This is a genomic window from Mycolicibacterium phocaicum (assembly GCF_010731115.1).
GTDB lineage: Bacteria > Actinomycetota > Actinomycetes > Mycobacteriales > Mycobacteriaceae > Mycobacterium > Mycobacterium phocaicum.
The window spans coordinates 5,810,036-5,853,197 of record NZ_AP022616.1; the positions used below are offsets into that span (position 1 = coordinate 5,810,036).

43 protein-coding genes, 1 other RNA gene and 3 pseudogenes (1 of these 47 only partly in view) are annotated in these 43,162 nt (G+C 66.7%); 14 read left to right on the forward strand and 33 right to left on the reverse strand.

Annotated features, from left to right (window positions below; all coding sequences use genetic code 11):
• The 25 genes from nuoN to G6N46_RS28105 form a co-directional block, all read right to left on the reverse strand.
• A protein-coding gene (gene nuoN / locus G6N46_RS27985) for an NADH-quinone oxidoreductase subunit NuoN (protein WP_061002996.1) crosses the window boundary here: on the reverse strand, positions 1-954 show its 5' portion. Its footprint begins 540 nt before the window's first position; the window shows 954 of its 1,494 coding nt (coding positions 1-954); the start codon lies at positions 952-954; its stop codon lies off the left edge, out of view.
• Between the two features lie 44 nt (positions 955-998).
• A complete protein-coding gene (locus tag G6N46_RS27990) occupies positions 999-2,534 on the reverse strand; it encodes an NADH-quinone oxidoreductase subunit M (RefSeq protein WP_061002950.1) in 1,536 nt (511 codons plus the stop codon).
• Positions 2,528-4,411 carry an NADH-quinone oxidoreductase subunit L gene (gene nuoL / locus G6N46_RS27995; protein WP_064859623.1) on the reverse strand — a complete coding sequence of 628 codons (1,884 nt, stop codon included), beginning with the start codon at positions 4,409-4,411 and terminating at the stop codon, positions 2,528-2,530. The genes G6N46_RS27990 and nuoL overlap by 7 nt, the downstream gene beginning before the upstream one ends.
• Before the next feature lie 2 nt (positions 4,412-4,413).
• Positions 4,414-4,713, reverse strand: a complete 300-nt coding sequence (gene nuoK, locus G6N46_RS28000) for an NADH-quinone oxidoreductase subunit NuoK (RefSeq protein WP_061002954.1) — start codon at positions 4,711-4,713, stop codon at positions 4,414-4,416.
• Entirely contained in the window at positions 4,710-5,447 is a 738-nt protein-coding gene (locus G6N46_RS28005; RefSeq protein WP_061002956.1) for an NADH-quinone oxidoreductase subunit J, read from the reverse strand. The genes nuoK and G6N46_RS28005 overlap by 4 nt, the downstream gene beginning before the upstream one ends.
• Positions 5,444-6,013: an NADH-quinone oxidoreductase subunit NuoI gene (gene nuoI, locus G6N46_RS28010; RefSeq protein ID WP_061002958.1), complete on the reverse strand. Its 570-nt coding sequence runs from the start codon at positions 6,011-6,013 to the stop codon at positions 5,444-5,446. Before nuoI ends, G6N46_RS28005 begins: the two co-directional genes overlap by 4 nt.
• Positions 6,003-7,232 (reverse strand): NADH-quinone oxidoreductase subunit NuoH, encoded by a 1,230-nt coding sequence (gene nuoH / locus G6N46_RS28015; protein WP_061002960.1) that lies wholly within the window; start codon positions 7,230-7,232, stop codon positions 6,003-6,005. Before nuoH ends, nuoI begins: the two co-directional genes overlap by 11 nt.
• A complete protein-coding gene (locus G6N46_RS28020; protein WP_064859624.1) occupies positions 7,229-9,601 on the reverse strand; it encodes an NADH-quinone oxidoreductase subunit G in 2,373 nt (790 codons plus the stop codon). Before G6N46_RS28020 ends, nuoH begins: the two co-directional genes overlap by 4 nt.
• A gap of 97 nt (positions 9,602-9,698) precedes the next feature.
• Positions 9,699-11,000 (reverse strand): NADH-quinone oxidoreductase subunit NuoF, encoded by a 1,302-nt coding sequence (gene nuoF / locus G6N46_RS28025; RefSeq protein WP_064859625.1) that lies wholly within the window; start codon positions 10,998-11,000, stop codon positions 9,699-9,701.
• Positions 10,997-11,719, reverse strand: a complete 723-nt coding sequence (gene nuoE, locus G6N46_RS28030) for an NADH-quinone oxidoreductase subunit NuoE (protein ID WP_064859626.1) — start codon at positions 11,717-11,719, stop codon at positions 10,997-10,999. The genes nuoF and nuoE overlap by 4 nt, the downstream gene beginning before the upstream one ends.
• Positions 11,716-13,044 carry an NADH dehydrogenase (quinone) subunit D gene (gene nuoD, locus G6N46_RS28035; protein WP_138249941.1) on the reverse strand — a complete coding sequence of 443 codons (1,329 nt, stop codon included), beginning with the start codon at positions 13,042-13,044 and terminating at the stop codon, positions 11,716-11,718. Before nuoD ends, nuoE begins: the two co-directional genes overlap by 4 nt.
• Positions 13,044-13,718 carry an NADH-quinone oxidoreductase subunit C gene (locus tag G6N46_RS28040; RefSeq protein ID WP_138249940.1) on the reverse strand — a complete coding sequence of 225 codons (675 nt, stop codon included), beginning with the start codon at positions 13,716-13,718 and terminating at the stop codon, positions 13,044-13,046. The genes nuoD and G6N46_RS28040 overlap by 1 nt, the downstream gene beginning before the upstream one ends.
• On the reverse strand, positions 13,715-14,272 hold the full coding sequence (locus G6N46_RS28045) for a NuoB/complex I 20 kDa subunit family protein (protein WP_029119553.1): 558 nt from the start codon (positions 14,270-14,272) through the stop codon (positions 13,715-13,717). The genes G6N46_RS28040 and G6N46_RS28045 overlap by 4 nt, the downstream gene beginning before the upstream one ends.
• Before the next feature lie 11 nt (positions 14,273-14,283).
• Positions 14,284-14,658 (reverse strand): NADH-quinone oxidoreductase subunit A, encoded by a 375-nt coding sequence (locus G6N46_RS28050; protein WP_043400785.1) that lies wholly within the window; start codon positions 14,656-14,658, stop codon positions 14,284-14,286.
• Positions 14,659-14,851: 193 nt separating this feature from the next.
• Positions 14,852-15,244 (reverse strand): Rv3143 family two-component system response regulator, encoded by a 393-nt coding sequence (locus G6N46_RS28055; protein WP_135357290.1) that lies wholly within the window; start codon positions 15,242-15,244, stop codon positions 14,852-14,854.
• Between the two features lie 46 nt (positions 15,245-15,290).
• A complete protein-coding gene (locus tag G6N46_RS28485; protein WP_163693083.1) occupies positions 15,291-15,608 on the reverse strand; it encodes a DUF6285 domain-containing protein in 318 nt (105 codons plus the stop codon).
• Positions 15,605-16,564 carry a phosphotransferase family protein gene (locus G6N46_RS28065; RefSeq protein ID WP_220098082.1) on the reverse strand — a complete coding sequence of 320 codons (960 nt, stop codon included), beginning with the start codon at positions 16,562-16,564 and terminating at the stop codon, positions 15,605-15,607. Before G6N46_RS28065 ends, G6N46_RS28485 begins: the two co-directional genes overlap by 4 nt.
• Positions 16,561-17,799: an acyl-CoA dehydrogenase family protein gene (locus G6N46_RS28070; protein WP_138249939.1), complete on the reverse strand. Its 1,239-nt coding sequence runs from the start codon at positions 17,797-17,799 to the stop codon at positions 16,561-16,563. Before G6N46_RS28070 ends, G6N46_RS28065 begins: the two co-directional genes overlap by 4 nt.
• An 18-nt stretch (positions 17,800-17,817) precedes the next feature.
• A complete protein-coding gene (locus tag G6N46_RS28075; protein WP_061002982.1) occupies positions 17,818-18,429 on the reverse strand; it encodes a TetR/AcrR family transcriptional regulator in 612 nt (203 codons plus the stop codon).
• A gap of 2 nt (positions 18,430-18,431) precedes the next feature.
• A complete protein-coding gene (locus G6N46_RS28080; RefSeq protein ID WP_061002984.1) occupies positions 18,432-19,337 on the reverse strand; it encodes a hydroxymethylglutaryl-CoA lyase in 906 nt (301 codons plus the stop codon).
• The gene (locus tag G6N46_RS28085; protein WP_061002986.1) at positions 19,334-20,536 is read right to left on the reverse strand and encodes a CaiB/BaiF CoA transferase family protein; all 1,203 of its coding nucleotides are present in this window, start codon (positions 20,534-20,536) and stop codon (positions 19,334-19,336) included. The genes G6N46_RS28080 and G6N46_RS28085 overlap by 4 nt, the downstream gene beginning before the upstream one ends.
• Entirely contained in the window at positions 20,533-21,720 is a 1,188-nt protein-coding gene (locus G6N46_RS28090; protein ID WP_138249938.1) for an alpha/beta hydrolase family protein, read from the reverse strand. The genes G6N46_RS28085 and G6N46_RS28090 overlap by 4 nt, the downstream gene beginning before the upstream one ends.
• Positions 21,720-22,811 carry a homogentisate 1,2-dioxygenase gene (locus G6N46_RS28095; protein ID WP_061002990.1) on the reverse strand — a complete coding sequence of 364 codons (1,092 nt, stop codon included), beginning with the start codon at positions 22,809-22,811 and terminating at the stop codon, positions 21,720-21,722. Before G6N46_RS28095 ends, G6N46_RS28090 begins: the two co-directional genes overlap by 1 nt.
• Positions 22,812-22,898: 87 nt before the next feature.
• The gene (locus G6N46_RS28100) at positions 22,899-24,056 is read right to left on the reverse strand and encodes an acyl-CoA dehydrogenase family protein (protein ID WP_138249937.1); all 1,158 of its coding nucleotides are present in this window, start codon (positions 24,054-24,056) and stop codon (positions 22,899-22,901) included.
• A gap of 34 nt (positions 24,057-24,090) precedes the next feature.
• On the reverse strand, positions 24,091-24,681 hold the full coding sequence (locus G6N46_RS28105) for a TetR/AcrR family transcriptional regulator (protein WP_061002992.1): 591 nt from the start codon (positions 24,679-24,681) through the stop codon (positions 24,091-24,093).
• A gap of 289 nt (positions 24,682-24,970) precedes the next feature.
• On the opposite strand from G6N46_RS28105, the gene G6N46_RS28110 reads away from it, so the two are divergent.
• On the forward strand, positions 24,971-25,960 hold the full coding sequence (locus G6N46_RS28110; protein ID WP_138249936.1) for an esterase family protein: 990 nt from the start codon (positions 24,971-24,973) through the stop codon (positions 25,958-25,960).
• Positions 25,961-26,080: 120 nt separating this feature from the next.
• Positions 26,081-27,214 (forward strand): annotated as a pseudogene (locus G6N46_RS28905) (serine hydrolase domain-containing protein).
• Between the two features lie 31 nt (positions 27,215-27,245).
• Here the strand turns inward: G6N46_RS28905 and G6N46_RS28120 are convergent.
• The 3 genes from G6N46_RS28120 to hisN form a co-directional block, all read right to left on the reverse strand.
• Positions 27,246-28,457: an acyl-CoA dehydrogenase family protein gene (locus G6N46_RS28120; protein WP_138249935.1), complete on the reverse strand. Its 1,212-nt coding sequence runs from the start codon at positions 28,455-28,457 to the stop codon at positions 27,246-27,248.
• Positions 28,458-28,502: 45 nt separating this feature from the next.
• Positions 28,503-29,909: an acyl-CoA dehydrogenase family protein gene (locus tag G6N46_RS28125; RefSeq protein WP_138249934.1), complete on the reverse strand. Its 1,407-nt coding sequence runs from the start codon at positions 29,907-29,909 to the stop codon at positions 28,503-28,505.
• Positions 29,910-30,064: 155 nt separating this feature from the next.
• Positions 30,065-30,841, reverse strand: coding sequence for a histidinol-phosphatase (gene hisN, locus G6N46_RS28130; RefSeq protein ID WP_138249933.1), 777 nt, complete (start codon positions 30,839-30,841; stop codon positions 30,065-30,067).
• Between the two features lie 58 nt (positions 30,842-30,899).
• Between hisN and G6N46_RS28135 the strand changes: the two genes are divergently transcribed.
• Positions 30,900-31,217, forward strand: a complete 318-nt coding sequence (locus tag G6N46_RS28135; RefSeq protein ID WP_138249932.1) for a hypothetical protein — start codon at positions 30,900-30,902, stop codon at positions 31,215-31,217.
• Between the two features lie 240 nt (positions 31,218-31,457).
• Entirely contained in the window at positions 31,458-31,772 is a 315-nt protein-coding gene (locus G6N46_RS28140) for a hypothetical protein (RefSeq protein WP_138249931.1), read from the forward strand.
• Between the two features lie 40 nt (positions 31,773-31,812).
• Here the strand turns inward: G6N46_RS28140 and G6N46_RS28145 are convergent, their stop codons facing one another.
• Positions 31,813-33,162: an FAD-dependent oxidoreductase gene (locus G6N46_RS28145; RefSeq protein WP_163693091.1), complete on the reverse strand. Its 1,350-nt coding sequence runs from the start codon at positions 33,160-33,162 to the stop codon at positions 31,813-31,815.
• Positions 33,163-33,334: 172 nt separating this feature from the next.
• On the opposite strand from G6N46_RS28145, the gene prfB reads away from it, so the two are divergent.
• The 7 genes and pseudogenes from prfB (at position 33,335) to G6N46_RS28180 (ending at position 38,842) form a co-directional block, all read left to right on the forward strand.
• Positions 33,335-34,450, forward strand: a complete 1,116-nt coding sequence (prfB, locus tag G6N46_RS28150) for a peptide chain release factor 2 (RefSeq protein ID WP_061004617.1) — start codon at positions 33,335-33,337, stop codon at positions 34,448-34,450.
• A pseudogene (locus G6N46_RS28155) lies at positions 34,443-35,437 on the forward strand (mechanosensitive ion channel family protein). Before prfB ends, G6N46_RS28155 begins: the two are co-directional and overlap by 8 nt.
• Positions 35,437-35,988, forward strand: coding sequence for an Rv3103c family proline-rich protein (locus G6N46_RS28160; RefSeq protein ID WP_138249928.1), 552 nt, complete (start codon positions 35,437-35,439; stop codon positions 35,986-35,988). Before G6N46_RS28155 ends, G6N46_RS28160 begins: the two are co-directional and overlap by 1 nt.
• Positions 35,989-36,042: 54 nt before the next feature.
• Positions 36,043-36,597: a cell division ATP-binding protein FtsE gene (locus tag G6N46_RS28165; protein WP_163693265.1), complete on the forward strand. Its 555-nt coding sequence runs from the start codon at positions 36,043-36,045 to the stop codon at positions 36,595-36,597.
• Entirely contained in the window at positions 36,598-37,494 is an 897-nt protein-coding gene (gene ftsX / locus G6N46_RS28170; protein WP_043394725.1) for a permease-like cell division protein FtsX, read from the forward strand. It begins immediately after the preceding gene.
• Positions 37,495-37,496: 2 nt separating this feature from the next.
• Positions 37,497-38,000, forward strand: coding sequence for an SsrA-binding protein SmpB (gene smpB, locus G6N46_RS28175; protein WP_138249927.1), 504 nt, complete (start codon positions 37,497-37,499; stop codon positions 37,998-38,000).
• A complete protein-coding gene (locus tag G6N46_RS28180; protein ID WP_174814098.1) occupies positions 37,997-38,842 on the forward strand; it encodes a DMT family transporter in 846 nt (281 codons plus the stop codon). The genes smpB and G6N46_RS28180 overlap by 4 nt, the downstream gene beginning before the upstream one ends.
• Positions 38,843-39,127: 285 nt before the next feature.
• Here the strand turns inward: G6N46_RS28180 and G6N46_RS28185 are convergent, their stop codons facing one another.
• Together G6N46_RS28185 and G6N46_RS28190 are read right to left on the reverse strand one after the other, a co-directional pair.
• Positions 39,128-39,535, reverse strand: a complete 408-nt coding sequence (locus G6N46_RS28185) for a VOC family protein (RefSeq protein WP_138249925.1) — start codon at positions 39,533-39,535, stop codon at positions 39,128-39,130.
• A 20-nt stretch (positions 39,536-39,555) separates the two neighbouring features.
• On the reverse strand, positions 39,556-39,990 hold the full coding sequence (locus G6N46_RS28190) for a helix-turn-helix transcriptional regulator (RefSeq protein ID WP_138249924.1): 435 nt from the start codon (positions 39,988-39,990) through the stop codon (positions 39,556-39,558).
• Positions 39,991-40,070: 80 nt separating this feature from the next.
• Between G6N46_RS28190 and G6N46_RS28195 the strand changes: the two genes are divergently transcribed.
• Entirely contained in the window at positions 40,071-40,925 is an 855-nt protein-coding gene (locus G6N46_RS28195) for a maleylpyruvate isomerase family mycothiol-dependent enzyme (RefSeq protein WP_167526445.1), read from the forward strand.
• Between the two features lie 92 nt (positions 40,926-41,017).
• Positions 41,018-41,389, forward strand: a transfer-messenger RNA (tmRNA) gene (ssrA, locus tag G6N46_RS28200).
• 75 nt (positions 41,390-41,464) lie between these two features.
• Here ssrA and G6N46_RS28205 read toward each other — a convergent pair.
• Positions 41,465-41,890, reverse strand: a complete 426-nt coding sequence (locus G6N46_RS28205) for a PPOX class F420-dependent oxidoreductase (RefSeq protein ID WP_138249922.1) — start codon at positions 41,888-41,890, stop codon at positions 41,465-41,467.
• A 140-nt stretch (positions 41,891-42,030) separates the two neighbouring features.
• Between G6N46_RS28205 and G6N46_RS28210 the strand changes: the two are divergent.
• A pseudogene (locus G6N46_RS28210) lies at positions 42,031-42,500 on the forward strand (nuclear transport factor 2 family protein).
• Positions 42,501-42,518: 18 nt separating this feature from the next.
• Here the strand turns inward: G6N46_RS28210 and G6N46_RS28215 are convergent.
• Entirely contained in the window at positions 42,519-42,902 is a 384-nt protein-coding gene (locus G6N46_RS28215) for an allene oxide cyclase barrel-like domain-containing protein (protein WP_235688661.1), read from the reverse strand.
• Positions 42,903-43,162 lie beyond the last annotated feature (260 nt).

Consider the following 43,162-nt stretch of genomic DNA (forward strand, 5'->3'; position numbering starts at 1 on the left):
CGAGTACGCCAGCATGCGCTTGACGTCGTCCTGAGCGATGGCGATCACCGTACCGACCGCCATGGACAGCACCGCGATGACCGACAGCACCGGCCGCCAGTCATTGGCCAACGCCGGCAGCGCCACGTAGCAGACGCGCAGCAACGCGCCGAAGGCGGCGATCTTGGTGGCCGACGCCATGAAGGCCGTCACCGGCGTGGGCGCACCTTGATAGACGTCGGGTACCCACGAATGGAACGGCACCGCACCGACTTTGAACAGCAGCCCCACGCACAGCAGGGCGATGCCGATGAGTCCCAGGGACGCCGGCCCGCGACCGGCAGCGACACCCGACAGGCTCAGGCTGCCCGAGTAGCCGTACAGCATCGCGACACCGAAGAGGAAGAACGCCGACGAGAACGCCCCCAGCAGAAAGTACTTCAGCGACGCTTCCTGCGACAGCAGCCGATTCCGCCGGGCCAGGCCGCACATGAGGTACAGCGGCAGGGACAGCACCTCGAGCGCCACGAACATCGTCAGCAGATCGTCGGACGCACCGAACAGCATCATGCCGCCGAGCGCGAACATCGCCAGCGGGAACACCTCGGTCTGGGCGACACCGGTTTTGAGGGCGATCTGCTCGGCGGCGCTGTCGGGCACCGTCGCGGCCTGGGGGGTGAACGCGGCCAGCCCACTGCCGTCCGAAACGCGTTGTGCCATCAGCATGGTGGCCAACATGCTGACTCCGAGCAGAGTGCCCTGCAGGAACAGCGCCGGACGGTCGATGGCGATGGCCCCGAGGACAGCGGGTCGGCCGATCGCCGAACCCAGGTGCAGCGCTTGGGAAACCACGGCCACCAGCGCCACCGCCTGGCCGCCGATACTCAACGCGACCTGTGCGCGGTACCGCGCCGAGCGCGGTGCGAAGGCCTCCACGAGCACACCTGCCAACGCGATGCCGAACACGATCAGCATCGGCGACAGCAGACCGTACTCGACGGACGGCGCGGGGATGGGCGTCACCGGGTCACCGCCTGCGCCGTGCTCGACGAGGTGTGCCCGACAGCCGGATTGATGATGTCCAGCGCGGGCTTGGGGTAGACGCCGAGCACGAGCAGCAGGGCGACGAGCGGCACCACCACGGCCAGTTCGCGCGGCACCAGGTCGCGCAGCTTGTCGTTGCCCTCGGTGATGGGGCCCGTCATCATCCGTTGGTACATCCACAGGATGTAGAGCGCGGAGAGCACCAGCGCCGTGGCCGCTACGGCGGTGACGGCCGGGTAGTGGATGAATGTGCCGACCAGGACCAGGAATTCACTGATGAACGGTGCCAGGCCGGGCAGCGACAGCGTCGCCAGTCCGGCGACCAGGAATGTGCCGGCGAGGACCGGTGCGACGCCCTGCACACCGCCGTAGTCGGCGATGGCCCGTGATCCCCGGCGGGACACCAGGAACCCGGCGATCAGGAACAGCGCGGCGGTCGAGATGCCGTGGTTGACCATGTACAGCGCGGCGCCGGACTGCGCCTGCTCGGTCATCGCGAAGATGCCCAGAATGATGAAGCCGAAGTGTGAGATCGAGGTGTACGAGATCAGGCGCATGACGTCCGTCTGGCCGATGGCCACGATGGCCCCGTAGACGATGCCGATGACGGCCAGCGCAATGATCAACGGCCGGAACGTCGCTGCGGATGATGGGAAGAGCTCCAGGCAGTATCGGAGCATGCCGAACGTGCCCACCTTGTCGACGACAGCCATCATCAGGACGGCGGTGGCCGGCGTGGCGTGCACGGCCGCGTCGGGTAGCCAACGGTGCAGCGGCCACAGGGGCGCCTTGACCGCGAACGCGAACATGAAACCGCCGAACAGGGCGTTGGCTATCCCGGGGCTGATGTCGAGGTTGCCATAGCGCACGGTGTCCGCGACGGCACGGAAATCGAAGGAGCCGTGGGTGAATGCGGAACTGTTGGCGGTCGCCACGTAGAGCCCGATGACCGCGGCCAACATGATCAGGCCGCCGAACAGGTTGTACAGCAGGAATTTCACCGCTGCCTTGGACGCGGCCGGCCGTTCGGCACCGAAGCCGCCGATGAGGAAGTACATCGGGATCAGCATCGCTTCGAAGAACACGTAGAACAGCAGGATGTCGAGTGACACCAGGGAGATCAGCACCATCGACTCGACGGCGAGAATCAACGCGAAGTAGGCGTGCGTCGATTTGGCTTGCGCTCCTGCGTCATTCCAGCCCGCGATGATCAGCAGCGGTACCAGGACCGCCGTCAGCGCGACCAGCACGAGAGCCACACCGTCCACCCCGAGAATGTATCCGGTGCCGAACGAGGGGATCCAGGGGTGGTTCTCGACGAACTGGTAGCGCGCCCCGGACGGGTCGAACCGCAGCGCCAGTACCAGCGCGATGACGAGCACCACCAACGACACCGCAAGGGCGGCCGAGCGGGCGAAAGCCCTTGCGGTGGCGGGCAACATGATCACTGCCGCACCGCCGGCCATCGGGACGGCCCACAACGCCGTCAGCCACCACATTCCGGTCACCACACCCTCACCGTGAGAATGGCGGCCGCAATCAATGCCGCTCCGGCCAACATGGACAGTGCATATGACCGGGCGAACCCGTTCTGCCAGCGTCGAAGATCTTGCGACCCGCTGCGGACCAGCGCGGCGAGCTCGCGAGTGACACCGTCGACGGCGACGTCATCGAAGTCGACCAGGTCTTTGGTGACCCGCCGGCCCGGCACCATCAGTGCCCGCTCGTTGAACGCGTCGCCGTACAGATCGTTGCGCGCGGCGACCGTCAGCCCCGAGACCTTGACCGGTGCGGTGACCGGAATGGGTTGCAGCGCATACATCCGGTACGCGATCGCGACGCCGACGCCGACCACAGCGAGCGTGACGACCGTGAGCAACCAAGCCGGAAGGGCATGCTCGGGCTCGTGGTGGCCGACGATCGGCTCGAGCCAATGCTCCAACGTGCCGCCGACGGCCAGCAGCGCGCCGGCACCGATCGAGCCCGCGGCCAGCACCACCATCGGCCAGCCCATGACCGACGGCGACTCGTGGGGATGCGTCTCGGCACGCCAACGCTTTTCGCCGAAGAACGTCATCAGCATGACGCGTGTCATGTAGAACGCGGTGATGCCCGCGCCCAGCAGAGCCGCGCCACCGAACAACAGCCCTTTGGCGCCACCGGCCGCGAACGCGGTTTCGATGATGGGGTCTTTCGAGAAGAACCCGGACAGCGGCGGGATACCGATGATCGCGAGGTAACCCATGCCGAACGTGGCGAACGTGACGGGCATCGCGGTGCGCAGTCCGCCGTAGCGGCGCATGTCGGTTTCATCGTCCATGGCGTGCATCACCGAACCGGCACCGAGGAACAGGCCGGCCTTGAAGAAGCCGTGCGCCAGCAGATGCAGGATCGCGAGCGCATAGCCGGCGGGACCCAGGCCCGCGGCCAGCATCATGTAGCCGATCTGGCTCATGGTCGACGCCGCGAGGGCCTTCTTGATGTCATCCTTGGCGCAGCCGATCACGGCGCCGAACAGCAGCGTGACCGCCCCGACGATCGCGACCGCCAGCCGGGCGTCCGCGGATTGGTTGAAGATCGGGGCCGACCGCACCACGAGGTACACACCCGCGGTGACCATGGTGGCCGCGTGGATGAGTGCCGACACCGGCGTCGGGCCCTCCATCGCGTCCCCCAGCCAGGACTGCAGCGGTACCTGAGCGGACTTGCCGCACGCCGCCAGCAGCAACAGCAGCCCGATGAGCGTCGTGGTCGCCGCGGCGAGATGCGGTGCCTGGGCGAAAACCCCGGTGTACGAGAGGGTTCCGGTGTGGGCGAACATTGCCGCCAGGGCCAGTGCCAGCCCGATGTCACCGACGCGGTTGACGACGAACGCCTTCTTCGCGGCCGTCGCCGCCGATGGCTTGTGCGACCAGAACCCGATCAGCAGGTACGACGCCAGGCCGACGCCTTCCCATCCGACGTACAGGCCGAGATAGTTGTCGGCCAGCACCAGCAGCAGCATGGCAGCGACGAACAGGTTGAGGTAGGCGAAAAACCGGCGACGGGCGGGGTCGTGCGCCATGTAGCCGACCGAATAGATGTGGATCAGCGCGCCGACGCCGGTGATGAGCAGGACGAAGCACATCGACAGCTGGTCCAGGCGTAACCCGAAATCGACCTGGAGCTGCGCGACGGGAACCCAGGAGAACAGCGTCTCGTGCACCAACCGGGAGTCGTTGTCGCGACCGGACATCGCGACGAACTGGGTGGCGCCGACGAGGAAGGCGCCGACCATGGTGGCGCAGCCCAGCAGATGCCCCCACGCGTCGGTGGCCTTGCCGCCGAGCAGCAGGATCGCCGCGCCGGCCAGCGGCAGCGCGATCAGCAACCACACCGATGTCGTCATGGTCACTGCTTCAACAGGTTCGCGGCGTCGACGGACGCCGATCGCCGGGTCCGGAATATGGTCATGATGATCGCCAGCCCCACCACCACCTCACACGCAGCCACCACCATCGTGAAGAACGCCACCACCTGACCGTCGAGTTCGCCATGCATCCGGGAGAACGTGACGAACGCGAGATTGGCGGCGTTGAGCATCAATTCGACGCACATGAACATGACGATGGCGTTGCGGCGCACCAGCACACCGGCGGCGCCGATTGTGAACAGCAGCGCCGACAGATACAGGTAGTTGGTGGGATTCATGAGTCGCTCCCATCATTCGTCGAACTCTCGGCTCGGCCGAGGGTGGCCGACACACTGCGCCGGGGCAGGATGGCGCTGACGGACATGTCGGCGTCCGAGCCGTCGGGCAGCTTCGCGGGGACGTCGACGGCGTTGTGCCTCGCGTATACCCCAGGGTTGGGCCGCGGTGTCGGATGCCCGCCGGCGGCGAAGCGCTCGATTGCCAGCTCGCGCTGGGTCTTTCGGCGCTCGAACCGTTCGCGGTGGGTCAGCACCATGGCGCCCAGCGCCGCGGTGATGAGCAGCGCGCTGGTGGTCTCGAAGGCCCACAGGTAGCGGGTGAAGATCAGCACCGCCAGGCCCTGCACGTTGCCGGCGCGGTTGGCATGCTCCAAACCGACGAAGTTGGCACCGAGGCTCCCGATGCCGGCGATCACTGCGATGCCGAAACCGATGCCGGCCACGACAGCGGCAATACGTTGTCCCCGAATGGTTTCGATCAGCGAGTCTGCCGAATCGACACCGATGAGCATGAGGACGAACAGGAACAGCATCATTACCGCGCCGGTGTAGACCACTACCTGTACGACGCCGAGGAACACCGCGTCCTGGGCGATGTAGAGCACCGCCAGGCTGATCATGGTGCTGGCCAGGAACATCGCCGAGTACACCGCTTTGGGTGCGGCCACCATGGCGATGGCGCCGAGCACCGACACGGTACCGAGCACCCAGAACGTCACGGCCTCTCCGGTCACTTGGCCGCCTCGCGCCGCGCAAGGCCGTCCGCGGCGGGCCGCGCAAGGCCCGAAGCCGTGATGTTGCCCCGGTAGTAGTCCTCGTCGGTGCTGCCCTCGGCCATCGCGTGGGGCGGCGCGGTCATGTCGGGCTTCAGCGGCGCCAGGAGCTTGTCCTTGCCGTAGATCAGGTCGGACCGGTTGTCGTCGGCCATCTCGTAGTCGTTGGTCATGGTGAGCGCGCGGGTCGGGCAGGCCTCGATGCAGAGCCCGCAGCCGATACACCGTAGATAGTTGATCTGGTACACCCGGCCGTACCGCTCGCCGGGGGAAAACCGTTGTTCCGCGGTGTTGTCCGCGCCCTCGACGAAGATCGCGTCGGCGGGGCAGGCCCACGCGCACAGTTCGCAGCCGATGCACTTCTCGAGGCCGTCGTCGTAGCGGTTGAGCTGATGCCGGCCGTGATAGCGCGGAGCGACCGGACCGGGCTCCTCGGGATACTGCTCGGTGACGGGTTTCTTGAACATGGTCCCGAAGGTGACGCCGAAGCCGGCGATGGCATCGATGAATTTGGGCCTACCGGGCATGGTGTACCTCCTTGGCCGGGATGGGCGGCACCGGGAACGCTCCGGGCTGCGGTTCGACGGCAGGGGTGCGTGTGCGAGCCGACCTGCGCCGCACGGTATTCCACAGCGCGCCGGCGATGGCGACCACGGCGACGGCGCCGGCGATGGCCAGCACGACGGGCCAGCTGTCGTGACCCTGCAGGCGCAGCGTGCGCACGATGCTGACGAGCATGATCCACGCCAGCGAGATCGGGATGAGCACCTTCCAGCCCAGCGCCATGAACTGGTCGTATCGCAGACGGGGCAGCGTGGCACGGAGCCACATGAACAGGAACAGGAACGCCCACACCTTGCCGACGAACCACAGCAGTGGCCACCAGCCGGTGTTGGCTCCGGGAATGAGGCTCAGCGGCCAGGGCGCCTGCCAACCACCGAGAAACAGCGTGGTGGCGAGGGCGGAGACCGTCGTCATGTTGACGTACTCCGCGAGCATGAACATCGCGAACTTCAGCGACGAGTACTCGGTGTGGAAACCGCCGACCAGCTCGCCCTCGGCTTCGGGCAGATCGAAGGGCGCCCGGTTGGTTTCGCCGACCATCGAGATCACGTAGATCAGGAATGACGGCAGCAGCAGGAAGACGTACCAGCGGCCCTGTTGTGACGCGACGATCTGCGACGTCGACATGGTGCCCGCGTACAGGAACACCGCGGCGAACGACAGGGCCATCGCGATCTCGTACGAGATGACCTGAGCGCTCGACCGCAGCCCGCCCAGCAGGGGATAGGTCGAGCCGGAAGCCCAGCCCGCCAACACGATTCCGTAGACCCCGATCGACGTGACCGCCAGGACGTACAACACCGCGACCGGCAGGTCGGTCAACTGCAGCGGCGTCTCGTGCCCGAACACATGGACCAGCGGTCCCATCGGGATCACCGCGAACGCCATGATCGCCGGGATCACCGAGATGATCGGCGCCAGCAGGTAGATCGGCTTGTCCACCCCGGCCGGGACCAGCCCCTCCTTCAACGCGAGCTTGATGCCGTCGGCCAGGCTCTGCAGTAACCCGAACGGCCCCACCCGGTTCGGCCCGATACGCATCTGCATCCAGCTCAACACCCGGCGCTCGAGCAGGATGGCCACGAGCACCGTCAGCACCAGGAACACGAAGATGCCAAGGGCTTTGGCGAGGACCAGCCACCACGGGTCGAGGCCGAAAGAGGAGAGGTCGGGATAGTTCACGTTGCCGCTCCGCTGATCGAGACGACCGCGCCGGGGGCGACGCCGAGCGTGGCATGGACCGTCGATCCCGGCGAGTTCAGCGGCAGCCACACCACGCCGGTCGGCATGTCGGTGAGTTCGAGCGGCAGCGTGATACTGCCGTGATCGGTGCTGACCGTGAGGATTTCGGACGCGCCGACGCTCGCTGCGGTGTCGGGGGAGAGTCGGGCCACCGCCGGGCGGGCCGTGGCGGCCAGATGCGGTTCGCCGTCCTGCAGGCGGCCGGCGTCCAACAGCATCCGCCAGCCGGCGAGGATCGCCTGCCCGGGGCCTGGCACCGGGTTCGGGGTCGCGGTGAACTCCGGTGCGGCGGGCCGTGGCCCCGTCCAGCACCCGAGTCGGGTCATCTCGTTGCGCACAGCGGCGACATCGCGCAGGCCGAGATCGATGCAATGTTCGTCGGCGAGCGCCGCCAACACGCCCATGTCCGCTCGCGTGGCGGGCGGCAGCGCCGCGCCGAATGGGCGTTGGCGCCCTTCCCAGTTCACGAAACTGCCGGCCTTCTCGACGACGGGTGCCACCGGGAACACCACGTGCGCGAGATCGGTGACGGCGCTGCGCCGGACCTCCATGCTCACCACGAACTTCGCGGCACCGAGTGACTGCTGGGCCAGTTCCGGGTCGGGTAGGTCGGCCAGTTCGACGCCGGCGACCAGCACAGCCTCGAGCTCACCGTCGGCTGCGGCGGCGAGGATCGCGGTGGTGTCGCGGCCCGGTGCGTCGGGCAGTTCGTCGACGTGCCAGGCGACGGCCACCTCTGTCCGTGACGGCAGATCGGCCACCAGACGACCGCCGGGCAACAGATTGGGGGCCGCGCCCGCTTCCAGTGCACCGCGCTCGCCGGCCCGCCGCGGTACCCAGCCGACGGCGGCGCCCGTACGCTCGGCCAGCCGGGCCACCGCGGAGAAGCCGCCGGGCACGCCCGCCAGCCGCTCACCGGTGAGGATGACCGAACCGGGCGGCAGCACCTCGACGGCGTCGAGGGCCCGGGGTTCGCGGCCCGGTGCGGCAGAGATCAGGGTGCCGCCCATCTTCTCCAGGCCGCGGCTCGCGAACGGCGCCACCGCAACGACTTTCAGGCCGTGCTTGCGGAAGGCCTTGCGCAGCCGCAGGTAGACGATCGGCGATTCGTCCTCCGGCTCGAACGCGACGAGCAGCACGACGGGCGCCGCTTCCAGGTCGGCGTAGGTCACCCGCATCGGCTGACCCGCGACGGCGGCAGCCAGGAACTGGGCCTCCTCGTCGCTGTGGACCCGGCTGCGGAAGTCGATATCGTTGGTGCCCAGCACGATCCGCGCGTATTTCGCGTAGGCGTAGGCGTCTTCGCTGGTGAGTCGTCCGCCGATGAGCACGCCGGTCCGGGGACCGGCTGCCGACAGGCCGCGTGCCGCGACGGCGACGGCCTCGGGCCAGGATGCCGCGCGCTGGGTGCCGTCGGCCTCGCGGATCAAGGGTGTGGTGATCCGGTCACCCTGCGTGGCGTAGGTGAAGGCCCAGCGGCCCTTGTCGCAGTTCCACTCTTCGTTGACCTCGGGATCGTCACCGGCCAAGCGGCGCAACACCGTTCCGCGTCGATGATCGGTGCGCTGTGCACAGCCCGAGGCGCAGTGTTCGCAGACGCTGGGGGAGGAGACCAGGTCGAAAGGCCGGGCCCGGAACCGGTACGCGGTCCCGGTGAGCGCGCCGACGGGGCAGATCTGCACAGTGTTGCCGGAGAAGTACGAGTCGAACGGTGCCTCGTTGCCGATCCCGACCTGCTGCAGTGCGCCACGTTCCAGCAATTCGATGAACGGGTCGCCGGCGACCTGATTCGAGAACCGGGTGCAGCGCGCGCACAACACGCAGCGTTCCCGGTCGAGCAGGACCTGCGCCGACAGATTGATGGGTTTGGGGTAGGTGCGCTTGACGTCCTCGAAACGAGAATCGCTGCGGCCGTTGGACATCGCCTGGTTCTGCAGCGGGCATTCGCCGCCCTTGTCGCAGACGGGGCAGTCCAGCGGATGATTGATCAGCAGCAGCTCCATCACGCCGTGCTGTGCCTTGTCGGCGGCCGCCGATGTCACCTGGGTACGCACGGCCATGTCCGGGGTGACAGTGGTGGTACACGACGCCAACGGTTTCCGCTGGCCCTCCACCTCGACGAGGCACTGCCGGCAGGCGCCCACCGGGTCCAGCAGCGGGTGGTCGCAGAACCGGGGAATCTGGACACCGATGAGCTCGGCCGCACGAATCACCAACGTGCCCTTGGGCACACTGATCTGCTGGTCGTCGATGGTCAGCGTCACCATCTCGACCGCGGCCGCGTCCTTCGCCGGCTCAGTCACCGTCATACCCGTGCCCCCGTTTTCTCCGCGAGCAGACGTAAAACTGTCGTTTTTGGCCGGAAATCGACAGTTTTACGTCTTTTCGCGGAGAAGGTCGTAAGCCTCATGCGCCCGCTCCTTCCGTGGCGAAGAGCGTGGCGGCGTGCGCGTCGAACGGGCAGCCGCCGCCCAGGTGCGCGACGTACTCGTCGCGGAAGTACTTGAGCGAGGACATGATCGGGCTGGCCGCACCGTCGCCGAGGGCACAGAACGACTTGCCGAGGATGGCGTCGGAGATGTCGAGCAGCTTGTCGAGGTCGGCCGCCTGGGCCCGTCCGTTCTCCAGCCGGGCATAGATTTGCGCCAGCCAGTACGTGCCCTCCCGGCACGGCGTGCACTTGCCGCAGGATTCGTGCGCGTAGAACTGGGTCCACCGCCGGACGGCCCGCACGACGCAGGTGGTCTCGTCGAAAATCTGCAGTGCCTTGGTGCCCAGCATCGAGCCCACCCCGGCCATGCCTTCGTAGTCCAGCGGGACGTCGAGATGTTCGGGGGTGAGCATCGGCGTCGATGATCCGCCCGGCGTCCAGAACTTCAACTGGTGCCCGGCTCGCACCCCGCCGGCGTACTCCAGCAGTTCCCGCAGCGAAATGCCCAGTGGTGCTTCGTATTGCCCCGGCCGGGTGACATGACCCGACAGTGAGTACAGGGTGAAGCCCGGCGACTTCTCCGACCCCATGGACCGGAACCAGTCGATCCCGCCGCGGATCACCGACGGCACACTGGCGATCGACTCGACGTTGTTGACCACGGTCGGGCAGGCGTACAGCCCGGCGACCGCCGGGAACGGGGGACGCAGCCGGGGCTGGCCGCGCCTGCCCTCCAACGAGTCCAGCAGCGCGGTCTCCTCGCCGCAGATGTACGCACCCGCCCCGGCATGGACCACCAGATCCAGATCGAACCCGGTGCCGGCGATGTTGGTGCCGAGGTAGCCGTTCGCGTAGGCCTCGGCCACGGCGCCCTGCAGCCGGCGCAGCACCGGAACCACCTCACCGCGCACGTAGATGAACGCGTGCCGGGCGCCGATGGCGTACGACGCGATGATCGCGCCCTCCACCAGGGCGTGCGGCGACGCCAGCATCAGCGGAATGTCCTTGCACGTGCCGGGTTCCGATTCGTCCGCGTTGACCACCAGATAATGCGGGCGACCGTCGTCGGGGGAGATGAACGACCATTTGGTCCCCGTGGGGAAACCCGCGCCACCGCGGCCGCGCAGCCCGGAATCCTTGACCAGCGCAATGACTTCAGCGGGTGGCATCCGCAGCACTGTCCGCAGCGCCTGGTATCCGCCCTGCCGGGCGTAACTCTGCAACGTCCACGACTGCGGCTGGTCCCAGTGTCTGCTCAGCACCGGCGCGAGCGTCATTGCGGCGCCTCCATCCCACGCTCCTGCGCAACGCGCAACCCGGCCAACGTGGCCGCACCCGGTTCGGAGTCGTTGCTGCCTGGGCGTTCATCGGGGAAGCCGGCGAGGATGCGTGCGGTGTCCTTGAAGGTGCACAGGGGCGCGCCGCGGGTCGGCGTAACAGGCTCGCCGGCCCGTAGCGAGTCGACGAGATCACGCGCGGAACCGGGGGTTTGGTTGTCGAAGAATTCCCAGTTCACCATGATCACCGGCGCGTAGTCGCAGGCGGCGTTGCACTCGATGTGTTCGAGCGTGACGCGGCCGTCGGCGGTGGTCTCGCCGGCGCCGAGACCCAGATGGTTCTCGAGTGATTCGAGGATGGCGTCGCCGCCCATGATGGCGCACAGCGTGTTGGTGCAGACGCCGACCAGGTATTCGCCGGTGGGCGTGCGGCGGTACATGGAGTAGAACGTCGCCACCGCGGTGACCTCGGCGGTACTGAGGTCCAATTGCGCTGCACAGAAGGAGATTCCGGCAGGCGTGAGGTATCCGTCCTCGGATTGGACGAGGTGCAGCAGGGGCAGTAGCGCGGAGCGGGCACTGGGGTAGCGGGCGATGATCGTCGCGGCGTCGGATGCCAGGCGCTCGCGCACGTCGGCCGAATAGGATTGCGGCCCTTGGCCGATGGGCGGACCGGGCTCGTCCGGCCGGGGCCCGAGACGCAGTTCGATAGCGGTCACCTGTCCACGCCTCCCATCACCGGATCGATCGACGCCACCGCCGCGATGGCATCGGCGACCATGGACCCCTCGCACATCACCGACACCGCCTGCAGATTCGTGAACGACGGGTCGCGGTAATGCACCCGGTAGGGCCGGGTGCCACCGTCGGAGACCATGTGCACACCCAGCTCGCCGCGCGGCGATTCGACGGCGACGTACACCTGCCCGGCGGGCACCCGGATACCTTCGGTCACCAGCTTGAAGTGGTGGATCAGCGCTTCCATCGAGGAGCCCATGATCTTGGCGATGTGTTCCTTCGAATTGCCCAGACCATCCGGGCCGACTTTCAGGTCTGCCGGCCAGGCCAGTTTCTTGTCGGTGATCATCACCGGTCCGGGCCCCGTCCGACCGAGCCTGTCCACGCACTGCTCGACGATCTTGATGGACTCCCGCATCTCGCGGACGCGAATCATGTAGCGGCCGTACGCATCACACTGGTCATCGGTGATGACGTCGAAGTCGTAGGACTCGTATCCGCAGTACGGCTGCGACTTTCGCAGGTCATGCGGCAGCCCCGTCGAACGCAGCACCGGGCCGGTGATACCCAGCGCCATACAGCCGGTCAGGTCCAGGTAGCCGACGCCCTGCGTACGCGCCTTCCAGATGTAGTTCTCGTTGAGCAGATTCTCCATGTCGCGCAACCGCTTGGGCAGCAGCTTCAACAGTTCCCGTAGTTGCGGCAGCGCCTCGTCGGGCAGGTCGGCGGCCAGCCCGCCGGGTCGGATGTAGGCATGATTCATCCGGAGCCCGGTGATGGTCTCGAATATCGACAGCACCAGTTCGCGTTCCCGGAACCCGAAGAACATCGCCGACATGGAGCCCAGCTCCATACCGCCGGTGGCCAGCGCGACCAGGTGCGACGAGATCCGGTTGAGTTCCATGAGCATGACCCGGATGACGCTGGCCCGCTCGGGGATGTCGTCGGTGACGCCGAGCAGTTTCTCCACGCCCAGGCAGTACGCCGTCTCGTTGAAGAACGGGGACAGGTAGTCCATGCGGGTCACGAAGGTGACGCCCTGCGTCCAGGTCCGGTACTCGAGATTCTTCTCGATTCCGGTGTGCAGGTAGCCGATTCCGCACCGCGCCTCGGTGATGGTCTCGCCGTCGATCTCCAGGATCAGGCGCAGCACACCATGAGTGGACGGATGCTGCGGGCCCATGTTGACCACGATGCGCTCGCCGGCGACAGCACTCTCACGCGCCGCGGCCACGACGTCGGCCCAGTCTTGACCGCCGACGGTGACCACGCGTTCGCGGCCATCGGGTTCGTTGTCCTGAGTCATCAGTTGTAGGCCCGCCGTTCGTCCGGGGGCGGGATTTTCGCACCGTGGTACTCGACCGGTATTCCGCCGAGCGGGTAGTCCTTGCGCTGCGGATGGCCCACCCAGTCGTCGGGCATCTCGATCCGGGTCAGGGCGGGGTGGCCGTCGAAGATGATGCCGAAGAAATCGTAGGTCTCGCGTTCATGCCAGTCGGTGGTCGGATATACCGAATACAGCGATGGCACATGAGGATCGGCGTCCGGGGCGCACGCCTCGACGCGAATCCGGCGGTTGTGGGTGATGGACATCAGCGGGTAGACAGTGTGCAATTCGCGACCCGCGTCGTCGGGGTAGTGCACACCGGACACTCCCAGGCACAGCTCGAACAGCAGCTCGTCGCGCAGCGCCCGGGCCACCGCGACCAGGCGATCGCGGCGTACCTCGAGAGTCAGTTCGTCGCGGAACACCACGACGCGCTCGATCGCGGCGCCGAACTCGTCGGCGCCGAGGGCCGCCGCCAAGGTGTCGACGACGTCGTCGAAGTAGCCGCCGTAGGGCCGGGGTGAGCTGCCGGGCAGGGCGACCTCCCGGACCAACCGACCGTAGCCCGAGGTATCGCCGCTGCCGCGGACACCGAACATGCCGCGCCGCGTCCCGATCACCTCGGGTCCCGTCTGGTCGGGCGCGTCCGTCATGACCGCAGCAGTCCCTTCAGCTCGATGGTGGGACGGGCCTGCAGGGCAGCTTCCTCGGCCGCGGCGATCGCCTCGGCCCGGTTCACGCCCAGCGGCATCTCCTGAATCTTGGCGTGCAACTTGAGGATTGCGTTCAGCAGCATCTCCGGCCGGGGTGGGCAGCCGGGCAGATAGATGTCGACGGGCACGATGTGATCGACGCCCTGCACCACCGCGTAGTTGTTGAACATCCCGCCCGAGGAGGCACACACGCCCATGGCAAGCACCCATTTGGGTTCGGCCATCTGGTCGTACACCTGCCGCAGCACCGGCGCCATCTTCTGGCTCACGCGGCCGGCGACGATCATCAGGTCGGCCTGGCGTGGCGTCGCGGAGAACCGCTCCATGCCGAAGCGCGCGATATCGAAGCGCGGGCCCGCGGTGGCCATCATCTCGATGGCGCAGCACGCCAACCCGAAGGTGGCGGGCCACAACGACCCCTTGCGCACGTAGCCTGCGACCTTCTCGACAGTGGACAGCAGGATGCCGCCGGGGAGGCGTTCTTCGAGTCCCATGGATCCTGACCTCAGTCCCAGCTCAGTCCGCCGCGGCGCCAGATGTATGCGTAGGCGACGAACACCGTCAGCATGAACAGCAGCATCTCCACTACCGCGAATACCCCCAGCGATTCGAAGGAAACGGCCCAGGGGTACAGGAAGACGATCTCGATGTCGAAGACGATGAACAGCATCGCGGTCAGGTAGTACTTGACCGGGAACCGCTGGCCGGTCGTCTCGTGCCCCGGCGAGCCCGGCGCCATCGGCTCGATGCCACATTCGTAGGCCTCCAGCTTGGCCCGGTTGTACCGGCGGGGGCCGATGACCAGCGCAATTCCGACCGAACCCACCGCGAACGCCGCGGCGATCGCGCCGAGTACCAGGATGGGGATGTAGACGTTCATGCGTTCGTCATGCCCTGTGAGGCTCCCTCGTCGAGCTGTCGATGTGAGCTGGCCCACAGCTTAGCTCGGTTAACGGAACGGCCGCCGCATTTTGGCTAGGATCATGATCAGTTCCTGACGTTCCCGCGTCACATCGGCGTTGACGCGAAGAGTGAACGGCCACAGGCCATTTCGTGCTGGTTAACGCACGGTTTCACCGCTGTGGAGACAGCACCGCCACCACTGCCTCGCCGAGGCGGATCGGGTCGATCGGGTGGGGCACCGCCGCCTCCGCGCGCGACCAGGACGCCAGCCAGGCGTCGTCCGGGCGGCCGGTGAGCACCACGATCGGCGGGCAGTTCGCGACCTCGTCCTTGAGTTGTTTGGCCAGCCCCATCCCGCCGGCCGGAGTGGCCTCGCCGTCGAGGATGGCCAGGTCGATCCCGCCCGCGTCGACGGAACTCACCACGACGGGTGCCGTCGCCACATCGAGATAGGTCAGGTCGGGCAGGTCCGGGTGAATGCGCCGCCCCAGCGCCGTGCGCACCTGGTCGCGGGTGTTGGGGTTGTCGCTGTACACCAGGATCTTGAGCGCGGAGTCGGCCACCTGCCCAGGCTACGACAGTACGGTGACCAGGTAGGTCGGGTTCTGCCTACTCGTCGGCATAACCCGGATGAGCCACGTCGAGCCGATGTCGCACCAGCGCCCGCAGGACGGGCTCGAGTTCCGGACCGCGGCCGTCGAAATCCCCGTCGCGGATCGCGCGAGCCAGAGCCTGCTCGTCCTCGAATCCCAACAGCGCGGGTCCCGCGCCCTGTTGCGACAGTTCCCGCTCGACGATCCGGAGCGCGTTCGCGGCGACGCGGGCATGGAAGTTGACGGCCCCTTCGGTGGCGCCGCGAACCTCCGTCTCCAGGAACTCGGCGACAGCAGCGACCAGTTCGGCCGCGGTGGGGCGGTAGTGGCTCATCGGGCCTCCAGCAAGTTGAGCAGGTCCCATTCGGTCTCGCACACGCGCCGGCCGATGGTGGCCAACTCCACTGACCTGACGTGCCCGGACAGGTGCCGCTGCGCCTGATAACGGCAGATGATGCCCCAGCGCAAGGTGGCGGACACCAGCCACCAGTGAAAGGTTTTGCGGTCCAGAGTGATTCCGCTGAAGTGCTCGTAGGCTGTCAGGAAGTTCTCGATACCGCCCAGGCCACCGGCGTCCAGCGTGCGCGGCGCACCGAAGCGCCAGGCCCGAATGCAGAACCAGGCCAGGTCCTCGGCACGCGAGCCCAGATGGGTGAGTTCCCAATCCAGCACCGCCGCCAGCCGGCTGCCGTCGACGATCAGGTTGCCCATGCGGAAGTCGCCGTGAACCAGCACAGCATCGCCGGTGTCCGACGGCTGATTACGCGCCAACCAGCGGAAGGCCCACTCGAAGGTGGCTGTGGTGTCGCCGATCTCGTCGAGCTCGCGACGCCACGAACTCAGTTGGTCTTCGCTCGACAGCCCGATGCCGGTGGGGTCGGCGCGGTGGATCGCCGCCAGCGCTTCGGCACATTGCCCGAGAAGAGTGGCCCGGCCGTCGTCGTCGAGTGCTCGCTGGATCTTGCGGACGATGGTCTCGCCGGGCACGAAGTCGCACACCAGGAACGGATTACCCAGGGCGCCAACTGAATTGCTGGCCGCCAGTATGCGCGGCACCGGTGCGCCCGCTGCCGCGGCCCGGGACAATGCGGCGGCCTCCAGTTCCATGCCGGCATGGATCTCATCCGGTGGCCCGACGCGCAGGATCAACGCGCGGGCCCCGGTGGCGGTGACCGCATCGAACGCCCACGTCGCGCGGCTGGCCCCGCCGGTCAGCTCGTGCAGGTTCTGGACGTCGACCTTCCCGAGGCCCGGCGCCAGCACTCGGGCGACTGCCGCGGCGTCGATCACTTGCGCCCGAACTTCAGCATCCGCTGCGCCACCCGGCGAATCTGAATCTCTTCCGCACCTTCGGTGATCCGGTAGCGGCGGTGGTGTCGATAGATGTGCTCGAACGGCTCGTGCCGGCTGTAGCCGACGCCGCCATGGATCTGCATGGCCCGGTCGGCAGCCTCGCACACCAGTCGGTTGGCTCGGTAGTTGGCCATCGACACCTTGTCGGAGACCTCCATGTGGTGGTCACGATCCAGATGCCAGGCCGCGAAATACACCAGCAGCCGGACCATCTGGGCCTCGGTCTGCAATTCGGCGAGCGGCCACTGCACGGCCTGGTTCACCGCCAGCGGCTTGCCGAACACCACGCGCTCGCCGGCGTACTGCGCGGCGCGGTCGATGCAGTACTGCGCGGCGCCCAGACTGCTGGCGGCCTGGCGAATGCGGTTCTCGTGCAGGAACGTCTGGCCGACCTCCAAGCCGTGGTCCACCTCGCCCAGCACCGCATCTTCCGGCACGCGAACATCTTTCAGTTCGACCTCACCGTGGTCGCTCGGCATGTTGAACGTCCACCAGTAGTACGGCACGGTGAAGCCCGGGGTGTCGGTGGGGACCAGGAACGCGGTGATCCCGACTGCCTGACCGGGCTCGCCCGAGGTCCGCGCGAAGATCAGGTCGTGCGTGGCCCGGTGGACTCCGGTGTTCCAGCGCTTGCGGCCGTTGATGATCCAGCCGTCGCCGTCCCGGACGGCAGTGGTCTCGAGCCAGGTGGCGTCGCTGCCGTGGTCGGGTTCGGTGAGCCCGAACGCCATGGATCGCTCGCCGGTGATCATGGCCTCGACCCATTCGGCTTGCTGCGCCGCGGTGCCGAATCGGCTCATCATGATGACCTGCGGGAAGTTGCCGACTATCGACGATTCGTCCTGCAGGTCGTTGTGGAGCCCAAGCCCCTTGTGCGCCAGGTGTTCCCGGATGACAGCCATGTCCAGATTGGTGCCGTCGCGGCCGCCGAACTCGCGGGGCAGGCCGTACCGCAGCCAGCCGGCGGCGTCTGCCCGCCGGCGCATCTCGTCGAGCAGGTCCTCCCATTCCCGGGCCGGCACACCGCCGTTCTCCAGATCGGTGCGGGCGAATTCCCGTCGTCGGTCGAAGTACTGCAGGTTCTCCCGTTCCAGCGGCTTGATCTCTGCCTCGATGAAGGCATCCATCTCAGCCAGTAGGCCCGGAAGGTGTTCCGGTAGCGCGAAATCCACGGTGATCTCTTCTTTCGGTCAGAAGCCGTACAGGGTTTTCTTCCAGATGGTCGACAGCGTGGTGATGGCATCCTCGTCGCTGATCCGGAGTTCGGATCCGGGGCTGCCGACCACCACCACGGTGAAGTTCTCGAACAGCAGCGCGATGGCGGCGGCGATGTGTTCGGGGTTGAGGCCCTCGGCGTAACCCTGTGCGGCAGCGTGGCGTACCGAGTCGGCGACCATGTCCATGCCGAAACGACGGAACTCGTGCTGCACCTTGGCGAATCGCGGTTGGGTGGCGCCCAGTTGGGCGACCGCGATCATGATGCCGATGTTCTGCTTGAAGAGGTTCCAGTACCCCGTCACGACCGTGGTGAAGTAGTCGGTGTCCTCGGGCGATTCCGGCAGCGGCACACTCATGCCCGAGGGGGTGACGATGTCGTGCAGGAACGACTCGGCCAGTGCGGCCAGTAGGTCTTCCTTGTCGTTGAAGTAGCGGTAGAACACCGCCGACGACTTGCCCGCGGCCGACGTGATGTCGGCCAGCGTGGTGCCGTGAAAGCCGCGCTCGGCGAACAGCTTCCGCGCCGCCAGCTCGATGGCCTCGCGGGTCTGGCGGCCCTTGGCGGTCAGGGTGTCGGTCGGCATGCTCAGTCCAGGAGCCGGTCGCCGGCGCGCAGGAGCGCGCTGGGCAGTTCATGGCCGACCACCCGCTGTGCCACCATGGCCGCGTCGATGGCCAGGTTCAGGTCGATACCGGTGTCGATGTCGCTGTCCCGCAACAGATAAACCAGATCCTCGGTCGCGATGTTGCCGGTCGCGCCGGGTGCGAACGGGCAGCCGCCCAGCCCACCCACCGACGCGTCGAGTCGGGTGACACCGGCCTGCACGGCGGCGTAGGCACTGGCGAGGCCGGAGCCCCGGGTGTTATGGAAATGGGCGCCGAGCGGCAGGTCCCCGATGACCGGGCGGACCCGGTTGATCAGGTCGGCGACGCGCCGCGGCGTGGTGGTACCGATGGTGTCGGCGATGGCGACCCGGTCCGCACCGAATTCGCTTGCTGCCACTGCGATCTCAACGACTCTGCTCGGGTCGGTCGGTCCATCGAAGGGACAGTCCCATGCGGTGGCGATGATGACCTCGGCGCTGGCTCCGCTGTCGTGGGCCAGTCCCACGATGTCTGCGATCAGGGCCGTGGACTCGGCCGTCGACCGACCGACGTTGGCCTGGCTGTGGCTGTCGGCGGCGGACACCACGTACTCCAGGGACAGTATGCCGGCGGCCAGCGCGCGGCCCGCGCCACCCGGCCCGGCCACCAGTGCCGAGAATTCGACATCCGGAAATGCGGACAGCGCGGCTGCCACTTCGGGGGCGTCGGCCAGCGCCGGCACCTTGGACGGCGACACGAACGCCGTTGCCTCGACTTCCTTCACCCCGGTGGCGACGATGGCTTCGAGCAGTTCGAGCTTGGCCGACAACGGGATCGGGTCTTCGAGTTGCAGGCCGTCACGCAGGCAGACCTCGCGGACGGTGACGAACGCCGGTAGGTCTGTCACAGCACACCCTCCGCACGCAGCGCGGCCAACTGCTCGCCTTCGAGACCGAGCAGCCGGCCGAACACCTCCTCGTTGTCCTGACCTGGCCGCGCCGAACCGCCGTTGCGGATGGTTCCGGGCGTGTCCGACAGCACCGGGACGACGCCGGGGCCCTTGACATTGCGTTGCACGCGTTCGTCCCAGTGGTCGGCGATCATGTTGCGCGCCTGCAACTGTGGGTCTTGCACCACTTCGGCGACAGTGTTGATGGGTCCGCTGATCACACCGGCCTCCGACAGCGTGGCGATGATGTCGTGGGGCTCACGCTGCGCTGCCCAGTCGCCGATGATCTTGTCGAGTTCGTCCTGGTTGCGGCCCCGCGCCAGATGGTCGACGAACCGCTCGTCGGTCGCCAGCTCCGGGCTGCCCATCGCCTGGCACAGCCGGCGGAACACCGTGTCCTGGTTGGCCGCGATCACCACCCAGCTGCCGTTGGCGCTCTGATAGATGTTCGACGGCGCGATGCCTTCGAGCCGGGTGCCCGACGGTCCACGCACCACGCCGCCGATGTCGTAGTCCGGAATGGTGGATTCCTGGATGGCCAAACAACTTTCGGTGAGTGCCGTATCCACGACCTGCCCCTCGCCCGTGACGCTGCGCCGGTACAGCGCGGCGAGCGCGCCTTGCGCGGCGAACATGCCGGCGAGGCTGTCGCCCAGCGACAACGCGAGCCGCGGGGGAGGACCGCCGGGGAAACCGTTCATGTGGCGCAGCCCGCTCGCCGCCTCGGCGACCGACGCGTATCCGGCCTTGCCGGCGTCCGGGCCCGTCTGTCCGTAGCCCGACACCCGCACCAGGATGATGCCCCGATTGTGCGCGCGCAGAACGTCGTAACCCAGGTTCCATTTCTCGAGGGTGCCCGGCCGGAAGTTCTCGACGATGACATCGGACATCTCGACGAGTTCGAGGAACAGTTCCCGGCCGCGTTCGGTGCGCAGGTCCAGCGTCACGGCTTTCTTGTTGCGCGCGTGGACCGTCCAGAAGAAGCGGTGTCCGTCGAGTTCCGCCTGGCCCCACGTCCGTAAGGGATCGGGCGAGGACGGCAACTCGATCTTGAGGACCTCGGCGCCCATGTCGCCGAGCAGCCGGCCGGCGAACGGGCCGGAGATCAGCGTGCCGAGTTCGAGCACCCTGATGCCGTCCAGAGCCCCCGTCGTCACAGCGAGAACCCCTGTCGATGCAGCCAACCGGTGCAGATGCCGACGGCCTGTCGCAGCGTGCCGCGCTGATCCGGCCCCGAGTAGTAGTGGTTGGCGCCGGGAATCTCGTGCATCTCTTTGTCCGGATGCCCGATGGCCTCGAACAGCCGCCGGGTGTGGCTGGGCGTGCAGGCGTCATCGGCGAGGTTACCGATCACCAGTGTCGGCACCGCGATGTCGGGACCCGCCTTCACGGCGTCACCGTTGGCATCGTCGTAACTCCATTGCGACAGCCAGCTGCGCAGCGTACAGAATCGGGCCAGGCCGACGGGGCTCATGTTCACCACTTCAGGATCCCCCAGATAGCACTGCCCCGGGGTGCGTTCGTTGGGATCGACCGTCGGGTCGAGCCAACGCGGGTCGGCCATGGTGCCGTGCACGACGAACGCGAACTCGTCATCGGGGCGGCCGGCGGCCTTCAGTTCCGCGAGTTTTTCCTTGACCCACTTGGTGATTCGCCGGTTCCGGGCGACCTGTGCCTCGTGGTACCGCGCCAGGAACTCGGGGGTGTACGGCGGTCGGTTCGGGTTGTCCGGGTTGTAGAGATCGAGTTCCGGGTCGCGCTTCGACGGGTCGTTCTCATCGAGGATGGAGGCATCCATCCACTCGGTCATGGTGCCGTGGCGACTGATGTGGGCGGCCAGCAGCATCAGGCCGTCCGCCGGGATCAGGCCCAGCTTGGTCAGGTCGGGCCCGTCCCCCGAGGGGCTGGCGGTCACCGTCGGGTGTTGCGCCTGCTGCTGGTAGAACACCGACAGCGAGCCGCCGCCACTCCAGCCGGCGAGGACCACCTTCGAGTAGCCCAGCCGGTTCTTGGCGTCTTTGATGCACTCGCCGAGGTCCTCGACCACCTTCTCCATCAGCAGCGCGGAGTCGGTGCCGCGGAACCGGCTGTTGCAGTAGATGACGTGGTGGCCGGCGCGGGCCAGCGCGTTGATCATCGGCAGGTAGGCACCGCCCCCGATGGGGTGCATGAACACCAGGACCGTGTCCGACGGCTTGTCTTTGGGCTTGAGCAGATAGCTCTCCAACACGACGAGTTCGGCGACGCCGCCGTACACATCTCGGACCGCCGAGTTGTTCTGGTACGCAACCAGATACGGGATGCGGTCGTAGTCGTGCTTCACAGGCGCTTCAACAGTCATCAGTGTTGCCCCAGATCGTTGGCGAGGATTTCGGCGGATGGTGTGAGACGTCGGCGCGTGTCGATGGCGATCACCGACCAGTCGACGCGGTCGTATTGGTCGAACTTGCGGCGGGCACGCTCACGTGCGGCTTCCGGTGCACCGTGGTGAACCCCTTGCGGCGCATGGGAGACCAGTCCGGGTGGCATCGGGATGCCGTAGAGCGAGCCGGAGTGGAAGAACGCGATCTCGTCGTAGTCGACGTTGCGGTGATACCAGGGGGTGCGCTCGGTACCCGGCACGCTCTCGGCCGGCTTGGGCAGGAAGTTCATGACGTAGACGCCGGTCGCCTGCATGAACAGGTGCACCGTCGGCGGCAGGTGCACGCTCTCGGAGGTGATGACGGTGTAGTCCTCGATGTTGAAGGTGAACGGGAAGTTGTCGCCCCGCCAGCCCTCCACATCGAGCGGATTGTGTTGGTAGAAGAGCGAAGTCGGTCCGCCGTCGTGGTAGAGCCGGACCTCGTATTCGTCCCGCCCGTCGTCGTCGATCGGTTCCGGTTCGGGGATGGTGACCTGCGCCGGGTCGAACGGGAAGTGCCGTCCCAGCGTGCCTGCCGGCGGCACCCGGAAGTCGTCGGTGGCCTGGATCATGAGCCAGGTGGACTCGTCATCGGGCACCTGCCGGAACGTGCACGCCTTGGGGATGTAGACCCAGTCGCCCTCGCGGTAGCGCAGCGGGCCGAACTCCGTCTCCAGCAGCCCAGAACCCTTGTGTACGAACAGGAGTAGATCACCGTCGACGTAGCGGACGAAGAACGGCATCTCCGTGCTCCGCCGGCTCAGCAGCACCTGGCAGTCCGCGTTGGAGAACATCAGCAGGGGAGCGCCCTGGGGATCGGCCGCGTCGGACGGTTTCAGTTCGGACGACAGCACGTCGGTGGGCCGCAGCGGCCCGACGGTGCGGTAAGCGGTCGGATCGTTGCGCCGGTACATGTTGGCGGTACGGCCGACGAATCCGCCGCGCCCGAGTTCATCGTCCTTGAGTCCGTCGAGGTCGGCGTGTACCCGCTTCGGGGTCCTGCCTTTTCGCAGGTGGACGAATGATTCCATGCTGGACTCCTCGAGGATCGGGCAGCAAAACTGAAAGTGACATTACTTTTGGTTTTCCGTGGAGGCAAGGGTGAATCGGTCTGCTGCTCAGATCATCGACGTGCGCGGGATCTTCATGCCGAGTGCGAGTGCGCCGGCCAGCTCCCGGCTGGTGTCGTAGTCGAACACGACGTGCCCGGCCAGCACGTCGACGTCGCGCTTGAAGCGTTGCATCGGGCTGGACAGGAAATGGATGCTGGCTCCGCCGGCGCCCATGAGCTCGCCGATCACCGCGCGTGATTCGGTGACGATGTGTGCGGCCGCCAGCCGCGCCTGGGCCCGCACGGGTTTCTCGACGGAATCACCGGCGACGACGATCGCCTCGATCTCCCCGACAGTGTCGGCAAGCAGGGCGCGCAGTGACCGCAACCGGACCTGCGCTCCGGCCAAGTGCGCCTGGGCAATCGGCTTGTCTTTCTGCATGACGCCCTCGTACGGCAGTACCCGCTCGGCCAACCGCTGCGCGTAGCTCTCGGTCACCCGCTCGGCGCTGCCCAGGGCGGGCATCGCCGCGAGCAGGGCCAGTGCCGGCACCATGGGCCAGCGGTAGGTGGCACTGTCGTGCAGTCCCGCGCCGGGCGCGGTGCCGGCATAGATGTCGGTCACCTTGACCAGCCTGTGCTCGGGCACGAAGACATCCGCGGCGACGACGTCGTTGGAGCCGGTGGCGCGCATCCCGTCGGTGTGCCAGACGTCCTCGACGCTGACGGCGCTGATCGGCAGGAGCGCGAGGGCGGGGTAGATGCCGTCATCCGGCCCACACAGCGCGGCGACGATGATCCAGTTGCCGTGCATGACCCCGGTGGCCCAGGACCAGCGCCCGGTCAACCGGATGCCGCCGTCGGCCGGCAGGCCTCTGCCAGTCGGGGCCAGTGGTGCCGGTGCCAGGAAGGGCCGGCTGTCGAACGCCTCCTGCTGGGCCTGCTCGCCGAACAGCGCCAGCATCCAGTTGTGCAGCGTCAGGAACCCGATGGTCCAGGCGCTCGAGGTGCAGCCGTGGGCGAGGCGGCGCACCGGATCGAGGATCTCGGGGAACGGTGCTTCCTGTCCGCCGAAGCGTGCGGGCACCAGAAGCTCGGTGAAACCGGACGCGATCAGATCGCTCACGGTGTCGTCGGGGAGGCGTCGGAGTTTTTCGGCCTCGGCGGCGCGTTCGCCGAGTGCGGTGACGAACCCATCGGTGATGCCGGCCTGCGTGTTCAACATGCGCCGGACCGTACCATACCTTTTGGTATGGAGGTCAGGTCGCGAGCATCAGGTCGAGGAATCGTTCGCTGCGAGCAGCCAGCCGCGGATGCGGGGAGTCACCGGACAGGTGCAGGAATCCGATGCCGACGGCGAAGGTGGCGTCGGCCCGCAACTCGGCCTCGTCGGCGTCGAATCCGTAATCCTCGAACGCGCGCCGGACCGCGGCGAGAATGCGCCGGTCCGCGGCACGCACGCTCTCGGCGACGGCCTCATCCGAGCGCGCCCACTCCCGCATCGCCCGTTCCAGCGTCCAATGCCTGGGGCTGACCAGCGAATTCATCATGCGGACCAGTCGGTCGCGCGGGGCCAGGGCGCCGATCTCCTCGATCTGGCTGCGGTCGGCGTCACGCAGCTCGCCCCAGCCCTGGATGAGAGCTGTCCGATAGGCGGCGATATTGGTGAAATGCCAGTAGAAGCTGCCTTTGGTGACCTTCAGTCGAGCGCACAACCGGTCGATTTTGAGGGCCTTCAGGCCCTCTTCGGCCAGGATCGCGTACCCGGCCGCGCGCCAGTCGTCGATCCCCAACCGGCCGCCGGCTCGGGCGTCCGGCAGCTCGTCGACATGGTCCCGATCGCTCGTCACAAACGGCAGCCTACGGCCGCATGAACGCCGCGCGGCTTTGCGTCAGGGTGGTAGCTGAACGGTACGAAGTCCGCAACAACCTGGTCTCAAGCCGGAATCGGGGGTTCCTCGGCGTGTCCAGCGCGTGTTTTACTGCCCACATACAACTGAATCATTCGGTGCGTTCAGTTCCCGTACCAGGCTGAGCCGCCGCACACGGCTGCGAGTAATCGCGGCTGTGCCACCAACGCCGTTCGAGCGCGTGGAGTGGGCACGATACCCGGTACCTGATACTGAAATGGGATTGTGAATGTTCGTTGACAAGCTTCGCGGCCGCTGGGCGCGCAGGGTCGCCGGCGCCGTCTCGGCCGCCGCCCTGCTCCCGGGTCTCATCGGACTTGCCGGCCAGACAGCGACCGCCGGTGCGTTCTCGCGCCCCGGCCTGCCGGTCGAATACCTCCAGGTGCCGTCGCCGTCCATGGGCCGTGACATCAAGGTGCAGTTCCAGAGCGGTGGCAACGGTTCGCCTGCGGTGTACCTGCTCGACGGTCTGCGCGCACAGGACGACTACAACGGCTGGGACATCAACACCGCGGCCTTCGAGTGGTACCTCGGTTCCGGTCTGTCGATCGTCATGCCGGTCGGCGGTCAGTCCAGCTTCTACACCGACTGGTACAAGCCGGCGTGTGGCAAGGCGGGCTGCTCCACCTACAAGTGGGAGACCTTCCTGACCTCGGAGCTGCCGCAGTGGCTGCAGGCCAACCGCGAGGTCAAGCCGACCGGTAGCGCCGCCGTCGGCCTCTCGATGGCCGGCTCGTCGTCGATGACCCTGGCGATCTGGCACCCCGACCAGTTCATCTACGCCGGTTCGATGTCGGGCTTCCTGAACCCGTCCGAGGGCTGGTGGCCGTTCCTGATCAACGTCTCGATGGGCGACGCCGGTGGCTACAAGGCCGACGACATGTGGGGCTCGACGGGCGACCCGAACAACGCCTGGCAGCGCAACGACCCGATGGTCAACATCCCGCGGCTCGTCGCCAACAACACCCGCCTGTGGGTGTACTGCGGTAACGGCAACCCGAGCGAGCTCGGTGGCGACAACGTGCCGGCCAAGTTCCTCGAGGGCCTGACCATCCGCACCAACCGCACCTTCCAGGACAACTACCTGGCCGCGGGTGGCAACAACGGCGTGTTCAACTTCCCCGACAGCGGCACCCACGACTGGGGCTACTGGGGCCAGCAGCTGCAGGCCATGAAGCCTGACCTGCAGCGCGTGCTGGGCGCCAACCCGTCCTCGTAACCTCGACAGCAAACAGGCCCCGGGAGCAATCCCGGGGCCTGTTTGCTTGTCGCGGTGCATGATTGGACCATGACGGTCCACGCCGGCCCCTTCGATGAGCACCTGCCGGACCCGAAAGACATGCTCACCTGGAGTCCGGCCGAACGGGTGATCGGATTCCGTAACAGCTACCGCGCCTACCCCGGCAGTGTCTTCCGGTCGAATACCGCACGGCCGCTGCCGGTTTCGGCCGCACCACTCACCGATGTGGCGTACGAGTTCGGCGGCGTGACCCGCCACCTTGCCGACTACCTGGCGCGGCAGAGCGCCACGGGACTGCTCGTGCTCAAGGACGGCCAGATCGCGTACCAGTACCTGGGCCGCGGCAATACCGCCGCGACGCTGTGGACATCGCGTTCGGTGGCCAAGTCCGTCGTCTCGACGCTCGTCGGCGTAGCGGTCAAGGACGGCGCGATCGCGGCAGTGGATGACCCGTTGACCCGATACGACCCGACGCTGGCCGGTACCGCGTGGGACGGCGTGAGCATCAGGCAACTGATGTAACACACCTCCGGGGTCCAGTGGAATGAGGACTACACCGACCCCGATTCTGAATTCTCCCAGCTGACCCGATACGAGGCCGGCGTCGACGTCTACCCCGCGGTGTCGAATCTGGTCCGAAACCTCAAGCGCAGAAACGGTATTGAGCCCGGGCAACTCTGGTCCTACAACAGCGGCGGCGCCTGGCTGCTGGGGGACCTGCTCGAGAAGGCGGTCGGCATGCCGCTGAGCCGGTATCTGGAACAGAAGATCTGGATCCCGTGCGGGATGGCGGCCGACGGGGTCTGGCACTCCTACGAGGGGCACGACACCGGGGCGCACGGCTTCAACGCGACACTGGCGGACTGGGGCCGGTTCGGCCTGTTCGTCCTGGGCGACGGGGTGTTGCCCAGCGGAGACAAGATTCTGCCCGACGGATGGGTGCGGGACTCATCGGAGTGGTGTGCGGCGTCGGTGTCGCCGGACCATCCCAACGGCGTCTACGGCTATCAGTGGTGGCACAACGAACTGCCACAGGGCAGCGAAAAGCCCAGCGCAGCCGACGGTGAGTGTCTTTGGGCGCTGGGCATTTTCGGTCAGATGATCGCGATCAACCGGCGGGAGAACCTCGTGATGGTGCAGTGGTCCACCTGGCCGGTGGCCGAACCGTCGTTCAGTGCGCAACCGGGGGAGGCCGCAGTGATGTTCGCGGCACTCGCGACAGCGCTCCGGTAGCCCGGCCGAGGGCGGGCCACCGGAGCAGCGGTCACTTGAGCTGTGCCGACGACAGGCCCAGCAGGCGTCGCGCCACGACGAGCTGCTGAATCTGCTGCGTGCCCTCGAAGATGTCGAGAATCTTCGAGTCGCGGGCCCACTTCTCCAGCAGGGTGGTCTCCGAATAGCCGGTGGTTCCGGCCAATTCGACGGCCTTGAGCGTGACGTCGGTTCCCATGCGCCCGGCCTTGGCCTTGCTCATGGACGCTTCCTTCGAGTTCGGGATCTTGTTGTCGGCCTGCCAGGCGGCGCGCAGCGACAGCAGGTACGCGGCCTCCCAGTCGGACTCCATGCGGAGGAACTCGGCGGCCGGTGCGCTCTGGGCGTGGGCCGGCTTGTCGTACGAGATCTCGATGCCCGCGTCGGTCAGGATCGCCCGCAGCTCCTCCAGGGCGGCACGGCCCACGCCGATCGCCATGGCGGCCACCATCGGGCGGGTGTTGTCGAAGGTCTCCATGACCCCGCCAAAACCCTTGTCCACCTTGACCTCCGGATCGCCCAAGAGGTAATCCTTCGGGACCCGGCAGTTGTCGAAGCGGATGACCGCGGTGTCGGAGGCCTTGATGCCCAGCTTGTGCTCCAGGCGTTCGACGATGACGCCGGGGTGCTCGCGCGGCACGACGAACGACTTGATGGCGGCACGGCCCAGCGACTTGTCGACCGTCGCCCACACCACGATGTGGGTGGCGCGCGAGCCGGCGGTGACGAAGATCTTCTCCCCGTTGATGACGTACTCGTCACCGTCGAGCACAGCGGTGGTGGTGACCGCCGCGGAGTCGGAACCGAAGCTGGGCTCGGTGATGGCCATGGCGGCCCACACCTTGCCCCACTTGGACAGCTGGTCCTTGGTGGCGACCGCGGAGATGGCGGCGTTGCCCAGGCCCTGGTAGGGCACGGTCAGCAGCAGGGCGACGTCACCCCAGCTGACCTCGAGCGCGTTCAGCAGCGCAGACATGTTGGCGCCGTTGACGTTTGCGTGCTTGCTCTTGGATTCGTTGGCCGAGAAGCCGGCGCCGGCCACCGAGACGGTGTTCGACTCCTGCACGCCCTCGAACAGGCTGGCCAGGGTGTCGAGCTCGGACGGGTAGGCGTGCTCGGCGAGGTCGTACTTACGGGAGATCGGGCGGAGCATCTCGGCGGCGCCCTGATGTCCCTTTTCCGCGACTGCCTTCAGTTTGCGGGGCAGTTCCAGATTGATTGCCATGATTGGTCTTTCGGGTGAGTGGGAAGAGTTCGGCGATTCAGGCGACTACAGGACGACAACACCCTCGGCGACGCCGAGTGCCCGCAGATCGCGGTACCAGCGCTCAACCGGGTGTTCCTTGGTGTAGCCATGGCCACCGAGCAGCTGCACGCCATCGAGGCCGATCTGCATACCCTTGTCGGCGGCGAACCGCTTGGCCAGGGCGCCTTCACGAAGGAAGGTCATGCCCTGCTCGGCGCGCGAGGCACCGCGCCAGACGATCAGGCGCAGGCCGTCCAGTTCGATGGCGATGTTGGCGCACATGAACGCCACCGCCTGGCGGTTGGCGATCGGCTCGCCGAATGCCTGGCGCTCCTTGACGTAGGGCACCACGTAGTCGAGCACCGCGTGCGAGGTGCCGACTGCCAGTGCGGCCCAACCCAATCGGGACAGCGCGATGGCTTCGGAGTAGTCGTTGTCGGTCGCTTCGTCCTCGCCCAGGCGGTTGGCCAGCGGCACCGCGACGTTGTCCAGCTCGATCTTGCCCAGGGCCGCGGCGCGGATGCCCATGCTCGGGTCGGCCGTGATCGACAGCCCCTCCGAGTTGGACTCGACGATGAACAGCGCAGGCTTGCCGTCGAGCTGCGCGCCGATGATGAACAGCTCGGCGTCGGCGGCGGCCGGAACCAGGGACTTGACGCCGTTGAGGCGGTAACCGCTGGGGGTGCGGACCGCGGTGGTCCGCAGCGCGGTCGGGTCGAACAGCGCATGCGGTTCGGCGATCGCGACGCAGGCCTGCGGCACGTTCTCGCCGGCGAACGACGGCAGGTAGGTGGCCTGCTGACCAGCGCTGCCCCAACGGGTCAGGGCCGATGTCACGCCGCCGGGGGCCAGGATCGGCAGGGCCAGACCCATGTCGCCGTAGGCGAGGGCCTCGGCGACCAGTGCCGTGGTGACGGTGCTCTGGGAAGCGGCGATGCCGTCGAACTCCTCGGGCACATTGAAGGCGGTGATGCCGAGTTCGGCCGACTTGGCGATCAGATCGGCCGGGTAGGCCGCAGCCGCGTCGGCGTCATGAGCGGCCGGCCGCAGGATCTCCGCGGAGAACTCGCGGACGGTGTCCACGATCATCTGCTGGTCTTCGTCCGGATTCAGGTCGAAGTAATCCGAGCCGCCCGGCTTCAGGCGCGTCGGGGCGCCGTTCACTCCGGGAATGCGCTTGAACGTCCGGCCCGCCGCGCCGGCAGTGGAGAACGCCGTCTTGATGCCGTACTTCAGACCGCGGTTCATGGGATCCCGCAGGTTGTACTTGTCCAGGAACTCCTGCCCGACAAAAGGTGTGATCAGCGCCAGACCGATGTCGGTCGCTGTCCGCTTGTGTCGCTGGAGTCCGATGGCGCTCTCCGGGCCCTTGCGCACCGGGCGCTGGGCGGAGCCGGCAGATGTGCCGTTCTGAGGAAGGGTGTTGGTCATTTCGACAGCCTCGCGTCGTTGGGGCAGTGCGTTATGACCGTATCTTACTCCGGAGTAAGGTACGACGCTCGTGTTATCAAATTCACATTGGCGGGCCAGGTGATTTGTGCACGAAAACCCGCGCTGACCGCGGAAAATCGTGCACAAATCCCGGGTCAGGCGAGGGCGGCGAGCACCTTTTCGTGCAGCGATCCATTGGTCGCCACCGCGCTGCCGCCGTGCGGACCGGGCGCGCCGGCCAGGTTCGTGAACGCCCCGCCGGCCTCCCGGACGACGACGTCCAACGCGGCCAGATCCCAGAGTTTGACCTCCGGTTCGACGGCGATGTCGACCGCACCTTCGGCGAGGAGGCAGTACGACCAGAAGTCGCCGTACGCCCGTACCCGCCACACCGCGTCGGTCAGGGCGACGAAGGCGTCGCGCCGGTCCTCCCAGCCGGTGGTCAGATCGGAGTAGGACAGGCTCGCCGCGTCCAGTGCGTCGACACCCGATACCGAGATGGGCCGCGTCCGCCCGCCGAACGAACTGAACGCACCTGCGCCGGTGCCGGCCCACCAACGGCGGCCGAGAGCCGGCGCGCTGACGACGCCGACGACCGGCACCCCGTCCTCGAGGAGGGCGATCAACGTCGCCCACACCGGCACGCCGCGGACGAAGTTCTTGGTGCCGTCGATCGGGTCGATGACCCACTGCCGGCCCGCGAAAACCGCTGTGCCCCCGTATTCTTCGCCCAACAGGGCGTCGTCCGGCCGGGCCGCGGCCAACGTCTCGCGCAGCACCCGCTCCACGGACTGGTCGGCATCGGTCACCGGCGTCAGGTCCGGCTTGGTCTCGATGCGCAAGTCCAGCGCGCCGAAGCGATCGAGCGTCACGGCATCGGCCTGATCGGCCAGTTTCAGGGCAAGGTTGATGTCGTCTGCGACGCTGCTCATGCGCAATCCGCCTTCGCTACTTGCTGGGGAGTCATGGGTGCAGTCCTACCATGAGTATGTGTGGGAATTCGTCGTGCTCATTGTCTTGCTCGGAGCGCTCGTACTGCTGGCCGCCCCATGGCTTCGGCGGACGCGGAGCGGGGAGAGCGGGACGCTGCTGATCACCGGCGTCAGTCCGCGCCCCGATGCCACGGGGGAGCAGTTCGTCACCGTCGCCGGCGTCATCAACGGTCCCAGCGTGAATGAGCACGAGGTCTACGGCCGGATCGCGATCGACGTGGCCGAGTGGCCCGCGGTGGGCCAGCTGGTGCCCGTCGTCTACTCGCCCAAGAATCCCGACAACTGGAACTTCGCGCCGCACGCGCCTCAGCCGTAGTCGTCCGGCTGGTCACGGTCCCACTCTCGCCGCTATTCGGTTTGCTCAGCATCGTCGTAATTTTCCCGCAAATCGGTTATTTCGAGCATTGTCCTGTGCTAATAGATGGATGGTGCGATCACGCAGCTATCGCATCGAGCTTGCTAGCCGCGCTCGCGGGCAGTGCTCGGATTCGACCGTGAAGGGGACAACACACACATGCCCAAGTCTCAGATGTCGTCGACCGCTAGGGCCACCAGGATGATCGGAGCCGGCCTGGCAGCAGGCGGATTGCTGCTGCTGGCACCGGCCGGCGTGGCATCAGCGGATGGCGGGCCGCTCGACGGGCTGGGCAGCGCGGTGGGCGGTGAGCTCGGTTTCACGCAGCACTTCGCCACCCACAACATCGGCGGACTCGCGGGCATCGCCGCGATCAACGCCGGCGGCCTTCAGGCCGGCGTGGGTTCGCTGAGCTCCGGCGTCCTGTCGGGGTCGACGGCCACGTCGTCGCTTCTCAATTCAGGGGGCAATCTGACGACGTTCGCGGTGCAGGGCATCCTGCGTCCCGGTCACTAGGCGGCCGAGTGAGCACCCGCTGCGGGGAGCGCGCGGCCGGTCAGCCGTGCGCGACCCGCAGCATCTCCGTCACATCGGTCAGCTTCACGCGCGGCCGGTTCTGGCCCTCGCCGGCTGACCGCTCATGCGCGTCGATCAGGCGCCAGTGGTCATTGGTGACCAACGCGGGCTGCCGGGACCGGAACCAGGCCTGCAGGTCCTCGGTGTGGGTGGGCGCGAAGTCGGCCAGCTCGGCACCGCAGATGTCCTCGATCAGGGTGTTGACGGTGTCCTGCGAGTCCTTCTTGTTGCTGCCGATCACGCCCGACGGCCCGCGCTTGATCCAGCCGACGACGTACTCGTTGCGACTGCCCTCGACCCGGCCCTCGGTGTGCGGGATGGTCGCGGCGCGCTCGTCGAACGGCAGGCCCGCGGTCGGGACGCCGCGGTAGCCCACCGCGCGCACCACCAGCTGGGCCGGCAGTTCTTCGCGGTGGCCGCTGTCCTTGGCGACGATCCGGCCGCCGTCGTCGACCAGATCGTTGTGGCCCAACACGATTGACTCGACGCGCTGGGCACCCTTGATCTCGATGGGCGAGGTCTGGAACTTGAACACGATGCGGCGTTCGCGCCCGAGGGCGCCGCGTTCGGCGTAGCCGCGCAGAATCTTGATGTTCTGCCGCACGGTCTTGCCCGCCGCTTCCAGGTCCGCGTCGGTGATGCTGTCGACATCGGCCGGGTCGACGATCACGTCGACGTCGGCCATGGCCGCCAGGTCGCCGAGCTCGCGCAGTTCCAGCGTCGTGAACGGCGCCTGCAGTGGGCCGCGCCGGCCGATGATCACGACCTCGCGGACGCCGCGGGCGCCGAGGGCCGTCAGCGCGTGGTCGGCGATGTCGGTGGCCGCCAGCTCGCCCGGATCGCTGACGAGAATGCGGGCCACGTCCAGCGCCACGTTGCCGTTGCCGACGACCACGGCCCGGTCCTGCGTGACGTCGGGATTCATGGCAGCGAAATGCGGGTGCGCGTTATACCAGCCGACGAAGTCGACGGCAGCCACGCTGCCTGCCAGTTCTTCACCGGGGATGCCGAGCGGGCGGTCGGACTGGGCGCCGATGGCGTAGATGACGGCGTCGTACCGCTCCGCGAGCTCGGCGGCCTGCACGTGCTCACCCACGGTGATGTTGCCGAAGAACCGGAACCGGGGATCGTCGGCCACCTTGTCGAACTGCGCCGTCACGGTCTTGATCTTCGGATGGTCGGGAGCCACGCCGGAGCGCACCAGCCCCCAGGGCGTGGGCAGCATCTCGAGCATGTCGATGCGCACCTCGACCGGGTCATCGGTGGCAGCCTTGGCATCGGCGAATTTCAGCAGTGAGCGAAAAGACGGGCCGGATCCGACAACCGCCACATGGCCACATGGTAAGGGCGCATATGTATGGTTTGCCTTCTTGTTCTGCTCAGTGCGCGCAAGGGGCTGTCGCGACGCGGCCGAGCGGGTTACACGGCGATGCTAAACCGGTCTAAGCGATCAGGGCTTGCAATGTGAAAGTCCGTCTCACTGGTCGGTACCCTCATCCTTTGTGGACCTCGACCGTCAAGCCGACATTGCCGCCCTCGACAGCACCCTGACGACTGTGGAGCGGGTGCTCGACGTCGAAGGTCTGCGCGCGCGAATCGCCAAACTCGAAGACGAGGCATCTGATCCCAAGTTGTGGGACGACCAGGCCAACGCGCAGAAGGTGACGAGCAGCCTGTCGCACGCACAGGGCGAGCTGCGCCGCGTCGAGGAGCTGCGCGGACGGGTCGAGGACCTGCCCGTGCTCTACGAGCTGGCCGAGGAGGAAGAGGGCGCGGCCAAGACCGACGCGATCGCCGACGCCGACGCCGAACTGGCCAAGTTGCGTGAGGACATCGAAGCGCTCGAGGTTCGAACGCTGCTGTCGGGGGAATACGACGAGCGGGAAGCTGTCGTCACCATCCGCTCCGGCGCCGGTGGCGTCGACGCTGCCGACTGGGCCGAGATGTTGATGCGCATGTACATCCGCTGGGCCGAGAAGCACGGGTATCCGGTCGAGGTCTTCGACACGTCGTATGCAGAGGAGGCCGGCATCAAGAGCGCGACCTTCGCCGTGCACACGCCATTCGCCTACGGCACGCTGTCGGTCGAGCAGGGCACCCACCGGCTCGTGCGGATCAGCCCCTTCGACAACCAGAGTCGCCGTCAAACGTCATTCGCCGACGTCGAGGTGCTGCCGGTCGTCGAGACCGCCGACTCCATCGACATCCCCGAAGGTGACATCCGAGTCGACGTCTACCGCTCCAGCGGCCCGGGCGGTCAGTCCGTGAACACCACCGACTCGGCGGTCCGGCTCACGCACATCCCGACCGGCATCGTCGTGACCTGTCAGAACGAAAAATCGCAGCTGCAGAACAAAGTTTCCGCGATGCGAGTGCTCAGCGCCAAGCTGCTGGAACGCAAGCGCCAGGAAGAGCGCGCCGAAATGGACGCCCTCAAGGGCGACGGCGGCAGCTCCTGGGGCAACCAGATGCGCTCGTACGTGCTGCACCCCTACCAGATGGTGAAGGACCTGCGCACCGAGTTCGAGGTCGGCAACCCGGCCTCGGTGCTCGACGGCGATATCGACGGCTTCCTGGAAGCCGGAATCCGCTGGCGCAACCGAAAAGAAGATGACTAATTTTTCTCTGATTGCCGCGAGCCAACCGGAGTCGCTCGGTTGGTGGGCCCAGCAGTGGCACGACTTCTGGCGGGGCTCGATCGGCGAATGGATCATCACCCGCGGGCTGCGGATCGTCATGCTCGTCATCGCGGCGATGCTCATCGCGCGATTCGTCGGCTGGCTGACGCACCGGGTCACCGCCCGCATCGATGAACGTTTTCAGGAGAGCGACGCGCTCGTCCGGTCGGAGACCACCAGCACCGGCAGGCTGTCGCCTCGGTGATCTCGTACGTGGCCATCGGCCTGGTGTCGGTGGTCGTGCTCGTCGACGTCATCGAAATCCTCGGCATCCCCATCGGTTCGCTGGTCGCACCCGCCGCCGTGCTGGGCGCCGCGCTGGGCTTCGGTGCCCAGCGCATCGTGCAGGACCTACTCGCCGGGTTCTTCATCATCACCGAGAAGCAGTACGGCTTCGGTGACCTCGTCGCACTGACCGTCAGCGGTATCACGGTGCCGGCCGAGGGCACCGTCGAAGACGTCACGCTGCGCGTCACCAAGCTGCGCTCCAGTGATGGCGAGGTGTACACGATCCCGAACGGGCAGATCGCCAAGACCGTCAACCTGTCCAAGGACTGGGCGCGCGCGGTGGTCGACATCCCGGTGCCCACGACGGCCGACCTCGGCAAGGTCAACGATGTGCTCGGCCGGGTGTGCGAACGCGCGATGGAAGACCGCCAGTTGCGCACGCTGCTGCTCGACAAACCGCAGTTGATGGGTGTGGAGAGCATCGAACTGGACACCGTGAACTTGAGAATGGTGGCGCGCACACTGCCCGGCAAGCAGTTCGAGGTCGGCCGGCGACTGCGGGTGATGGTCGTGTCGGCCTTCGGCCGGGCCGGTATCGAGAGTCCTGCCGACCACGAGCCTGAAGTGGAGGCCATGGTGCATCCGGCCACCGCTGCCGGCGCCGCGGACGAGACCCAGGGGCCGGGGGGCGAGCGATGATGAGTGCGCTGTCCCGCATCGCCGTCAAACGCGCTGACCGCGCCTGGCCCGCATACATCCTGGGGCGGTTCCGGACGTCGACGGTCGGCCTGATCGTGGCCTTCTTCGCCGCGTACTGGCTGCACCAGACCTATGCACCGCCACCGCCTCCGCCGACGCCGCCGCCCGCGGTGGTGCCTCCGGGCTTTGTACCCAATCCCGAGTACACCTGGGTGCCGCGCACCGATGTGAACACCCGCCCGCGGACAACGCCCCGGTCGACGCCGACGGAGACTCCGACCGAGACGACCGAACCGACGACGACCACGACGACAACGACGACGTCGAGCACGACCAGTTCCACCACGTCGGCGCCGCCCACCACGACGGTCATCACCCCGGCGCCGGGACTGCCGCCGGTCACGCTGCCGTTGCTGCCCGGCATGGCTCCGGCACCGACGCCGGCTCCCGCACCGTCGCCGCCACCGGGGCCGCTCCCGGCCGCGGCGCCGCCCGACGGCCCGGTCACGACCACCATCATTTCGCCCGGTGCGGCACCGGCGGCGAGCTAGCAGCAACAGCCTCAGGCGTCACACGTCGGCGTCCGACTACACTGGCGTGCCGTGATGATCACCCTCGACCACGTGAGCAAGAACTACAAGTCTTCGGCACGCCCAGCCCTGGACAACGTGTCGCTCAAGATTGACAAGGGTGAGTTCGTCTTTCTCATCGGTCCGTCCGGTTCCGGGAAGTCGACGTTCATGCGTCTGCCTGCGGTGCGAGGTGCCGACGTGGCGTTCGCGCTCGAGGTGATCGGCAAGCGTCCGGACACCTGCAACCGCATCGTGCCCGATGTGCTGGAGATGGTCGGCTTGTCCGGCAAGGCCAACCGGCTGCCCGGCGAGTTGTCCGGTGGCGAACAGCAGCGCGTGGCGATCGCCCGGGCCTTCGTCAACCGGCCGCTGGTGCTGCTGGCGGACGAGCCCACCGGCAACTTGGACCCCGAGACGAGCAACGACATCATGGACCTGCTGGAGCGGATCAACCGCACCGGTACGACGGTCGTGATGGCCACCCACGACCATCACATCGTCGACTCGATGCGTCAGCGCGTCATCGAACTCGAACTCGGCCGCCTCATCCGTGATGAGCAGAGCGGCGTCTACGGAATGGATCGCTAAGTGCGCTTCGGCTTTCTCGTCAATGAAGTCCTGACTGGATTTCGTCGCAACGTCACCATGACGGTCGCCATGATCCTGACGACCGCCATCTCCATCGGCCTGTTCGGCGGTGGTCTGCTGATCGTGCGCCTGGCCGATCAGTCCAAGCAGATCTATCTGGACCGCGTGGAGAGCCAGGTCTTCCTGACCGACGACGTCTCGTCCAATGACCCCAACTGCGACGCCGACCCGTGCAAGTCGCTGCGCAAGCTGATCGACGACCGCAAGGACGTCAAGTCGGTGCGGTACATGAACCGGGACCAGGCGTACGACGACGCCGTGCGGCGCATCCCGGCGTTCAAGGATTATGCGAGCAAGAAGGCGTTCCCGGCGTCGTTCGTCGTCAAGCTCGACAATCCCGAGCAGCACAAGGGATTCGAGGACGCGCTGCGCGGACGTCCCGGCGTGCGCCAGGTGACCGACCAGAAAGAACTGGTCGACAGGCTGTTCGGCATCCTCGGCGGTATCAGCAACGCGGCATTCGCGGTGGCGCTGGTGCAGGCCGTCGCCGCGGTTCTGTTGATCGCCAACATGGTTCAGGTCGCCGCCTACACCCGGCGTACCGAGATCGGCATCATGCGACTGGTCGGCGCCACACGCTGGTACACCCAGCTGCCGTTCCTCGTCGAGGCGATGCTGGCCGCGACCATCGGTGTGGTCGGCGCCGTCATCGGCCTGATCGTGGTGCGGGCCATGTTCCTCGAAGACGTGCTCAACCAGTTCTATCAAGCCGGCCTGATCGCCAAGGTCGACTACGCCGACGTCCTCTTCTATTGCGCGCCAATCATGTTGGCTCTGGGCCTGACCATGTCGGGCGTCACGGCCTACGCGACGCTGCGCGCGTACATACGGCGGTAGCGATGGCCAAGAACGCAAACAAGAAGGACGCCGACAAATCCGGCAACAACGCCGTCGTCGCGACCAACCGCAAAGCGCGGCACAACTATTCGATCATCGACACCTACGAGGCGGGTATCGCGCTGGTCGGTACCGAGGTGAAGAGCCTGCGCGAGGGGCTGGCATCCCTGGCCGACGCGTTCGCCACCGTCGACGACGGTGAGGTGTGGCTGCGCAACCTGCACATCGCCGAGTACCACCACGGCACCTGGACCAACCACGCACCGCGACGCAACCGCAAGCTGTTGTTGCACCGCAAGCAGATCGACACGTTGGTAGGCAAGCTGCGGGACGGCAACTTCACCCTGGTGCCGCTGAAGCTGTACTTCTCCGACGGTCGGGTCAAGGTCGAATTGGCGCTCGCCCGCGGCAAAGAAGCCCACGACAAGCGCCAGGACATCGCCAAGCGCGACGCGCAGCGCGAGATCACCCGTGAGATGGGCCGACGTTTCAAGGGCAAGATCTGACCGGGGTTCTGCTGGCGCTGCTGTCAGCGCTGGGCTATGGCATCAGCGACTTCGTCGGCGGCATCGCGGCTCGGCGCGTCGCCGCACTGCGGGTGGTGCTGGTGTCGTACCCGATCGCCGGCGTGCTGCTGACGGTGATGGCGTGCGTTGTCGGCGGCCAGGTTTCGTCGACCGCGGTCACGTGGGGCATCTTGTGCGGCGTGCTGCAGGCGTTCGGTATCTGGTGGTTCTATGCGGCCCTGGGCTCCGGACCGATATCGGTCGTCTCACCGCTGACCGCCATCCTGGTGTCGGCGGGGCCGATCGGCGTCGGCGTCGCGATGGGGGAGCGGCCCAGCGGGCTGGCGATCGCCGGGATCGCGCTGGCGTTGGTCGCGGTCGCGCTCGTGAGCGCACAGGCCACCGATGAGGACGAGACGCCGCACCGGTTCACCGCCAAGGTCGCCTGGCTGACCGTCGGATCAGGATTGACCTTCGGGCTCAGCTTCGCCGTCATCCACCAGGTGCCGCACGAGGCGAAGCTGTGGCCGTTGGTGTTCGCCCGCTTCGCGGCTACCGCGGTGGTGATGATCGCCGCGGTAGCGACCCGCAATTTCGCTCTGCCGCGCGGACTTCCGCTGAAGCTGGCCCTGGTCGCGGCGGCGCTCGACGTCATCGCGAATGTGGGCATGCTGCTGGCGCTGCAGGCCTCGATGCTGTCGTTGGCGAGTGTGCTGATCTCGCTGTATCCTGCGGCGACCGTCGCCCTGGCCATGGTGGTGCTCAAAGAGCGCGTGCGGGCGTGGCAGGCCGTCGGCATGGCGCTGGCCCTCGGGTCGGTCGCGATGATCGCCGCCGGGTAGTTGCCTCCGTTTTCTCCGCGAACAACAGCTGGATGGCTTCATCGCCGCGGTCGCCGAGTCGGTGATTCTGCGTTGAGGGCGTGAAGACCCGGTGGCGGTAACCGTGAGTGCAGGCTCAACATTGAGCCAAATCGACTGCGCATTTTGGCCGTTAGGTACTCGAAGAAAGCCTGCCGCAGCGCACAGTCAACGAACACCCGTGTTGACTGTGCGCTGCAGCAGAAAAGATCGAGTAGCGAGCAGCGTAGACGCACCGGTCAACAGCCGCGTCTGCTCGCGAGGAAACTACAGCTGATTGATGCGGATCAGGTTGCCTGACGGATCGCGAAATGCGCAGTCGCGCACGCCGTAATCCTGGTCGGTGGGCTCCTGCAGGACGTCGGCGCCGGCGGCTTCGAGGCGCGCGAACAGTGCGTCCAGGTCGTCGGTCGCCAGGGTGACGGCGCCGTAGGAACCCTTGGCGATGAGCTCCAGGATGGTGCGGCGCTCGTCGTCGGTGATGCCCGGATCGGCGGCCGGCGGGTGCAGCACGATCGAGGTGCCCGGCTGCCCGGGCGGGCCGACCGTAAGCCACCGCATGTCTTGGTAGCCAACGTCTTTGCGTACCTCGAACCCGAGGTCGTCGCGGTAGAACTTGAGCGCGGCCTCGGCGTCGGTGTGGGGCAGGAATGCGTAGTGAATGGAGATTTCCATGCCCGTCACGGTAGTGGCGGTCAGTGCGGCGGTGCTTCTTGATTCCTGACCGGTCTGGTGACCTGCCGAGCCAGACAGGCCGGAATGCCGTCGGCCGCCTGTGAATGGTCGCGGCGATACACGCTGGGCGCCACGCCGACCAACTCGGTGAACCGCGTGCTGAACGTGCCCAGTGATGAAAAGCCAACGGCGAAGCAGACATCCGTCACGCTGAGGTCGCCGCGACGCAGCAGCGTCATGGCCCGTTCGATGCGGCGCGTCATCAGGTACGAGTAGGGCGATTCGCCGTAGATGCGCCGGAATTCCCGGCTGAGGTGGCCGGCGGACATGTGCGCGCCGCGCGCCAGTTCCTCGACGTTCAGCGGCTTGGCGTACTCGCGGTCGATGCGGTCGCGCACTTTGCGGATCACCGTGATGTCCCGCAGGCGCTGTGCCTCGGCGCGGTCGTCCCCCATGGGCCCATCGTCGCATGACGAAATTGGGACGCATCGCGGATTTCCCAGTGCGCAGGGTTCTGTCGTCGTACGGTCAGCCGGTGAGCAGCTCAACGCGACCCGTGACCGTCCTCGAGAAGTCCGACGTCTTGCCCGCCCTCTTCGGGGTGTGGGACGACCTGGACACGCTGTTGTCCACCATTTCCGAAGCGGAACTGCTGACCACGCAGACCGAGCTGCCCGGCTGGCATGTCCGCGATGTGGTCGCGCACATCATCGGCACCGAGCTGATGCTCAAGGGTGAACCGGTGCCGGAAGCCGACATGGACGTCTCCGAACTCGACCACGTGCACAACCCCATCGGCGTGATGAACGAATGCTGGAACCGGTCGATGGCCGGGCTCTCGAGCGCCGAACTGTTGGAGAAGTTCCGTGCTGTCACCGACGACCGGCGGGCGACCTTGACCGCGATGTCGGACGAGGAGTGGAACACCCCGACGATGACGCCGGCCGGGCAGGACAGCCTCGGTCGCTTCATGCGGATCCGGACGTTCGACTCGTGGATGCACGAGCAGGACATTCGCGAATCGGTGGCGCGCGTGGCGTCGGACGCCGCATTGCAGAAGCCGGAAGCGCGGCTGGCGCTCGACGAGATCGAGACGATGATGGGCTTCGTCGTCGCCAAGCGCGGGGGAGCCCCCGACGGATCGCGCGTCGAGATCCAACTGACCGGTCCCATGGCGCGCACCATCCGCGTCGCCGTCGACGGCCGCGCGGCCGTGGTGCCCGACTTCGGTGGCGCCGAACCGACGACGGTGATCCGGATGGACGGCTGGCAGTTCACGCGGCTGTGCGGCGGACGCCCACTGGGCGCGGTTCGTTCCGTGGCCATCGAATACGAGGGCGACGCCGAGGTCGGGCAGCGCATCGTCGAGAACCTCGGTTACGTCATCTGACCTGCTGGTTTCGGTGGCCTCGGATATTCAGTGGAGCTTGTCGGAGCTACCGGTATGATGGAGTGTCCTGCCGAAAGTCGGCGGGGGTGCGAGGGGCTGAACGGTTTCGACTTCGCGCATCGAATCAAGGGAAGCGTGCCGGTGCAGGCAAGAGACCACCGTAAGCGTCGTTGTAACCAATTAAGCGCCGATTCTCATCAGCGCGACTACGCCCTCGCTGCCTAAGTAGCGACCGCGTGTCTGTCAGACCGGGAGCGCCCTCGGCCCGGACCCTGGCATCGACTAGAGGGACCCACCCACGGGGCCGGTCGCGGGACCCGTGGGGACATCAAACAGCGACTGGGATCGTCATCTCGGCTTGTTCGCGTGACCGGGAGATCCAAGTAGAGGCATAGCGAACTGCGCACGGAGAAGTCTTGAGGGAATGCCGTAGGACCCGGGTTCAATTCCCGGCAGCTCCACAAGGGAAGGCCCGGCTCGAATGAGTCGGGCCTTTTCGTTTGGTTGCGTCATCGGGTCTGTCCCACCCGCCCCTCGACTCAGACGTTTCTGATGTCTGCCTTGAGCAGGTGGGGTTCGGTGTCGGTGTCATCGATGCCGAAGCTGATGATGCGACGCGGCGTGATGCGGATGATCGCGGAATCGAGGACGTCTCCCGCGGGGGCAACTCGCCCCGACGCTGTCACGGCCTGCTGGGCGGTGCCGCGTATCTCCAGGCACCGCACGCGCCATGGATTGCGCGAGGCGATGTCATCGACGACGAAAGCCACCTTGTCGTGGTGGGCGAGGTTGCGGTACTTCTGGCTCTTGGCCATGTGGTAGCCCGAGATGTCGATGGTGCCCAGTTCCTCGTTGTAGGTGAAGCCCACTGGGCTGACCTGCGGTGTGCCGTCGGGCTGGATAGTGGCGAGTCGCCCGAGGTCTGCCGCCTTCAGGTATTCGATTTCGTGTGGTTTGAAGGTCATACATTCGACGCTAGGACCTCAACATAGGTTGAGGTCAACCCCGGCGCCACCACACGTTCCGTAGTTTCGATACCACCATGTGGTGAGCGACATTCCGCATTTTCCGTGACAGAAACTGAAACACGTTCTAGTCTCGCGTGATGGGTAACCTGGAGGCGATCGCCGACATTCAACGGCTCAAGTACCGCTACTTCCGCTCCTTGGACCTCAAGGAGTGGGACACCTTCGGGGACTGCCTCGCTGCAGATGTCGTGACCCGCTACGGCACACACGCGATGGGTGAGCCGGTGCATTACGAGGGACGAGACGCCGTCGTCGACTTCATGCGGACGAACCTCGACAACGGCATCATCACGACCCATATCGCCAGCCACCCGAGATCGACCTCGACTCCGACACCACGGCGCACGGTTCGTGGGTTTTCGAGGACACCGTGATCGTGCCGGGCCACGCGATGATCCGCGGTTCGGGCTACTACTCGGACACCTATCGCAAGGACGAGGACGGTGTGTGGCGCATCGCCAGCACCGGGTACCAGCGCATCTACGAGGCGCTCACGTCGTTGGAGGATATGCCGAGTTTCAAGTTGCTTGCGAACCGCTGGGCGTAGTGCCGGCGCGCCCTGCGCCTAGTTCGTCAACACGTTCAACACGAAGTTGGCGTCGGTCTGATTCGGCACCTCGGGCGGCACCTGCACGGTGCCGTCACCGCGGGCCTTGCTGTATTTGCCGCTGCCGCCGACGATCGACATCGGCACGGTTTCACCCTTGCTGAACACGGCGGCACGGTCGGCAAGAGTCTGGACTGAAATCTGCCCACCGTCGAGGATGAAGGTCTCGGTGCACGAGACGTCACCCGAGGTGGCGTTGCCGCTGAGGGTGGTGCACTGTCCGGCGGTCCGCCCGAGCTTCGTGCCGCCCTGGCGATCGAAGACGTCGCCGGAGAAGATGAACTGGTCGCCGGGTCCCGGGAGTCCCGAGGTCCACGCTGGTCTGCCCGGTGTCGTGCTCATAGAAGTGCAGCGTGGTGACGGCCGACTGATCCTTGCCTTTGTCGCCCGGTGAACAGGACATCGTCAGCAGCAGGGCGGGGGTCAGCACGGCCGCCGTGGTACGCAACGTGTTCATGGATCTTCCTCTCGGCGGGGTGAACAGCTACTAATGGCCGCAAACCATCGGTTGAGCGGTAAGACCTCCTTATCCATACGATCAGCTGCGAGTTCCCTTGTGGGGAACCGTCGCTGTCGAGCATCCACTCGCGGGCCGCAATTCA

Bases quoted from the DNA above. Each gene is read 5' to 3' on its own strand.
- G6N46_RS28140 (WP_138249931.1), top strand. From the start codon at position 31,458: ATGATCGGAGCCGGCCTGGCAGCAGGCGGATTGCTGCTGCTGGCACCG.
- G6N46_RS28185 (WP_138249925.1), bottom strand. From the start codon at position 39,535: ATGGAAATCTCCATTCACTACGCATTCCTGCCCCACACCGACGCCGAG.
- G6N46_RS28040 (WP_138249940.1), bottom strand. From the start codon at position 13,718: ATGACGGACGCGCCCGACCAGACGGGACCCGAGGTGATCGGGACGCGG.
- G6N46_RS28050 (WP_043400785.1), bottom strand. From the start codon at position 14,658: ATGAACGTCTACATCCCCATCCTGGTACTCGGCGCGATCGCCGCGGCG.
- G6N46_RS28120 (WP_138249935.1), bottom strand. From the start codon at position 28,457: ATGGCAATCAATCTGGAACTGCCCCGCAAACTGAAGGCAGTCGCGGAA.
- G6N46_RS28090 (WP_138249938.1), bottom strand. From the start codon at position 21,720: ATGACTGTTGAAGCGCCTGTGAAGCACGACTACGACCGCATCCCGTAT.
- smpB (WP_138249927.1), top strand. From the start codon at position 37,497: ATGGCCAAGAACGCAAACAAGAAGGACGCCGACAAATCCGGCAACAAC.
- nuoL (WP_064859623.1), bottom strand. From the start codon at position 4,411: ATGACGACATCGGTGTGGTTGCTGATCGCGCTGCCGCTGGCCGGCGCG.
- G6N46_RS28020 (WP_064859624.1), bottom strand. From the start codon at position 9,601: ATGACGGTGACTGAGCCGGCGAAGGACGCGGCCGCGGTCGAGATGGTG.
- nuoI (WP_061002958.1), bottom strand. From the start codon at position 6,013: ATGCCCGGTAGGCCCAAATTCATCGATGCCATCGCCGGCTTCGGCGTC.
- nuoK (WP_061002954.1), bottom strand. From the start codon at position 4,713: ATGAATCCCACCAACTACCTGTATCTGTCGGCGCTGCTGTTCACAATC.
- G6N46_RS28215 (WP_235688661.1), bottom strand. From the start codon at position 42,902: ATGAGCACGACACCGGGCAGACCAGCGTGGACCTCGGGACTCCCGGGA.
- nuoD (WP_138249941.1), bottom strand. From the start codon at position 13,044: ATGACTCAGGACAACGAACCCGATGGCCGCGAACGCGTGGTCACCGTC.
- G6N46_RS28485 (WP_163693083.1), bottom strand. From the start codon at position 15,608: ATGAGCCACTACCGCCCCACCGCGGCCGAACTGGTCGCTGCTGTCGCC.
- hisN (WP_138249933.1), bottom strand. From the start codon at position 30,841: ATGAGCAGCGTCGCAGACGACATCAACCTTGCCCTGAAACTGGCCGAT.
- G6N46_RS28125 (WP_138249934.1), bottom strand. From the start codon at position 29,909: ATGACCAACACCCTTCCTCAGAACGGCACATCTGCCGGCTCCGCCCAG.
- G6N46_RS28075 (WP_061002982.1), bottom strand. From the start codon at position 18,429: ATGCCGACCGACACCCTGACCGCCAAGGGCCGCCAGACCCGCGAGGCC.
- G6N46_RS28205 (WP_138249922.1), bottom strand. From the start codon at position 41,890: ATGACCTTCAAACCACACGAAATCGAATACCTGAAGGCGGCAGACCTC.
- G6N46_RS28190 (WP_138249924.1), bottom strand. From the start codon at position 39,990: ATGGGGGACGACCGCGCCGAGGCACAGCGCCTGCGGGACATCACGGTG.
- G6N46_RS28110 (WP_138249936.1), top strand. From the start codon at position 24,971: ATGTTCGTTGACAAGCTTCGCGGCCGCTGGGCGCGCAGGGTCGCCGGC.
- G6N46_RS28095 (WP_061002990.1), bottom strand. From the start codon at position 22,811: ATGGAATCATTCGTCCACCTGCGAAAAGGCAGGACCCCGAAGCGGGTA.
- G6N46_RS28160 (WP_138249928.1), top strand. From the start codon at position 35,437: ATGAGTGCGCTGTCCCGCATCGCCGTCAAACGCGCTGACCGCGCCTGG.
- G6N46_RS28165 (WP_163693265.1), top strand. From the start codon at position 36,043: ATGATCACCCTCGACCACGTGAGCAAGAACTACAAGTCTTCGGCACGC.
- nuoF (WP_064859625.1), bottom strand. From the start codon at position 11,000: ATGACGCTCGCGCCGGTGCTGAGCAGACACTGGGACCAGCCGCAGTCG.
- G6N46_RS28100 (WP_138249937.1), bottom strand. From the start codon at position 24,056: ATGTTGAACACGCAGGCCGGCATCACCGATGGGTTCGTCACCGCACTC.
- G6N46_RS28045 (WP_029119553.1), bottom strand. From the start codon at position 14,272: ATGGGACTCGAAGAACGCCTCCCCGGCGGCATCCTGCTGTCCACTGTC.